The organism is Microbacterium sp. NC79 (assembly GCF_019061125.1).
Lineage (GTDB): Bacteria > Actinomycetota > Actinomycetes > Actinomycetales > Microbacteriaceae > Microbacterium.
Map to the genome: position 1 here is coordinate 1,611,832 of NZ_JAHQYI010000001.1, position 57,671 is coordinate 1,669,502.

The window sequence follows — 57,671 nt, forward strand, 5'->3', positions numbered from 1 at the left end:
CATTCACTCGGTGGGTTGTTGTGTACCGCGTATGTGGGTGCGGGGGATCCTCCCCCGGTCGCGGGCTTCATTGCGGCGTCGTGCACCGCGTTTCCGCGTGGCGCGGCGCTCACGACGTACCGGGCTCTGGCCGGCACGTTTAACTCGTTGCCCGATCAGGGAATGTGGCTCACGAAGCGCATGCTTGCCGCCACACTTCCCGAAGACACCCGCGCGGACTTCGGTGCGGGTGGGTACGCGCTCGCCGCTCAAGACACGGCGTTGCGGAGCCTTGCCGCGCTTGACCTGCGCTCCGCACTCACCCGCATCATGGTTCCGACCTGGTTTATCAACGGGCAATACGATCAGCTGCGGGTGTCGGAAAAGATCTTTTCGCGGCTCGTTGCGGGCTCGGAGCTGATTGTCATTCCGCGCGCTACGCATCTGGTCTCGGCCATGCGTCCGGCGGCGTTTAACGCCGCGATGAAACTCGCGCTCGTCACGCTGGAGCGCGATCTCGCGGTTGATTCGGCGGCGGGGCAATCGGTGGGGCGAGCTGCGCAGTAGACCGTGGGGCGAGCGGGCGGGTGACGGGTATGCGAACCCGTGCTGCCAGCTGGTAGCTGGTAGCTGGTAGCTGACGATTTTCTGACACGGTCGCCGTCGAATCGCAGTTGGGCTGGTTTGCTGGTAGAGTTGGCCATTGGCTTGCGTGTGGGTTTTCCCTCACGTCCGCCGAGCGGCAGCCCTCTCCTTGCCACTTGGCATTTCAAACCGTCCAACTGGAACGAAAGTCTGACCACACGTGGCAAACATCAAGTCGCAGATCAAGCGCAACAAGACCAACGAGAAGGCTCGCGAGCGCAACAAGGCTGTTAAGTCTGAGCTTCGCACGGCAATCCGCCGTACCACCGACGCTATTGCTTCGGGTGACAAGGCAGCAGCCGAGTCGGCCCTGAAGCTTGCTTCGAAGAAGCTCGACAAGGCAGTCAGCAAGGGTGTCATCCACTCGAACCAGGGCGCTAACCGCAAGTCGGCTATCGCCAAGAAGGTTTCGGCACTCTAAGCCCAGCTTTTGAGAACGCCCGCTCCCCTCGTGGGGGCGGGCGTTCTGCATTCCCCGGTCCCCTCCCCTGGGTCGCCTTTTCTGCAAAATGCATCGGAACCTGTTGCTGGAGTGACTGGTGAGCCACATGAGCAAGACATTTCGACATCTCCGATGCATTCCGCAGCACCATCCAACTCAGTTCCGCCCAGCCCAGCTTCACCTCGCTTCACTTCACCCGACCCAGCCCAGCCCAGCCCAGCCCAGCCCAGCCCAGCCCATGGTTCCGGCTGCGCGGCGTTATGTCGCACGAAATACGTTATGTCGCGGAAATTCGGGATGTTTACGGGAAATGAGGCACGGTGTTGTTGCTTAACGCACCGGTGGCGGCAGAGGACGTCACCTCGACGCGTTTCGACTCGGCAACTACGCTGCCACGCTCATCGACCGACTATTAACCGGGAGTAGGCGGCCTCGCTCAACGGCCAGTGGGTAACCGCCAACCCTGCTCAACGGCGAGCGAGCCCACTCATCGCTCAAGAAACGACTTACGGCCCACTTGACGACCGGTGCCAAACCCGCCTGACTCTACGACCGACGGTATTCCGCCTGACTCTTCAAGCGGGACGGCAATCCGCCCGACTCTCGGTCCGGAGGCAAACGGGCTCGATCAACGAGCGGGTCGGCTAATCGCCGGAGAGAGTTGTGCGGCGGGTGTGCGGATCCCAGCCGAACGGTGCGCGAGTGGCGATGACCGTGACGAGACGTTCCAATGCGAAGATCGGGTCTCGTGAGGCGCCCTTCACCTCGGCGTCAGCGCGCGCGGCCGCCTGAATCGCGAGCCCCAGGGAGAGGTTGCTCCAGCCACGGGCTTCGGTCCGGGCGCGGCGCACTTGCCAATCCTTCATGTTCCATCGGGCGGCAAGAGCCTGGTCACCCTCGTTGCTGTTCGCAACCCGGGCGATACCGCGAATCTTCATGGCGAACGCCGCGACCATGGGAACCGGATCAACACCTGACGACAGCGCGTGACGGAGCGTGGCGAGTGCCTGCGGCAGGTTGCCTGCGATGGCAAAGTCGGCGACAGCAAACGCGGTGACCTCAACGCGGCCGCCGTAATACTTTTCGACAATCTCTTCGGTGATCTCCCCCGGCACATCCGCAATCAGCTGCTGGCATGCGGCTGCGAGCTCGGTGACGTCGGAGGAGAAGGCGGCGACCAAAACGCGGAGCGCGTTTGGATTGATCCGCTTGTCAGCCGCAGAAAACTCACCCCGTGCGAAATCAACGCGATCATCGTCTCGGGTGATCGCTGGGCAGGCGATCTCAATTCCACGGCCAGTTCCTGCGCGGATCGCATCGAGTAGCTTCTTCCCGCGCACGCTCGCACTGGTGTGCCGCAGGATGACGGTCGCCCCCTCTTTCGGGTGTTCGACGTAAGCGAGAGCCTCGGTCAAGAACGTATCCGTGCACTTCTCAACGCCGGATACCCGCACGAGACGGGGCTCTCCGAAAAGCGACGGCGACGTCAACCCAAACAGTGTGCCCGCCTCGTAATCATCGGCGCGCACATCCGATACCTCGAGGGACGGATCTTCCGCACGCAGGTAGGCGCGAACGCCAGCGATCGCACGCTCGGCGCACACTTCCTCCGGCCCCGACACCAGCACGATTGGTGCGGGTTGCGGGCGCCGCCACGAGACCTGCGGAATCGCCGACGCGGGGGCTTTGGAGGCGGGCCGTCGCGGTGCAGGAGTCATACATCGAGCCTACCTTCCAGCATCGACATCGGCGGTGGCGCGTTGTTCCTTCCAGGGGTTGAGCTGAGCCCGGCTTCCATGCGCTGAGCTGAGCCCGGCTTCCAGGGGCTGAGCGGCTTCCAGGGGTTGAGCTGAGCCCGCCTTCCAGGGGCTGAGCTGAGCTGGGCGACGCCGCGGCCTGCGGGCACAGCTCTTTGGCTGTGCACGCCGCCGACGTGGCACTCCCGTGCGATCCCGCTGACGCCAGACACCGAGCCCACCGTCCAGGGCACTGACGGCAACAGTTCCATCACCATCGGTACGGAAAATCACGGTTCCGTCCGCCGTGAGGGTATCGAGAATCTCCTGCCGCGGATGCCCATAGTCGTTCTCCCCCACACCGATCAACGCCACAGCCGCAGACACTTCTTCATACAGCCGCAGTTCTTGGTCGGCGCTTCCGTGGTGGGCAACTTTCACCAGATCGTAGGGCCCGCGAACGGAACCAGTGGCCAGCAACGACTGCTGGGCAGAGCCAGAGAGATCACCAAGGAAGAGCGATCGCGGAACATCGCCACCACTCACCTCCCACACGACGCTCGCGTCGTTGCCCGGTGCCGCCGCTCCCCGCGGCCACAGTACTTTCCAGTGCGCCGCACCCAAGGTTCCGCTTGTCCCTTTCGACACGGACTCCAGTTGCGCGCCCCCGGCGTTGAGTTCATCGAGCCGGTGCTGCGACACGGCGTCTGGAACCGGCCCGTGCAGCACCGTATCGACCTTCCCAACGACGGCATCGGTGCCACCTACGTGGTCGAGATCGAAGTGGGTGAGCACAAGAATGTCGATGTGTGAGACCTGGAGGAGCTCAAGACACTGCGCTAACGGAGCGGGATCGACTCCCGTGTCGATCAGGGCAACCGCATCGCCAGACCTGACGACGAATGCATCGCCTTGCCCCACATCGCACGCCGCGATCGCCCAGCCGCTGGGCACGGCTTGAGGCGCGATCAGCGTCCGCACCGCGACCAGGCCAAGCCCGGATGCGATCGTGGCTGCCACCGCCGTCATGGCAATCAGCCGCAACCGCGGCTGTCGAGCGATCATCGCGATGATTCCAGCCGCCGTTACAATGGCGAGCAACAGCGCACCGGGCACGCCGTCAGGCCATGCCATCCGGCCACCAGGAACCTGAGCAGCAACGTCGGCGACCGCGGCGATCCACGATGCTGGCACCCACGCCAACGCTGTGAGAGCGAACCCGACGCCCGGAACCATCACCAGCAGACATGCGAGCAGGCCAACGATTGTAGCGATGGGTGCCGCCGGTGCCGCGATGAGATTCGCGAGCGTACCGATCACAGAAATGTGCGGATCGATGAGGATGATAATCGGCGCACACGCGAGCTGAGCGGCGAGCGGAACGGCGACAAGCAGAGCAAGTGAGGCGGGTAAAACCAGTTCAAGCTTTTTCGCGAGCGGTGCCGCGAGTAGCAGGAGCGCACCCGTTGCCGCGACGGAGAGCGCGAATCCGATTGACGTCGCGAGCCAGGGATCAGCAATCAACAGCACGGTGACTGCGAGCGCAAGAATGGGCACACCCGCTCGCGCGCGGCCCAGCAACAGCGCAAGCATCGCGCCAGCGGCCATCGCCCCGGCACGAATCACGCTCGGCTCAGGGGTGACGAGGACGATAAACCCCGCGAGCACACCGAGGGCGACCACGACGCGGAGCCCCCGCCGCGCGCCGCACACGGCTGCCACCCAAAACGCCGCCCCCGTGATAATCGCACAGTTAGCGCCGCTGACAGCGGTCAAATGCGAAAGCGAAGACTGCGTCATTTGGGCGTCCAGCTCATCACTGACGATTGTGGTGTCTCCGACCGCGAGCCCCGGTATGAGCTCGGCTCCGCGGCCAGGAAACAGCGCAGCCAACGCCGACAGATCATGGCGTAGCGTCGCAGCAACGCTGAGGAGTCCGCCAGGCGGCGCCACGACATCCGGCGAATCCGCCACGATCACCCGCACCGCCACCCGCTGCCCAGCAAATGGTTCCGCCGTCTTACCGGACACCCGAATAACGGAACCAAGATCCAGGCCGGCAGGACGTTCGCCGCTCATGAATACGGCAACGGGGGTGTTGGCTCCGGCCAGTGCCGTGTTGATCTCGAAGCGCCAGCCCCCGCCGGTGGCCGGCTCTACCTTGGTGGTGACGGTGGCGAGGGCATCGTCGAGCCGCTCAACCGCCGCGGCTGCGGCACGCTGGGGCGCTGCGGCAGCGACCTGTACAGAAACGACACTGGCAACGACCAGGGCGATCCCGAAAATCGACAGCGTGGACTTGCCCGTCAGCAACGTGACCGCAATCAACAGCACCGCCGCGCACCCGCACACTGCCGCGATCATCCACGCGGCGGGTGCAACCATGACCGCGGCAATGCCGGCGCCCCACGCGATGAGGGCGATGGGGAGCAGCCTGAGGTCGGCCCCACGGCGTGCCACATCAACCAACCTTGACGAGTGGCCGCAGGGTCTCGAGCATTTTCTTCCCGATACCAGACACATTGCCGAGATCGTCGACCGTGCGAAACGGACCGTTTTCCTCCCGCCACGCGATAATGCGTGAGGCGAGCGCTTCGCCGATGCGTGGCAACTCTTCGAGTTCGGCCGTATCCGCAGCATTGATGTTGATCAGGCCGTCATCAATGGGTGCCGCGGCCGATCCTTCGGCGCTCACCGTCGGCACGACGAGCTGCTCGCCGTCAATCACGAGACGTGCCAGGTTGATGCCGGACGAGTCGGCGTCGTCGCGAAACCCGCCAGCCGCCGCGACCGCGTCGACAACGCGCGCATCCGCGTCGAGGAGGTAGACGCCCGGCGCCGCCACCGCTCCCTGCACGTCAACGTACAGTGGCTCGGCCGTCGCTCCCGACACCGGCACTGAGACCACCTGCTCCCCCGCCGACCGCACGACGCCCATCCCGACGACGACGGCGAAGACACCGACGATCAGGATCAATGCGGCGCCGATGCCGATACGCAAGGCCCGACCGCGTGGCTGTGCGGATTCCGACATACCGCCACGCTAGGCACTTGCGACCCGCAGGTTCCGCTCATCCCCAGCTTCTGGTTCCGGAACCATATATTGCCGCCCTGGGGAGGAACCTGCAGTGCGCGCCGTCAGCGGCGCAGAAACGCCGAAGTCCCCGGCACCGTGGGGCACCGGGGACTTCGGGATCGAACCTTAAGCCTTGACGGCGAAGTTCACGATCTTCGGGGCGCGGACGATCACCTTCATGATCTGAGCGTCACCAATGGCGCGGATTGTCTTCTCATCGGCGCGAGCGAGAGCCTCGAGGTCTTCGGCCGAGATCTTGGTAGGAACCTCGAGCTGCGAACGCACCTTGCCGTTGACCTGCACAACGCAGGTCGCGGTGTCTTCGACCAGCAGCGCCGGGTCGGCGGTACGCCAGGTGACGACACCCGCGAACTCCTCGTGACCGAGCGTCTGCCACATCTCCTCCGCGGCGTGCGGGGCGATCAGATCCAGCACCAGCGCGATTGCCTCGGCGGCCTCACGCACGGCGGGGTCGCCAGCGCCAGCACCGGAATCGATCGTCTTGCGCGTTGCGTTGACCAGCTCCATCAGGCGGGCAACGACGACGTTGAACTTGGTGTGCTCAACGAGCGCCGGAACCTCAGCCCATACCTTGTGCGTCACACGGCGCAGAGCCACATCACCATCGGCAAACACAGCGTCGACGGGCGAGGAGACCTCACGGGCGATACGCATCGCACGCGAGAGAAACTTGAACGCACCCGTCGTGGAGACGTCCTTCCAGTCTTTATCGTCTTCAACCGGACCGGCGAAGGCCAGCGCGGTACGAAGCACGTCGGCGCCGACGGACTCCAGCTCGTCGTTGAACAACACCAGGTTGCCCTTCGACTTCGACATCTTCGTGCCATCCAGAATCACCATGCCCTGGTTGATCAGGCTCGTGAACGGCTCGGTGAAGTCGACATAACCGAGGTCGAACAGCACCTTGGTGATGAAGCGTGCGTACAACAGGTGCAAGATCGCGTGCTCGACGCCACCGATGTAGTGGTCAACCGGCGCCCACTTCGAAGCTTCTGCCGGATCGAATGCCTGCGTCGGGTCATTCGCGTTCAAAAAGCGCAGGAAGTACCACGATGAGTCAACGAATGTGTCCATCGTGTCGGGGTCGCGCAGGGCTGCCTCACCGGTAACCGGGTCGACAGTGTTGACCCACTCGGTTGCGCCGCCCAGCGGCGACGTGCCCTTCGGCTTCAGGTCGAGACCCGCGGCGTTCGGCAGTCGAACGGGCAGCTGGTCGGCTGGAACCTTCTCCATGCGTCCGTCTGCGGTGTGCACCATCGGAATGGGAGTTCCCCAGAAACGTTGACGCGAAATCAGCCAGTCGCGCAGACGGAACGTCGTGGTGGCGCGGCCACCGCCACTGGCCTCAAGCTCAGCGACAACGCGCTCGATGGCGGTGCGCTTGCTGAGACCGTTGAGCGAACCCGAGTTGATCAGTCGGCCTTCGCCAGTCAGCGCAACGCCGGTCTTGGCCGGGTCAAGCTCATCGATCGACGCGGCGACAGCGTCCAGGTCGTCGGGGTCAACAACCGAGATCGCACCGGTGATGGGCGCCGTCGTGTCAACGACAACCTTGATCGGCAGGTCGAAAGCGCGGGCAAAGTCGAGGTCACGCTGGTCGTGCGCAGGAACGGCCATGACAGCGCCGTGACCGTAGTCAGCCAGCACGTAGTCGGCAGCCCAGATCGGCATCTTTTCGCCGTTGACGGGGTTGATCGCGTAGCGACCCAGGAACACACCCGTCTTCGGGCGGTCGGTCGACTGGCGCTCGATCTCGCTGTGACGACCGACTTCTTCGACGTATGCCTGAAAACGCATACGCACGTCAGCGTCGGCTCCGGCAGCCAGCTCAGCGGCCAAATCGGAGTCCGGAGCCACCACGAAGAACGTCGCGCCGTGCAGCGTGTCAGGGCGCGTCGAGAACACCGTCACCTTGTCGGCGCGGCCCTCAATCTCGAAGTCAATGTCGGCACCCTGCGAGCGACCGATCCAGTTGCGCTGCATCTGCAGCACCTTGCTCGGCCAGCGGCCCTCCAGCTGGTTCAGGTCGTCAAGCAGGCGGTCTGCGTAGTCGGTGATCTTGAAGTACCACTGCGTCAGCTTCTTCTTGACGACCTGCGCGCCACAGCGCTCGCAAGCACCGTCAACGACCTGCTCGTTGGCGAGCACCGTCTGGTCGTTCGGGCACCAGTTGACGGGCGACTCCTTACGGTACGCCAGCCCCCGGTCAAACATCACCTGGAACAGCCACTGGTTCCAGTGGTAGTACTCGGGGTCAGACGTGTGCAGCTCGCGCGTCCAGTCGAACGAGACGCCGTAGCGCTTGAAGCCGGTCTTCTGCTGCTCGATGTTGGCGTAGGTCCACTCCTTCGGGTCAGCACCACGCTTGATTGCCGCGTTTTCCGCTGGCAGACCAAACGAGTCCCACCCGATGGGGTTCAAGACGTTGTAGCCACGGTGACGCCAGTAACGCGCCACGATGTCGGAGTACAGGTAGTTTTCGGCGTGCCCCATGTGCAGGTCGCCCGACGGATACGGGAACATCGCTAGCACGTACTTGCGCGGACGCGTGTCGTCGTTACCGCCCGCGTTGAAGGGTTCCTTCTCCGCCCAAAGTCGCTGCCACTTGGCCTCGATCGCATGCAGGTCGACGCCAGTTTCGGCAGAGTCCAGGGGGGTTGCTTGTGACACGGGTACTTCCTCAGCAGAGTAAAACGAAAAACGCGTCCTACTATCCTACCGAACCTGCTCCCACTCCGCCGGGACACGAGCCCCCACGGCCGCCAGCGGCGCGCGTGCTTTGATAGCCACCTCAGCGACCTCATCCGCCGCCACTGAGCCCCACGTGATACCGCCGCCTGCACCCACGTATGCTTCGTCCTTGCCAACGATGACAGTGCGGATGACCATGGCAAGATCGGCGGAACCATCGTGCGAGATCCAGCCGAAGCATCCGGAATATACGCCGCGAGCACCACGCTCAAGCCCATGCAGAATCGTCATCGCGCTGAGCTTTGGCGCCCCCGTCATCGACCCCGCAGGAAATGTCGCATCCAGCACATCGGCCATCGTGGTTCCGGAAGCAACCTGCCCAGACACGGTGCTCACCAGTTGGTGGACGGCACGGTACGACTCGACGTGCCATAGCTTGTCGACACGAATGGAACCGGGGGTGCAGATGCGGGAAAGATCGTTGCGCATGAGATCAACAATCATGACGTTCTCGGCACGCTCTTTTTCGCTGGCCAAGAGCTCAGCCTTCAGGCGGGCATCGTCCTCCGCCGTCTGGCCACGCGGCCGGGTTCCCTTGATCGGCTTCGTACTGACCCGCCCACCGTCGACCGTGAGAAACTGCTCAGGGCTCGCACTCACAAGCGCCGTCTCCCCCACCCTGATGTAGGCCGCATGATGCGACGGCGTTGCAGCACGCAACCGCAGAAAGACGTCAGCGGGGTCGTGCTTTCCGGAAACGGTGAATCGCGTTGTGAGGCACAGCTGATACGCGTCACCCTGCCGAATCGCTTCACGGCACGCCTCAATATCGACGGCGTATTCGTGCGCGGTCTGGCGCGCCACCGCCGTGCGCGGAGCCGCGTCTGGGACGGGCGGAACCGTCACTGTGGCGTCGAGGCGAGCTTGCGAGTGCGCCGCGAACCTTGCGAGATCGCGTTCCGGCGCGACGCACCAGACGGCGCGCTGCGCATGGTCGAAAGCAAGAAAGGTGTCGGCGCTGATGGCCTCGCCACGGTCGGCGGTAAAGGCAGGTGCCCCCGCTCGCGCCGCGGCATTGTCGTAGCTCAGCCAGGTCACCCAGCCGCCCAGAAACGGGCCGGCCGGCCAGTTCTCGGCCTGCGCCGTGCCGACGGGAACACGCAGCGCGGAGTCAAGGTCGACCCGCTGGCCGACGCCGAGATAGCTCCAGCCAGATGTGGCATCGACGCCCGCATCGAGGAAGAAGGCAACGGCCGCGTCGCGTTCGAACGTCGCGAACAACAGGTCTGGCGCAATCCACCCACGCAACAGCACAGCACCCTGCTTTGACGACATGCCATAACTCTACGGATTCTGGGCATCTGCCCGACGCATTGCCAGCGCCAAGGCTCTAGGCTCACTCTTGTGAACGACATCGTCGGCGTCCTCATCGAACTCGTGCAGTCCGTCGACCCTGCCCTGCGCACCTCGCTCGCTGGCCTCGCCATCATGCTCGAAACGAGCGTACTGATTGGGCTCGTTGTTCCCGGCGACACGATCGTCATCACCGCGGCGATGGGCGTGCGTGGCCCCCTCGACGGCGTGATTCTCGCGGTCGTCGTCGTGATCGGGGCGCTCCTCGGAGAATCGATTGGATTTTGGCTGGGCCGCTGGCTCGGACCAAAGATCCGCACCACATGGCTCGGTCGCAAGATCGGGGAAAAGAACTGGGTTCGCGCCGAACGCTACCTGCAGCGCCGTGGCGGCCCCGCCATCTTCATCTCGCGCTTTCTTCCGGTGCTGCACTCTCTGGTTCCGGTGACCGTCGGAATGAGCACTTTCTCCTACCGCCGGTTCATCGCATGGACTCTTCCCGCGTGCGTGCTCTGGGCGGGCCTCTACGTGACCGTGGCCGCCGGTGCCGCGCAAACCTACCAGCAGCTCAGCTCACGTCTGCACTGGGCGGGTTACCTCTTTGTCGGCATCATTGCGGTGTTTGCCATCGCCGTATTCGTCGCGAAGAAGATTCTGCAGCGCCGCGAAAGCCGCCACATTGGTGATGGCGACGACGAGCTGCCAGCCATCGAGCATGTCGATCTCTTCGGTGACGGCGACGATGACGCGCCGCCTGCACCCACCGCACCGAGAGACATGAAAGACTAACAGGGATGTTCTCTCAGTCCTCCGAACACCCGAAGATCAACTGGTTTGCGCGCTTGGAACGCCGCTATCACGCGTGGCGTGAGCGTCGCGCCCGAAAGCGCGGCAAGGCGCCGACGATCGTGCCGTTTCCTGGTTACGGCAGCGAAGAGTGGGTGCGCGTTTTGGGACGCGTGCTCATTGTGCACCCGCGCCGCAAGACGCCAGAAGGTGAACCGGAGAGCGTGCGCGGTTGGCGCAGCTTCATGGGTATTCCGGTGAGCTTCTCTCTCGTCACCGTCACCGTGGGTGATGAGTCTCATGAGATCGCGGCCGATAGCGGCGGTGTGATTGATTTCGTCGTTCCGGCGACGCTCCCGCCTGGCTGGCAAAAGATCACGATGTCGGTTGAAGGAGAGCCGCCCGTTGAGGCGCACGTGCTCATCGTGGCCAACGACGCCCGGTTCGGCATTGTCAGCGACGTGGATGACACGGTCATGGTCACGGCGCTCCCGCGCCCCCTCGTCGCGGCATGGAACTCGTTTGTCATCGACGAGCACGCACGCTTGCCCGTTCCCGGCATGGCCGTGCTGCTGGAGCGACTCGTGCGCGAGAACCCCGGTTCTCCGATGATCTACCTTTCCACGGGTGCATGGAATATCGCGCCCACGCTCTCCCGGTTCTTGCGCCGCCACCTCTTTCCCCGTGGCGCCATGCTGCTGACAGACTGGGGCCCAACGCACGACCGCTTCTTCCGCTCTGGCCGCGAACACAAAGAACGTAATCTGCGTCGCCTGGCCGAAGAGTTCCCGAACATCCGGTGGCTACTCATCGGTGATGATGGCCAGCATGATGATTCCATCTACACCGAGTTCGCGAAGGAATACCCGCAGAATGTTGCGGCCGTCGCTATCCGCCGGCTCTCGCCAGCAGAGGCCGTTCTCGCCGGTGGACGCACGCTCGTCAACGACCATTCAGACTCCCCCTGGGTGACAGCGCCCGATGGTGCCGGTCTTCTCGACAGCCTCCGCGACAAGGGAATCGTTCGCTAAATCCTTCGTCAGGGCCGCGCAATGTCGGTGCACGCGCGTAGGCTGACGGCATGTGCGGACGATTTGTCGTAGCGAATGTTGGGTCTGAGCTCGTTGGCGTCCTTCGCGTCGATCTTGAGTCAAATGATCTCCCCGCGCCCTCGTATAACGTGGCGCCGACCGATCGCGTTGCCATCGTGCTGGACTCCGTAAAAACGGAACCACCGACGCGGCGATTGGAACCAGCACGGTGGGGGCTGGTGCCCAGTTGGGCAAAGGATCCATCGGTGGGCCCGCGCGCCATCAATGCGCGCTCAGAAGAGCTGGAAGATAAGCCGACGTTTCGCGGCGCATTCGAGAATCGCCGCGCCATTATTCCGGTGACGGGATACTACGAGTGGCACACGACAGCGGAGGGCAAACAGCCGTACTTCATTCGGCCAGCAGATGAGTCTCCGCTGTTCTTCGCCGGCTTGTACGAGTGGTGGAAGAATCCGGCAGCGGCTGGAGACGATCCGAATCGCTGGATGCTGAGTTTCTCAATTCTCACGCGCTCGGCGACGGGCAATCTGGCGAGCATCCATGACCGCATGCCGGTCTTTGTTGACGAAGACTATGCCGATGCGTGGCTCGACCCGACCGTTGAGTATCCGCGCGACATTTTGGATGCGGCGTCAGACGCGGCCGAAGGCATGGAGACAACGCTCGAGGCCTATGCCGTGGACCGCGCGGTCGGCAACGTGCGCAACAACTCCCCCGCGCTCATCGAACCGCTCGCCGAATAGCGACGACCGACACCGGGTTAGAGTGCGCGCTCGTAGCGGCGCTCGCGAAGCATTTCTCCGTGAAAGTCGTCAAGCTTGGTGGCGCCGCTGTCGTGCCACCCGTTTCGCTCGTAGAAGCCGATGGCTCGTCCGTTGCCGTCAAGCACCCAGAGAAACGCTGACGTGAACCCCGCTTCACTCAGAGCATTCGTCGCGGTGCTCATCAGGCGAAAGCCGGCTCCCGTACCCCACGCCGCTGGGTCTGCATAAATCCCCGCGACTTCTCCATGGTTCCGGAGCTCTTCATCGCGGCCTGGACCGAACGAGCACCAACCGAGGAGACCCCCGTCAGATTCGGCGACGATGGTCTTCAATGACGGGCCCGTTTCGCCCTCTGTGGGGAGCCCGTCGATCGATGCACGAATAATGCGACCCCACGCACGCTCACGCTGCGCGACGTCGAGGCCATCCAGAATGTGCTGCGGGATCAGTCCGCGGTAGGCGCCGCGCCAGCTCGCCACGTGAATCTCAGCGATCGCTCGTGCGTCCTCCGGCTGGGCCGGTCGAATACTCATCTCGCTCACCATCGCGCCAGCGTACCCAGCCCCTCATCCGCGCGTCAATCACCCCGCGCCCACCACGCCCCAGCCCACCCCGCCCCCACCCTTTACCCGCGAAACACAATTTGGTCGGCGAGACATCACCGGGGAACATGTTTCTCGCCGACCAAATTGTGTCTCGACGTGAAGAGCGCGGGCACGACGTCGCGGCGCAGCAGTGCCGGGGAAAACAAAACGGGCCGCTCCCGGAGGAACGGCCCGTTTTTGACTGATTGATCAGCGTGCGAAGTATCCGCGGTAGTACTCGTAGACCCAGCCCACGATGGCGATTGCGAAGACCGCAATACCGATCGGGAGGAGGAAGTGTCCGACGGCCATACCAACAAGGAAGATCGCTGCCGACGAGGCGAGCACGAGCGGCCACCACGACCACGGTGCAAACTCACCGATCTCGGGGTCGCCGTCGTCGATGTCGCTCGTCAGAATGTCTTCCGGGAGCTCGCCGCCCTGGTGCTTGTACACACGGGACAGATAGACACCAACCATTGCGCCCATCGCCGCGCTGAAGAACAGCGTGGTCGAACCGACCCACTCAATCTGGTTGACGAGTGGCAGACCGGGGTGAGCCAGGATGTTCCACGCGGTGTACATGACACCGACGATGGCGAAGAAGATCGCGATGATCCACCAAAGAACGATATTGCTCTTCACGTTACTTGGCCTCTCCACGCGTCTCGGTGAGGACAGCGCCAGCCGGTGCTGCCTCAGGGTGGTTCAGGTCGAATGCCGGACGCTCCGAACGGATACGCGGAATCGACGTGAAGTTGTGGCGCGGCGGCGGGCAGCTCGTAGCCCACTCCAGCGATCCACCGTAACCCCACGGGTCGTTGACCGTGACCTTCGGTGCCGTGCGCTGCGTGATCCAGACGTTCAGGAAGAACGGAATCATCGAAGCACCCAGGATGATCGCACCAACGGTCGAGAGCTGGTTACCCCAGGTCCATCCGTCAGCTTCTGCGAAGTCAGCGTAACGACGCGGCATGCCGTCGACACCCAGCCAGTGCTGGACGAGGAAGGTCATGTGGAAGCCGATGAACAGCATCCAGAAGTGTACGTAGCCGAGACGCTCGTTGAGCATCTTGCCCGTCCACTTCGGCCACCAGAAGTAGAAGCCGGCGAACATCGCGAACACAACGGTTCCGAAGACCACGTAGTGGAAGTGAGCAACGACGAAGTACGAGTCACTGATGTGGAAGTCAAGCGGCGGCGAAGCCAGGATGACACCGGTCAGACCACCGAACACGAACGACACCAGGAAGCCGAGCGCGAAGACCATCGGAGTCTCGAAGGTCACCGACCCTCGCCACATGGTTCCGATCCAGTTGAAGATCTTCACACCCGTCGGAACGGCGATGAGCATCGTCATCAGCGCGAAGAACGGCAGCAGGACGGCACCGGTCACGTACATGTGGTGAGCCCACACAGCAACCGACAGCGTTGCAATAGCGATCGTCGCGTACACCAGCGTCTTGTAACCGAAGATCGGCTTGCGGCTGAAGACCGGGAAGATCTCCGACACGATACCGAAGAACGGCAGGGCGATGATGTACACCTCGGGGTGACCGAAGAACCAGAACAGGTGCTGCCAGAGCAGAACGCCACCGTTGGCCGGGTCGTAGATGTGCGAGCCGAGGATACGGTCAGATGCTGCTGCGAACATCGCCGCTGCCAGTACCGGGAAGGCCATCAGGATCAGGAGGCTGGTGACCAGCGTGTTCCACGCGAAGATCGGCATACGCCACATGGTCATACCCGGTGCGCGCATTGTGATGATCGTGGTGATGAAGTTCACGGCACCGAGGATGGTACCGAAACCACTCATACCCAGACCGACCATCCAGAGGTTACCTCCGGCGCCAGGTGAGAACGATGCGTTTGCGAGCGGTTGATAAGCGAACCAACCGAACGAAGCAGCACCCGACGGGGTGAGGTAGCCGGCGATAGCGATGAGCGAGCCGAACAGGAACAGCCAGAGTGCGAAGGCGTTCAGACGCGGGAATGCCACGTCAGGAGCACCGAGCTGCAGCGGCAGGATCGCGTTAGCGAAACCAGCGAACAGCGGCGTTGCGAACATGAGCAACATGATCGTGCCGTGCATCGTAAACAGCTGGTTGTACTGTTCCTTCGTCGGCACAATCTGCATGCCGGGAGCGAAGAGCTCAGCGCGGATGATGAGAGCCATCACACCACCGAGCAGGAAGAACAGTACGGAGGCGATGAGGTACATGTACCCGATCGTCTTGTGGTCAGTGGACGTGATCCACTTCACCAGGACGTTGCCCTTTTGCTCAACTCGCGAGGAGCTCAGCAGAGCAGCCTGGCGCGGAGGCAGAACCGACGTAGCCATTAGTGGGATTCCTCTTCCTTAGCAGCAGGGGCACCTACACCAGGCAGGTTCTGCAGGCGGTCGTACTCGTCCTGGATCGGACCAGTCTGACCGAGAGCCTCAAGCGATGCGAGGTACTCGTCGTACTCGGCTTCGCTGACGACCTCGACGTTGAACAGCATCATCGAGTGGTACTCGCCACAAAGTTCGGCACACTTACCGGCATACTTACCCTCACGCGTCGGCGTGAACGACCAGTAGTTGTCGTGACCGATGTACATGTCCTTCTTGTACAAGAAGTCAATAATCCAGAACGAGTGGATGACATCGCGCGATTCGAGCTGGAGCTTGACCGTCTTGTTGACGGGCAGCACGAGCGTCGGCAGTTCGCTTTCAACGCGGTTGCCGTTCTCGTCAGCTTCGACCTGAACACCCATGGTCCAGACGCTGTCGGAACCATCGGCTTCGGTACCGAGGTACTCAAAGTCCCAGGCCCACTGCTTACCGGTCGCGATGATCGAGACATCCGGGTCTTCGTACTGCGTCTCAAGCGCAGCCTGGTCACGCGCGGTGAACGTGAAGAAGCCCGCAACGAGAATCAGCGGCACAACCGTGTAGAAGATTTCGATGGGCATGTTGTACCGCATCTGCACCGGAAGGCCGGTCTGGCCTTTACGGCGGCGGTACGCAATACCTGCCCAGAGCATGAGGCCCCAGGTGATGACACCGACAATAAGGAGAACGATCCAGGAGTTAACCCAGAGCGCTCCCACCATGTCGGTGTGGTTAGTGGCGGGCACTCCGTCCTCGGTAAAACCAGGGAGGAATCCGTGTTGTTCTTGCGGCGTGCAGCCTGCAAGGGCAACAGCGGTTGCCGCACCGACAGGCACTGCGGCCCAGCGGAGGTGACGTTTGGACGACACGATGCACCTTTCCGATAGCTAATCAGTCAACTCTCAGTCTAGAGCAACCTCCCACTGGTTTCTGGCCAAAGCCACAGTTTCGCTCGGTTTTTCCGACGCGGCGTCGAGTTCTGCCAGATCGGCACGTGATTTCGCATTCTGGTTCGGTTCAACACACCCACCCAGACAAGCCCGCCGATACGGTATTTCGTGCGCGATTCGTCTGATTCTGTACGAAATTCGCGAGGCAATCGCCGACGCTACGCAAGTTTTGCGGTCGTCGCGCGGCGCGGGCGAGCCCGCCACTGGGGCACCTCCTCCCCCACAACAAAAAACGGCGCCAGCCGAAGCTGACGCCGTTTTTTACGAAAGGTTTAGTGGAAGCTGTCGCCACAAGCGCACGAGCCGCCAGCGTTGGGGTTGTCAATGGTGAACCCCTGCTCGCTGATCGTGTCTTTAAAGTCGATCGCTGCGCCATCGAGGTACGGAACCGACATGTTGTCAACGATGACCTCAACACCATCGAAGTCAACCGTCTCGTCGCCTTCGAGGTAGCGCTCGTCGAAGTAGAGCTGGTAAATCAGGCCCGAGCAACCACCGGGCTGCACGGCAACGCGCAGACGCAGGTCATCGCGACCCTCCTGCTCCAGCAAGCTCTTGACCTTCGCGGCAGCCGCATCGGTCAGCGAAACACCGTGGGCGTTTGCAATGGTGTCCGTCATGACTCTCCTCTATTCGTGACAACCAGGTCACTATCCATTGTACGGCGAGCGGAACCACGGGGGTGCGTCTCGAAAAAATCCGCACCCCCGAGGGTTCACTTCGTCTGTGCGTTCAGGCGAGACAGCAGAAGCGCCTCAGTCACGACAGCGTTCTGGAAGGTCGCCAAGTGCAGCGACTCGTTGGGGCTGTGCGCGCGTGAGTGCGGGTCTTCCACGCCCGTCACGAGGATGTCGGCACCCGGGATTTCACGAACAAGGTCAGCGATGAACGGGATTGAGCCACCCACGCCGAGGTCGACAGGAGCCTTGCCGTACGCGTCTTGCATTGACTGACGCGCCAGCGCCACCGTGTCGCCGCTGGTGTCCACGAGGAACCCGTTGCCGAGGTCGATGTCGCTGAAGGTGAGTTCAGCACCAAACGGCGCGTTCGCCCTCAGGTGCGCCTCCATGGCAGCGTATGCCTCGGTCGCCTCCTGGCCGGGGGCGACGCGAGCCGAGATCACCACCGTGACTTCAGGAGAAATCGTGTTGGAGGCCGCCGCAACCGACGTGAAGTCAACACCGGTGACAGTGATCGACGGCTTGTTCCAAATGCGGCTCAGAATGGTTCCGTTGCCGATCGGGCTCACACCAGGCAATAGTCCCGCTTCATCACGGAGAGTCGCCTCTGTGTATTCCGGCGTCGGTGCGTCGCGTTCGGTCATCCCCGTGACCGCGACGGAACCATCGTCTGCCCAGAGCGTCGACAACAGCTTGACGGTCGCCATCATGGCATCGGGAATAGCGCCGCCAAACATGCCGGAGTGCGATGCGTGCGCGAGCGTGCGCACGCTCAGCGTGAAGCGCGCGTTTCCGCGAAGCGAGACGGTGAGACCCGGCGTCTCCGAGTCCCAGTTGCCAGAGTCGGCGACCACGATGACATCGGAACGCAGTGCGTCGATGTTGTCACTCAGGAATTGCGCGAACGATCGGGAGCCGAACTCTTCCTCGCCTTCAATAAAGACGGAAATGCCGAGGTCAAGGTCATCGCCGTAGACCTCCTTCATCGTGCGAATGGCAGCGACGTGCGCCATGATGCCGGCCTTATCGTCGGCTGCACCTCGACCGTAGAGTCGGCCATCGCGGACGGTTGGCTCGAACGGAGGCGTCTCCCAAAGGGCGTCGTCGCCCTCAGGCTGAACGTCATGGTGCGCGTAAAGGAGAATCGTCGGCTTGCCGTTTTTTGCGGCACGTGTCGCCAGAATCGCGGGTTGCCCCTGCTCGTCTGTGCCCGGGATTGCCGCAGTCTTCACCTCGACACTGTCAAACATGCCGGTCTCTTCGAACAGGGCGGCCACGGCAGCCGCGCTGCGCTGGAGGTTGCTCTGATCGAACGCTGGCCAGGCAATTCCCGGAATACGCACCAGGTTGCCGAGATCGGCGAGTGCGACGGGGATGGTGGCCTTGGCCGCGTGGGTGACGGCCTCGTCGTTGGGATGCTGCTCATAGCTCATACCGGTAATCTTAGAAGGACTCCCGAAACGCGAGGTGCTTTCACGTGGTTCAGAACTCCACCACCCCTTCATCAGACAACGACGAGCCAGTCATCGGCAAGGGCCGGCCGACGCCGTCGCGCGCCGAACGCGAGGCTGCGAACCGCCGCCCGCTGGCCCCCAACACCAAGGAAGCGCGCAAGGAGGCACGCGCCGCACTCAATGCAAACCGCGATAAGGCACGTGCCGGCATGGCTGCAGGCGAGGAGAAGTACCTCCCCCCGCGCGACAAGGGTGAGCAGCGCCGCTGGGTGCGCGACTACGTCGACGCCGGGTGGCACCTTGGCGAGTTCGTCATGCCTGCCATGATCGTCGTCATTGTGCTGACCTTCGTACCCAACTACGCCGTCCAGACGTATTCGTTCCTCGTGCTGTGGGCGTACATCCTGCTGGTCATTGGCGACATGGTGTTGCTGAGCAACCGCGTCAAGAAGAAGACGGCAGCCAAGTGGGGCACCCGCGTTGAGAAGGGCCACGGCTGGTACGCCGCGATGCGCTCCTTCCAGATGCGCTTTATGCGCCTGCCGAAGCCGCAGGCCAAGCGCGGCGAATACCCCGCCTAACCGTAAGCCTTATTGAAAATGCCCCGGGAAACTTCCCGGGGCATTTTCAATGGCTCAGCGATTTTTAACGAGTCCGCGGTTGATCGCACGGCCCCACAGCGGGCCGGAGTAGATGAACTCGGAGTAGCCCTGCACGAGCGTGGCACCGGCATCCAAGCGCTGCTGCACGTCAGCAGCGGTCTGCACGCCACCAACTGAGATGACACAGAACTCGGCGGGAACCGCGGCGCGCACGAGCGCAAGCATTTCGAGTGAGCGCTCCCGAAGCGGTGCGCCGGAAAGCCCACCAGCGCCGATGTCAGCGACCTTAGCGTCATCTGTAACGAGCCCATCACGAGAAATCGTCGTGTTGTTGGCGATGAGGCCGTCCAGCCCGAGGCGGACGGCAAGGCGGGCGATGTCCCCCACTTCCTCGTCTTCAAGGTCGGGAGCAATCTTCACCAGCAGCGGCGTGGTTCCAGCCGCTGCTTTCACCGCCTCGAGCAAGGGTGCCAGCGTCTCAACGGCCTGCAACCCACGAAGGCCAGGGGTGTTCGGCGAGGACACGTTGACGGCGAGGTAATCCGCGTGGGGCGCGACCAGCTTGGCGCTGGTGACATAGTCGGCGATCGCATCATCGACCTCGACGATGCGGCTCTTACCGATGTTCGCACCGATGATGATGCCGGAATTCTGCTTGCGAAGCTTCTGGAGTCGCTGGGCAGCGACCGCTGCACCCTCATTGTTGAACCCCATGCGGTTGATCAGCGCACGGTCGGCAACGAGACGGAAAAGGCGCGGCTTCGGGTTACCTGGCTGCGGAACCGCGGTGACGGTTCCGACTTCGATGTGGCCGAAACCGAGGGCCTCGAGCCCGCGCACCATGGTGACGTTCTTGTCGAATCCTGCGGCAATACCGAATGGCGAGTCGAACGTGAGCCCGAGCGCCTTGGTTTGCAGCGATGCGTCAGGCTTCGTCATTGCGCGGGTGGCCGCGCGCAGCGGACCAACACCGAGGGTGCGAATGACGGTTGCCGCCATGTGGTGAGCCGTCTCCGGATCGAAGCGGGTCAGGACGGTGCGAAAGAGGAGGGAATACATCCCTGCCAGGTTACTCGGAAACGTCGCGTGGTTCCGACTCAGCGTGCGATGCCCGCAGGTCAGAGATGGCGGATTCGAAATCTTCCAGCGATTCAAACGCCTGATAAACGCTCGCGAACCGGAGGTAGGCCACCTCATCGAGGTCGCGCAACGGTCCGAGAATCGCGAGTCCGATTTCGTTTGCATCGATCTGACTCTGACCGGTCTGGCGAATCGCCTCTTCGACGCGCTGGGCAAGCACGGCGAGGTCGGCATCCGTCACCGGGCGACCCTGGCACGCCTTGCGCACACCCGAGATCACCTTGTCACGGCTGAACGACTCGGCTACGCCAGACCGCTTGATGACGGTCAACGATGCCGTCTCCATTGTCGTGAAACGACCGCCACACTTGGGGCACTGACGCCGGCGACGAATCGACAGGCCATCGTCGCTCGTACGCGAGTCGATGACGCGCGAGTCAGGGTTGCGGCAAAAAGGGCAGTACATCAGGGTGCTTTCGGATCAGTCGCGCGGCGCAAAGCGCACGGTCACGGCTTCGCCGTGCGCGGGGAGGTCTTCTGCGGTTGACAGCGACACAATGTCGGCGGCAACCTCTTCGAGCGCAGAGCGCGTGTACTCGACAACCTGCTGCGGGCGCAAGAATGTGAACGCGCCGAGTCCAGAGGCGTATCGGGCCTGCCCGGAGGTGGGCAGGACGTGGTTGGAACCAGCGAGATAGTCACCGAGGCTGACCGGAGCAAAGTCGCCGATGAACAGTGCGCCTGCGTTGGTGAAAAGCGCGGCGTCAGCTGACGCGTTGGCGGTCTGAATCTCGAGGTGCTCGGGGCCGTACGCGTTGCTGAATGCGGCCGCTGTCTCGAGGTCATCGACAAGCACGATTGCCGACTGTTCGCCACCGAGGGCGATAGCCACGCGCTCGGCGTGTTTGGTTTGCGGAACCATGGCCGCGACGTGCGCAGCGACCGCGTCGGCGAGATCGCTAGACCACGTCACCAGAACAGCACCAGACTGCTCGTCGTGCTCGGCCTGGCTAATCAGGTCGGCCGCAACGTATGCGGGGTTTGCAGTGTCATCGGCGGCAACCAGAATCTCGGTGGCGCCCGCTTCAGCGTCGATACCGACGAGGCCAGCGACCGCGCGTTTGGCTGCCGCGACGAAGTTGTTGCCTGGTCCTGTGACGACGTCGACCGGCGCCAAGTCCAGTGACTTCACGCCGTGCGCGAAAGCACCGATCGCACCGGCCCCGCCCATCGCATAGATCTCAGTGATACCCAGCAGTCCCGCCGCAGCGAGGATGGTGGGGTGTACTCGACCGTCGAAGGCGCGCTGCGGGGGTGATGCGAGAGCGACCGCCGAGACGCCTGCGACCTGCGCAGGCACAACGTTCATGATGACGCTGGACGGGTAGACCGCCTTGCCGCCAGGTACGTAAACGCCGACGCGGGTGACGGGTTGCCAGCGCTGAATGACACGGGCTCCCGAGGAGAGCTCAGTGACTGCGGGTGCCGGAACCTGGGCGGCAGAAGCGAGACGGACGCGACGAATCGCCTCCTCGAGCGCGGCGCGAACGTCGGGCTCGAGGGAGGCAATCGCTTCGTCAATGTGGTGCTGGGGTACGCGAATCGCGTGCCCCGTGGCGCCATCGAACTGGGTGGCCTGCTCGCGAAGAGCGACTTCTCCCCGCTCCCGCACATCCGCAACAATTGCGGCGGCAGTTTCCAGCGCATGCTGCTTCGCCGCGGTCGCTCGGGGAACGACGGAAAGCAGCTCCGCAGTGGAAAGGTTCTGGCCACGCAGATCAATGACACGCATTAGTTACGAACTACTCCTGATACATCACTAAGGGTTCCGGTGCGGCCATCGTCGTGACGGATCACGAACGACGAACCGTTGTCTTCGATAACCAGCGCCCACGCGGTGGGGCCGACACGGAAGATCTCGGCACCAGAAGCGTCAACAACGGGACGCTCCTCCGGAACGAGAGCCCAGAACGGCTGCTGAGCGGCGGGCGCAGCTTCGGCGGGCGTTGCTTCGACGGGCGTTGCCTCAGCGGGCGCAGCCTCAGCTTCTTCCTGAGCAACCTCCGCAGCGGGTGCGGCTTCAGCCGGTACGTCGGCTGCAACCGGTGCGACCTCTACTGGTGCGTCTTCAGCGGCTACGGGAGTTGCCCACGGGTTCTCCTGCGCCGGAGCCGGAACCTGCTGCTGAGCGGCCCAGGGGTTCTCTTGCGCCGGAGCCGGAACCTGCTGCTGAGCAGCCCACGGGTTTTCCTGCGCGACAGGCGCAGCGGCTGGACTCTGACCCCACGTGTCGGGCTGCGTCTGCTGTGCGACCGGTGCGCCAGCGGGCAGGGTGACACCCTTGCCCTCGGGAATCACGCGGGTCGTGCGGCCAGCGCGCGGAGCGGTTTCTTCTGGGCGCTGGTCGAATTCTTCGCGAAGACCAGGAATGAAGGGAGCACCGACGGTGAGCACGATGCCAGCGATCGTGAGTAGCACTAGCACCCAGACCACCCAGCTACCGAAACCGCCGCCAGCAAGGCTGCCAATTCCGAGGCCGAATGCGGCCCAGACCACAAGCGCGGACGAGTAGACGACCGATGCGAACTGGTCGGTGCTCAGCGAACCGATACGGTTCACGAGCGGAAGGAAGGGGCGTGCGGCAATGAGCGCGGAGGCGGCAAAAGGCAACAGCACAAGCGGAAGCCAGAAGCCGATCGACCACAGAGTCACCGTGAAGAATGAGGACGATGCCAGCGGGAAGAACGAGAAGACCAGGATCAGCAGGCCGACGCCCATGAGGATGAACTCACGAATCGTGTAAGGCAGCGGCTTCTTCTGCGGTGCCGGAGCTCCATAACCGGGCTGTGCGCCCCACTGTTGCTGCGGCTGGCCATACGGCTGCTGAGGCTGCTGGCCGTACTGCGGGTAGCCCTGGCCGAGACCCTGGGTCTGGTTCGGGTCAAAGCCCTGCGTCTGGTTCGGGTCAAAGCCCTGGGTCTGATTGGGGTTGTACCCCTGTTGCGGCGCACCCCATTGCGGTCCACCGGCCGGGTTCTGACCGTAGTCACCTGGATTTGACATGTGAATTCTCCCCCCACGTTCACGCTGCGATCGCGAGTCGATAAGTTAGTGCGCCGTGTGACGGCACGAATGGACTGCCCTGTGCGCGCACACGACAGCTGATGCTTTGAAACTCTACCGGTGAGTGTGCACTGGGCAACAGTCACCGCGCGCAGGAAGACGCTTCTCGCGTCATAAACGCCGGTTGTGGTTCCGGATTACCCGAGACACTGCGGGCCAAGCAGTCCCTTCAAGTCGCCATAGAGCTCAGCGGTAATGGAGACAGGCAATGGCACGTCGAACACCTTCGCGGAGCGACCACGATGAAGCATCAGCGAAACCTCGGTGTCTCCCGGGTAGCGCTCCAGCACTTCGCGCAGACTCAGCATTGCGCTTTCGGTAGCACGCTGCTCAGCAAGGACCAGTGTGAGCGGGCCGTTGTCGTCGAACGTACCAATGTCGGGTGAGAAGGCCGCCTGCGCATGGATGTTGAGTCCGTCATCGCGGCGGGAGACGCGGCCTCTGACGACGAGAATCGAGTCTTGCGTGAGCGTAGATGAGAACTCGGTGTAGGTCTTTCCCATAAACATCACGGTCACCTCACCAGCGAAGTCTTCGACCGTGATCATGCCGTAAGGATTTCCGGATGCTTTGGCGACTCGGTGCTGCACGCTCGTGACAAGGCCCGCGATGACGACCTGGTCGCCATCCTCAATCGACTCGGACTCCAGTAGCGTGTTGATCGACAGCGAGGCGTGCTTGGCGAGTGGAACCTCGAGGCCGGCGAGCGGATGGTCAGAGACATAGAGACCAAGCATTTCCCGCTCGAAGCTCAGCTTTTCCTTCTTCGCCCACTCCGGGTAGTACGGGATCTGCGCGGGTGCAACCTCGTCGCTCTCGTCGTACAGGCTGTCGAAATCGAACCCAATGGCGCCGGTGGCGGCTTTGCGCTTGGCATCGACCGCGGCATCAATCAGATCTTCATGGGCCATCAGGAGCGCGCGACGGCTGTCGCCAAATGAGTCGAACGCGCCAGCCTTAATGAGCGACTCAACGGTGCGCTTATTCGCGACGTGCACCGGAACCTTCTTCAGGAAGTCATGGAATGACTCGAATCCGCCCTCTTTACGTGACTCGACAATGCCGTCGACAACGTTTGAACCAACGTTACGAACCGCCCCAAGACCAAAGCGGATGTCTTCGCCGACAGCGGCAAAGTACTTGATCGACTGGCCTACGTCGGGCGGCAAGACCTTGATACCCATGCGGCGGCACTCGTTCAGGTACAGCGCCATCTTGTCTTTCGAGTCGCCGACGCTGGTCAGCAGAGCAGCCATGTACTCGGCGGGATAGTGCGCTTTCAGGTAGGCCGTCCAGTAGGACACCAGGCCATAGGCAGCAGAGTGCGCCTTGTTGAAGGCGTAGTCCGAGAAGGGCAGCAGAATGTCCCACAGCGCCTTGATTGCGGCTTCACCAAAGCCGCGCGCGATCATGCCGTCGTGGAATCCCGCGTACTGCTTGTCGAGCTCGCTCTTCTTTTTCTTACCCATGGCACGACGCAGAATGTCTGCTTGGCCGAGCGAGAAGCCAGCCACCCGCTGGGCGATTGCCATGACCTGCTCTTGATAAATGATCAGGCCGTAGCTGATGTCGAGGATGTCTCTCAGCGGCTCTTCGAGCTCCGGGTGAATCGGGGTGACCGGCTGTAACCCGTTCTTACGCAGGGCGTAGTTGGTGTGTGAGTTCGCTCCCATGGGGCCCGGGCGATACAGCGCAATAACGGCCGAAACGTCTTCAAAGTTGTCAGGCTTCATGAGGCGCAACAGCGCACGCATCGGGCCACCATCCAGCTGGAAGACACCCAGAGTGTCACCACGCGACAGCAGCTCGTACGATGCACGATCATCAAGCGCGAGACCTTCAAGGTCAAGATCCTCGCCGCGGTTCGCCTTGATGTTGTCGAGCGCGTCGGAGATGATCGTGAGATTTCGCAGCCCCAGGAAGTCCATCTTGATGAGGCCAAGAGACTCACACGACGGGTAGTCGAACTGCGTGACGATCTGCCCATCTTGCTCACGCTTCATGATCGGGATGATGTCGATCAGCGGGTCAGACGACATGATGACGCCGGCAGCGTGCACACCCCACTGGCGCTTTAGGTTCTCGATGCCGAGGGCCGTATCAAAGACGGTGCGGGCATCGGGGTCGCTTTCAACGACAGCACGGAACTCGCTCGCTTCTTTAAAGCGCGGGTGTTCCTTATCGAACATGCCGGTCAGCGGCATGTCTTTACCCATCACCGCTGGCGGCATCGCCTTGGTGAGCTTCTCCCCCATGCTGAACGGGAAGCCCAGCACACGACCGGCATCCTTCAGCGCCTGCTTCGCCTTAATGGTTCCGTACGTCACGATCTGCGCAACGCGCTCATCGCCATACTTCTCGGTCACATACTGGATGACCTCGCCGCGGCGACGGTCGTCAAAGTCGACGTCGAAGTCAGGCATCGAAACGCGGTCCGGGTTGAGGAAGCGCTCGAAAATGAGGCCGTGGGGCAGCGGGTCAAGGTCGGTAATGCGCATCGCGTACGCGACCATCGAGCCAGCACCGGAACCACGGCCGGGGCCGACACGAATGCCGTGGTCTTTTGCCCAGTTAATGAAGTCAGCAACCACGAGGAAGTAGCCGGGAAACTTCATCTGCAGGATGATGCCGACTTCATAGTCAGCCTGCTTGCGAACGTCATCAGGGATGCCACCCGGGTACCGGTAGTGCAGGCCCTTTTCGACCTCTTTCGCGAACCAGCTTTCTTCCGTCTCCCCCTCGGGCACCGGGAAGCGCGGCATGTAGCTGGTTTCCGTGTCAAAGCTGACGTTGCAGCGTTCAGCGATGAGCAACGTGTTTGTGGCTGCCTCCGGGTTATCCCGAAACAGGTGCCGCATCTCGTCGGCGGTCTTCAGGTAGTAGCCATCACCGTCGAATTTGAAGCGCTTCGGGTCATCGAGCGTGGATCCTGACTGCACACACAGCAGGGCCGAGTGCGCGTCAGCGTCGTGCTGGTGCGTGTAGTGCGAGTCGTTGGTTCCGACGAGCGGAATGTTGAGGTCTTTCGCGATCTTCAGCAGGTCAGGAATGACGCGACGCTCAATGTCGAGCCCGTGATCCATGATTTCGGCGAAGTAGTTCTCTTTGCCGAACAGGTCTTGAAACTCCGCTGCGGCGGCACGCGCCTCGTTGTACTGGCCGAGGCGCAGGCGCGTCTGAATTTCGCCTGATGGGCAGCCCGTCGTCGCGATGATGCCCTCGTGATATGTGTTGAGCAGATCGCGGTCCATGCGGGGCTTGAAGTAGTAGCCCTCAATGCTGGCCTTGGACGATAGGCGAAAGAGGTTGTGCAGGCCGGTGTTGTTCTCGGCCCACATCGTCATGTGCGTGTAGGCGCCCGAACCCGACACGTCATCGCCCTGCTGCTCGGCGGTGCCCCACCGAATACGCGTCTTGTCAGTGCGGTGTGTGCCCGGTGTGACGTACGCCTCAATACCGATGATGGGTTTCACGCCACCGGCCGTTGCGGTCTTGTAGAACTCAAACGCACCGAACGTGTTGCCGTGGTCGGTGACGGCGATCGCCGGCATCTCCTGTCGTGCTGCTTCTTCGACCATCGAGGTGAGGCGCGCGGCGCCATCCAGCATCGAGAATTCGGAGTGGACGTGCAGGTGTACGAAGGAGTCGGATGTCACTCTTCGAGCCTACCCGGGGCCGCCGACGCCGAGGTCGGCGACGAGCCGTCAGCTCGCTTCCAAAACGTCCAATGCGTGCTGGAGATCGGCAGGGTAAGGCGATTCGAACTGCACCCAGTCCCCGGTTGCCGGGTGTGTGAAGGCGAGCTTGTGCGCGTGCAACCACTGGCGCGACAATCCGAGCTTCTCATTGAGCGTGGGGTCGGAACCATAGAGCGGGTCGCCGACGCATGGGTGGCGCATTGCAGACATATGCACGCGAATCTGGTGGGTTCGCCCCGTCTCCAAATGAATTTCAAGGAGCGAAGCGCCCGCGAAGGCTTCGAGGGTTTCGTAGTGCGTCACCGAGTCCTTACCGTCGCGTGTGACGGCAAACTTCCACGAGTGCGACGGATGGCGTCCGATCGGCGCGTCAATGGTTCCGCTCAACGGATCCATGTATCCCTGCACCACGGCGTGGTAGATCTTCTCGACCGTGCGCTCTTTGAATGCTGCCTTGAGCGTCACATAGGCGTGCTCCGACTTTGCAACCACCATGAGTCCGCTCGTGCCGGCATCGAGGCGGTGCACGATGCCCTGACGTTCGGCGGGCCCCGTCGTGGCGATGCGGTAACCAGCACCGGCGAGGGCGCCCAACACTGTGGCCCCTTCCCACCCCATCGAGGGGTGCGCCGCGACACCGACCGGCTTGTCGACAACCACGATGTGGTCGTCATCGTAGATGATGCCGAGTTCAGGCACCTGCATCGGAATGACGGTGGGCTCTTGCTTGGGCGCCCACGCGGCATCGAGACGACTGCCAGCGCGAACCTTGTCAGATTTCGACACCATCCGGCCGTCAACAAAGACGCCGCCTGCTTCGGTAATCTCAGCCGCGAAGGTGCGCGAAACGTCCAAGAGGCTCGCGAGCGCCGCATCAACACGGCGCCCGTCAAGCTCCTCAGAAATCGTGAAGCTCTGCGACTGCATTGTCATGCCGAGGGAGTCTGCTTGTCGGTCGCAGTCTCGTCTTTGGCCTCGTCGACGACGGGCTCGTCGACGGCCTCCTGGACCGCATCGTCATCATGCGATGACTCCGGTGCCTGTGCCGCCAACCGCTCGCGACGCTCGCGTCGCGACTCGTACCTGTCTTCTTCAGGAATGTCGTCGACTGCGGCAACAGCGGCAGGTTCCGCCTTCTCGCGGGTGCCATCGAAGTTGATGCCGACCAGAATGAGGAGGGCAACGAGCACCATGCTGCTGACGATGAAAATGTCGGCGACGTTGTAGATCGCTGGCATCATCCACGGCGTGTAAATGAAGTCGACAACGTGGCCAACCGGAAAGCCGGGGTCGCGGAAGAGGCGGTCTGTGAGGTTTCCGCTGACGCCGCCCAGCAGCGCACCGAGCACAAACGCCCAGCGACGGGAGCGAACTCGCGTCACCGCAAGGAACACCACGGTGAGAGCAGCGACTGCCAGCACGATCGTGAAGATCCAGGTGACGCCCTCGCCAAGCGAGAATGCCGCGCCCGGGTTGAACGTCAAATAGAACTGCAAAAAGTCACCAAGCACCGGAGCCGGAACCTCGATCTCGAGGTTCTGCAGGGCGAGAAACTTGGTGAACTGGTCAGCGGCCAGCACCAGGATCGCGAAGATCGCGATGATGGTACCGGCCGCTGCCCGTGAGAGTTGGGGCCGAGTGGTCAAGAGGTGACTCAGAGACCGATCGCCGAGACCGGAGCAGACCCGGAAGCCGAGCTTGCCGAATCGAGGTCGGTCAGCTGACCCTCAATGTACTTGCGGAGGTTGGCGCGGTAGTCACGCTCAAACTCGCGAAGCTCCGAGATGCGTCCTTCAAGGACGGTGCGCTCCTTGTCGAGGCGCTCCTTCTCAGCGCGGCCGTTGGCCTCAGCTTCGGAAACGATGCGCGTGGCCTGTTCCTTCGCGTCAGCGATGAGCTTGTCGCGCTGGCTCTGACCTTCGGCAACGTGCTCGTCGTGCAGACGCTGGGCAAGCTCGATGATGCTGGCGCTCTGCGTCGGAACATTGTTCTGCGCGACGGGGGCCTCTGCAACAGGGGCCGGCTCCGCAGCGACGGGCTCTTCGACGGCGGGGGTAGCAGCAACCGGTGCCGGAGCCGCGGCTTCGCCCGACTCGAACGCTGCCAGCTTCGCCTTCAGCTCGACGTTTTCTTCAATGGTCTTGCGCCATTCAACGACGATTTCGTCCAGGAAGTCGTCAACCTCGTCCGGGTCGAAACCTTCCTTGAACCGGACGTGCTGGAACTGCTTGGTGACAACGTCATCCGGGGTCAATGCCATGGTGGCTCCTTCTTCACTGCATTCGGTTCGGGATCAACGCAACAAGCGCGGCCGATCCCCCTGCCTGTTTCAGCATAGTCGCGTGTCACTTAAGCCGCGAGGCTGAACGTCATCCTGTAGGCAAATAGACAAATAATCATAACGATCATGAACGACAAGTCGAGCTGTACAGCGCCCAGCCGTACCGGCTTAACCAACTTGCGCACAAACTTGAGCGGCGGGTCGGTGATCGTAAAAATGAACTCGGCGAAAATCAAACCGAGCCCCTTTGGCCGCCATTCGCGGCTGAACATCGGGATGAGGTCGAGGATGAAGCGCGCAAACAGCGCCATCATGTACAACATGATGGCGAAGTTTACGATCGCGAAAACGACCTGAAGCGGGTTCACGGATTACGGCTGTGCGAACGGCGCGATGTCGCCGTCAGCGTGTGCAATGCCGCCGTCGCCGGAGATCGCAATGTTCTCAGGCGAGAGCAGGAAGACCTTGCTCGTGACGCGTTCGATCTTGCCGTAGAGGCCGCTGGCCAGACCACTGGCAAAGTCGATGAGACGACGTGCCTCAGCATCCGACATCTGCGACAGGTTCATGATGACCGGAATGCCATCGCGGAAGCTCTCGGCGATGTTCTGCGCATCGCGGTACTGCTTGGGGTGCACCGTCAGGATTTCGTTGACGGCACCGGCTGCGGGCTGACGAACGACGGCAGGACGGCGCAGGGGCGTCACAGGGGCGGTAGCGGGCTCAGCCTGCTCAACCTCACGGACCTCGCGGCCGCGTGCCTTCGCCGGCGCCTCAGCGGCCGGTTCGGTGTACGTTTCTTCTTCGTCGGCCAGGCCGAGGTACACCATCGTCTTCTTGAGCGGGTTCGACATCGCGTCCTCCGTTGTGTGCTCGTCTGTAGGCAGGTTATCCCCGGGCGGGGCGGGTTCCGGTGATTGCGGAACCAATTCTTAGGTGTGTCGCGCCATGCGCGATCGCTTCGGTGAAGTCGTGGCTCATGCCGGCAGAAATCCACCGCGCATCAGCGACGACACTCCGAACGATGTCCGAATAGCCAGCGAGGCGAGCGAATGCCGGAGCCGGATCCTCTTCGAGGGGAGCAACAGCCATGACCCCGCGCAACCGCAGCGTTTCTAGGCAGGCAATCCGCGTCGCCAACTTCTCGATATCGGCGGGTTCGACTCCCCCGCGGCCTTCGTCGGCGGTGAGATTGACTTGCAAAAGCACGTCAAGCTGCGCGCCGCCTGGCTCGCCTGCGGCGTCAAGCGCCGTCGCAATCTTTTCGCGGTCAACGGAATGCACAACGTCGGCCGCGGCACGAATTTGTCGCGCCTTGTTTGACTGTGCTTGACCAATAAAGTGCCAACGCACGCCGCCGAGATCCGCGAGCTCAGCACGCTTTTGGGAGAGTTCCTGTTGCCGGTTCTCCCCGACGTCGTGCACGCCAAGCGCCGCGAGATCGGTGATCAACTGCGCAGGGTGAAACTTCGTGACAACAATGCGAGTGATCTCCGCAGCATCGCGCTGAAAACGCCGTGCGGCGGAGGCGATGTTTTCATCAACCTCCGCCAGGCGGGTACGAAGTTCACTCATTACTACTTGAGGAAGTCCGGAATGTCGAGGTCGCCCTCGTCGAATGCGGAGTCAAAGCCACCAACGTCAGGAAGCATGTTCGCAGGAACAGCCACCGGAGTTTCGGCCTTCTCTGCCGGGGCTTCCGTCTTCTCAGCGGCAACCGCGGCCTCGACAGCCGGAGCCGCCGGGCGGGTCACGACGGCCGGGAGCTCAATACGAGACTGCGGCTCGCCACCGTCAAAGCCAGCAGCGATCACCGTGACGCGCACTTCGTCGCCAAGGGTGTCGTCGATGACCGTACCGAAGATGATGTTCGCCTCGGGGTGTGCGGCTTCCTTGACGAGCTGAGCGGCGTCGTTGATCTCGAAGATACCGAGGTTGGAACCACCCTGGATCGACAGCAGCACGCCGTGCGCGCCCTCGATCGATGCTTCAAGCAGCGGCGACTCAACGGCAAGCTCGGCAGCCTTGATGGCACGGTCAGCACCGCGCGCAGAACCGATACCCATGAGCGCGGAACCCGCACCCTGCATAACGCTCTTCACGTCGGCGAAGTCGAGGTTGATCAGACCCGGGGTCGTAATCAGGTCAGTGATGCCCTGCACGCCGGCGAGGAGCACCTGGTCAGCGGTGGCGAAGGCCTCGATCATCGAGATGCCGCGGTCGCTGATCTCGAGAAGGCGGTCGTTCGGAACCACGATGAGCGTGTCGACTTCTTCCTTGAGTCGTGCCACACCGGTCTCCGCCTGGCTCTGACGACGACGACCCTCGAAAGAGAAGGGCTTGGTGACCACACCAATGGTGAGCGCACCAATCGATTTTGCGATCTTGGCGACCACCGGTGCACCACCGGTGCCGGTTCCGCCGCCCTCGCCCGCCGTCACGAAGACCATGTCGGCACCGCGCAGGGCCTCTTCGATCTCCTCAGCGTGGTCTTCGGCAGCGCGGCGACCAACCTCGGGGTCAGCGCCAGCACCGAGGCCGCGGGTGAGCTCGCGTCCGACGTCAAGCTTGACGTCAGCGTCACTCATCAGCAATGCCTGTGCATCCGTGTTGATCGCGATGAACTCAACGCCACGAAGGCCGAGCTCGATCATGCGGTTGACAGCGTTCACGCCACCACCGCCGACGCCGACCACCTTAATGACGGCGAGGTAGTTCTGGTTCTGGCTCATGCCGGCCTCCGTGTCTAGAACCTGGTTCAACCTTCACCTTCGAGTAGAAGGTTAAAGAATTGCCCGGTATGCATTTCTCTTGATTGACGGTACGGCTCGAAACCATCGGTTGTGCGCAGACACGCGCGCGTGTCGCGACATGGAGGCCCAGAAAAGTCTCAGCGCATCACAATTGCGGTCGGCGATGACACGTCATAGACCGAAACCGTGTCAATAGGACGAGTCAGCATTGCTTTTTCGAGAACCTGTGACTTGATTTGTGAATCATCGGCGTTACCCCAAATGATCTGCGTGCCCGTGGGCGAAAGCGTCAGAGTGACGTCGGCTGGGGTGGTCGCGGTGACTTTGGCGACGGAACCACGGATGCTGTCAGGAATGGAAAGCATCACCATTCCGGCAGAGCGGAAGGTGCTCTCCCCCAAGCCTCCAGCGACCTGAAAAAGGGGATACCCGGGGTGCGCTTCAGGAGTCGTGGAGAGCACGACACCGGCAGCGTCAACGAGAGAGTAGCCCGCTTCGGTCTCCACCACGCCAACCGGCGTGCGCTCGACAACCGTCACCACCAGTTCGTGCGGCGGCCGAGCTTGCACGGTGTACGTCTCCACGGCCGGGAACGTGACAAGCGCAGCTTTGATGTCGCTCTCGTTGACGAGCGCGAGAGGCGTGCCCAACTGGCCGGAAAGCGATTGCGTGACCGCCGCTGGGTCCAGTGACGTGGTTCCGACCACGGTGATCTTTTGCACGGCGAAAAGTGGCGAGTAGGCGACGGCGAATGAGCCGACGATCACGGCGGCGAGAGAGCTCAGCGAGACGATCCAAATCAGGCGACGGCGACGCGCACGCGCGGTGAACCTGCGCACTTCACGACGTAGCGCCTTTCGCTTGGCGCGGGCTGCGCGCCACACGTCACGCCAGCCGACCACCGCGAGGTCACCGCTGGGTTCGGCCTCGAGGTTGCTCCCCTCAACGTCGTCCTCGCTGGAGTCCGTGGCATCCGGCGCTGACCGCACCTCGGCATCCGTTGACGCAGCGCCCCCTCGCAGGGGAAAGGGAGTGATGACAGCGGTCTCAACCTCGTCGCTGACTGTCACGACGTCGTCGCTGTCGTCGCGCGTCGCGATCGAAGCGACGTCGCTTGGCTCCGCCCAGGAGAACGTTGCAGGCGTCTCACCGTTGTCTTCCACGTCGCCAGCATCGAGCGCGTTACTCGGTGCGAACGCAACGACATCGTCCACACGTTCTGGCTCGTCGACGATGGGCTCGTCGGGAGTCTCGACCCGTGGTCGTTGCGGAAGCGGTTCAGGGCGACGCATGGACTACTTCGCGCGAGCGGCGAGGGCCTCGAGTACCTGCGGGATGATCAGATTGACGTTGCCGCAGCCGAGGGTGACGATGAAATCGCCCTCCTGCGCCACTTGGGCCGCATAGTCAGCGGCCGCTTGCCAGTCAGCGACGAAGTGTACGTTGTCTGGATTCGCGAAATCATTGGAGACCAGCTCTCCCGTGACCCCCGCAACGGGGTCTTCACGAGCGCCGTACACGTCGAGGACGATCGTGTGATCGGCGCGGTTTTCGAGAACCTCGGCGAACTCGCGGTGCATGAGCTGCGTGCGCGAGTAGGTGTGCGGCTGGTGCAACGCGATGATGCGACCGGAACCAACAACCGTGCGGGCAGCGGTGAGTGCGGCATCCACTTCGGTCGGGTGGTGGGCGTAATCGTCGTAGACGCTCACACCACCAACCGTGTCGTGCAGTTCGAACCGTCGTGCGGTTCCGCCGAAGCCTTCAAGTGAGCGCACAGCGGCGTCGAGCTCGTGACCGAGAGCGACAAGCACCGCCGCGGCACCCGCCGCGTTGAGGGCGTTGTGGAGGCCAGCGACAGGCAGGTGCGCGCTGACACTCTGCCCCGCCACCGTGATCGTGAACGACACACCGGTTGCGTCACTCGTGACATCATGCAGTCGCACATCGGCGTCAGCTGCCTGGCCAAACGTAATGACGTGAGGGTGGGTAATGCGCTCGCGCACCGCGACAGCGCCGGGGTCGTCAGAGGAAATAACGACCGCCTCGCGTGCCTCGTTGGCGAAAGTCGCGAATGCGGCATCGAAGGCGTCGCGAGAGCCGTAGTGGTCGAGGTGATCGGGATCGACGTTGGTGATCAGCGCGATCGATGTGTCGTACAGCAAGAACGTGCCGTCAGATTCGTCGGCTTCGATCACAAACAGGTCGTCACTGCCTGGCGCACTGGAAACGCCGAGTGACGCGATCACGCCGCCGTTGACGAACGTGGGGTTCTTCCCCATCGCCGTGAGGCCGGTGACAATCATGCCGGTCGAGGTGGTCTTGCCGTGGGCGCCGGCAACCGAAACGAGACGGCGGGAACCGATGAGCCAGTGCAGCGCCTGCGAGCGGTGGATGACGTGCAGCCCACGGGCCTTCGCGAGCAGGAACTCGGGGTTCTCGGGCCAGATAGCACCGGTGTGGATGACGGTGTCAACGTCTTCGGCAAGGTTGGCTGCGTCGTGTCCGACGAAGACCGTCGCGCCGAGCGCCTCCAACTCGCGCAGGCCGGGGCTATCGGCGCGGTCAGATCCGGATACACGGATACCACGGGCGAGGAACATACGCGCTAGTCCGCTCATGCCCGAGCCACCGATGCCGATAAAGTGCGCGGCGTCGATTGTCTCGGGGATGGGGAGGCTCAAATCGGGTCGAATCATGACTCATCAAGTCTAGGCGGCAACGGTGCTGCCCGCCGCTCGGCACGCCCGGGGCGCACGGCGCTGCGCACTGGTACGGTGGCGCCACAGGAATGAAGGGACGCCATGTTTCAGATCGATCGTTCCAGCGCCATTGCCCCGTATGAGCAGTTGCGCTCGCAAATTGTCGAGGCGGTTTCGAGCGGACAGTTGGCCGTTGATACTCGCCTTCCCACCGTGCGTGCGTTGGCTGCAGAACTGGGGACGGCTGCCGGAACCATTGCGCGCGCGTATCGGGAACTGGAAGAAGCCGGAGTGGTCGTGACCCGCGGCCGCAACGGAACCTTTATCGCCGCGCACGGCGATGCCGCCGAACGCGCCGTGCAGCACGCCGCAGCCGCGTACGCCGAGGTCGTGCGCTCCCTCCACGTGAGTGACGACGTGGCGATCGAGCTCGTCACCCGCGCCCTGCACTCATCCCCCACCTCCTGAGCACCCCATCGCTGCTGCCTGGTTCCGGTGTCGTGGGAAGCTGTTCCGGTGTCGTGAGCCGTGGTTCCGATGTCCTGAGCCGTGGTTCCGATGTCCTGAGCCGTGGTTCCGATGTCCCTGAGCCGTGGTTCCGATGTCCCTGAGCCGTGGTTCCGATGTCCTGAGAACAGGACTATGTCGCGACAGCCAGCGATTTTGGCACTTATTCTCCCGCTCTCACGACATTCTCCTGTTCTCGCGACATCGCCCCGGCCGAATTCGAGTCGGAAGCCCAGGTCGCCAAACACCGCCGGGCGCGGCGAGACGAGGAGAGAGTGCGGCTACCGGGCTGTGAGAGCTTCGTCGATCAGGGTGATGACGTTCTCGGTGCCGGTGCGAATACCGATTGCGCCCGCGGCGTGTTCCATTCCGCGACGACGCTCAGCGTCACGCAACAGCGGCACGACATCGTCACGAACGGCGTCAGAGGTGAAGTTGGCGTTATCGATGATGAGCGCAGCGCCTGCCTCAACGGCGGACGCCGCGTTCAGCCGCTGTTCGCCATTGCCGACAGCGTAAGGCACATAGATGGCGGGAAGTCCGAGCGCGCTGATTTCGCTCACGGTGGCCGCGCCTGACCGCGATACAACCAGGTCTGCGATCGCAAAGGCAAGGTCCATGCGATCCACGTAGCGGCGCACAACATAGCCCTCGGCCTCGGGGTCAGCGTACTCTGACTTCTCCCCCGTGATGTGGATCAGTTGCCAGCCGGTCGCGAGGATGTCTTCCCACGAGCCGTCCAGTGCCTCATTGAGACGCTGCGCTCCCAGGCTCCCGCCAAAGACCAACAGCGTCGGCCGTGCGGCATCGAGCCCGAAGAAGGCCGCTGCCTCGTCGCGCTGAGCGGCACGGTCAAGCTCAACGACTTCCTTACGCAGCGGCATGCCGACAACCTCGGCTCGTTTGAGGGGCGTGCCAGGAAACGCGACACCGATACCTGCGGCGCGGCGGGCTCCCAATACGTTTGCGAGGCCCGGTCGTGCGTTGGCCTCGTGCACGATGAATGGAATGCCCTGTTTTCGCGCGGCAACATACGCAGGCGCCGACGCGTAGCCGCCAAAGCCCACGACGACGTCGACGTTGTTGGCGCGTATGTGCTCACGCACCTGCGCGACCGCCGTGCGGAAGCGGGCGGGAAATGCGAGGGCCGCACCATTCGGCCGCCGCGGAAACGGAACCTTGTCAACGATCAGCAGCTCGTAGCCACGCTGTGGCACGAGGCGGGCTTCGAGTCCCTCCTTGGTGCCGAGCACGAGAACGTTGGCAGAGCCATCACGCTCACGGAGCCCGTCGGCTACGGCCAGCAAGGGATTCACGTGGCCGGCGGTTCCGCCACCGGCAAGCAAGTACGTTGTCACCTAGAAATCCTGTCACACCCTGCTGGGCTGCGTGCTCAGGCTTTGCTGACGCGGCGGCGCGGAACCATGGCTGCGACGTTCGCAGGTGCCGGAACCTCGGGGAGGGTGCGCGTAAAAGACAACAGCACTCCGCATGCAATCAGCACACTCAATAGAGCGGTTCCGCCCTGCGACATGAAGGGCAACGGCACACCGAGCGGCGGGAACAGGCGAAGCACGACACCGATGTTGATGATGGCCTGGCCGACGATCCACGCCGCGATTGAGCCGGAGACGATGCGCACGAACGGGTCGTCCGTACGGCGCACGATGCGGAACGCACCAACGGCAAACGTCGCAAACAGGGCAAGGACCACGAGGCAGCCAATGAGTCCGAGTTCTTCACCCACGATCGCAAAAATATAGTCGTTTTGCGCGGCTGGCAGCCATTCGTACTTCATCTTAGAGTTGCCGAGGCCAAGCCCGAAGATACCGCCACTTGCCAGGCCCCAAATGCCGTGCATGGGCTGGTAACACGCGTTGTCGTACGCATCACCAGAGCAGTCACTAAAGACCGTCAAAATGCGGTCGAGGCGGTTTTGGCTCGTCAGCGCCAGCACTGCGACACCGATGACTCCCAGGATGAGCGGGAGGAGAAACACGCGGAGCTTGACGCCAGAGAAGAAGAGAGCGGCGAGCAGAATCATCAGCAGCACCATCGCGGTACCGAGGTCTTTACCGACAAGCACGGAGCCCAGGATCAAAATGGCGACCGGAACCAGTGGGATGAATACGTGTCGCCACAGGCCCAGGAGGGCCTGCTTGCGGTAGAGGACGTATCCCACCCAGAGCGCGGTTGCCACCTTCAAAAACTCAGCGGGCTGAAACTGCTGTCCGGCGATCATGACCCATGCCGTATTGCCGTCGGCGTGAACGGCAAGCGGTGTGAGGATGAGGGATTGCAGGACGAGCGCAAGCCCGAGAATCGGCCAGGCCATCTTCTTGAAGAAGGCCATCGGAAAACGGCTCAGCACAAACATGAACGGAATGCCGATGAGCGCGAAAACGCCCTGCTTGATGAAGGTGTCGAACGGGCCAGTCGGCGACGCGCTCGTGGCAGACAGCACCATGACCAGTCCGAAGATGGTCAGCAAGAGCGCTGCCGAGGCAATCAGCACAAACTCGGCAGGAACCGGCTTAATCTTCAGCCCGAGGAAGACGCGTGCGGCTTGGCCACGCGCTGCCTCGTCATCAGTGCTCGGGGTCGGCGACGTCGTGTTGCTGGTCATCGCCTGACTCCTTCTCTGCCCAATTGCGGACCGCCTGTGCGAAGAGTTCTCCGCGCTGGTCGTACCCCGTGAACTGGTCAAATGACGCCGCTGCCGGTGCCAGCAAGACCACATCCCCGTCTGTCACGATCTCGGCTGCAATACGCACGACCGCGTCCATGACCTCTTCAGTGTCGGTTGCGACAGCTTCGAAGAGGGGCACATTGGGCGCGTGTCGCGCGAACGCCTCAACAACGGCATGGCGCTCCGTGCCGATCACGATCGCCGCACGCGCCTTGACGCCTCGTGCGGCAACGAGATCGGAGATGTCGACGCCCTTGAGCTGGCCGCCCACGACCCACACCGCGCCGGGAAAAGCGGTGAGCGATGACGCTGCCGCGTGCGGGTTTGTGGCCTTTGAGTCATCCACCCATGTGACGCCGGCAACGCGAGCGATGAGCTCGATTCGGTGCGGGTCAAGACGGAAAGTCTGCAACGCCGTGTTCACATCTTCAGCGGTAATCCCGAGCGAGCGGCTGAGAGCCGCGGCAGCCAAGATGTTCGCCACAATATGCGGCGCACCGAGGTTCAGCTTCGCAAGCGTATCGACCTCGATGAGTTCCAGCGCCGCGTTGCGACGGTCATCAAGGAAAGCGCGGTCAACCAGGAGCCCTTCGACGACACCGAAGTCGCTGGGGCCAGGAACACCGAGATCGAAGCCAATCGCACGAGCGCCCTCAATGACGTCCGCGTCTTCCACCATGTCGCGTGTGGCGATGTCGGCCTTGTTATAAACGCAGGCAATCGTCGTGTTGCGGTAGACGACCGCTTTGGCGTCACGATAGGCCTCGAACGAGCCGTGCCAGATCAGGTGGTCGTCGGCGAGGTTCAAGCACACGCTGGCTACCGGAACCGGTTGTCCGGCCGGAGTCGCAAGCCCCAAGTACCAGAGCTGGTGGCTGGAGAGCTCAACGACAAGCGCATCGAATCCTTCCGGGTCACGCACGGCGTCCAGAATCGGAACCCCGATGTTGCCGCACGGCGCAGCCTTCAAACCACCCGCAACCAGCATCGACGCCGTCATCCGCGTCGTCGTCGTCTTGCCGTTGGTTCCGGTGATCAGAATCCAATCGGCAGGCGAGCCGTCCGCGCGCGTGACCTTGTCGCGCACACGCCACGCGAGTTCAATGTCGCCCCACAGTGCGATGCCCTGCTCCTGCACCCATTGAATGACCGGGTGGTGAGGCGCGAAGCCAGGCGATGCGATGACAACCTCGGGAGCGAAGTCGATGAGGTCGGCAGGAACCTCCTGCAGCGACTTCTCGACAAGCTCCACGCCAATCACAGGCAGCAGCCGAGCGTACTCCTCTGACGACGACTCAGTGAACACACGCACGGTGGAGCCGAGTTCGGCAAGCGTGTCAGCAACCGAGAACCCGGTGGACGATAGGCCGAGGACGGCGACGCGCAGGCCCTTCCAGTCCGAGTACCAGCTGGTGAGGTGATCAAGATTCATACCCGAGAAAGCCATTCGACGTAGAAGAGTCCCATACCGGTCACCGCGCACGCGCCTGCAATGATCCACATGCGCACGACGATGGTGGGTTCTGGCCAGCCACGCATCTCGAGGTGGTGGTGGAAAGGACTATTGAGGAAGAGACGCTTGCCCTTCGTGAACTTGAAGTAGTAGCGCTGCAGGATGACCGATCCCGGACCCATCAGGAAGACAAAGCCGATGATGATGAGCAGCAGTTCGGTGTGCGTGAGAATCGCCATGGCAGTCAGCACGCCACCGATCGCGAGCGAACCGGTGTCGCCCATGAAGACCTTCGCCTTCGGGGCGTTCCACCAGAGGAAGCCGACGAGGGCGCCGATGAACGAGGCGCTCACGATGGCGAGGTCAAGCGGGTCGCGAATGTTGCCGTAGCATCCCGCGATGAGCTCTTCAGGCGCCACTTCACAGCGCTGGTTGAACTGCCAGAACGCGATGAGGCTGTAGGTGCCGATGACGAAGACGCCGGAACCAGCGGCCAGGCCGTCAAGGCCATCGGTCAGGTTGGTGGCATTGGACGTTGCGACGCCGATGAGAGAAATCCATGCAAGGTACAGCAACCAGCCAAGGACGAAGCCAAGCGGCATGAAGCTCAGCACCGCGATATCGCGGAACAGTGAGATGGAGTCGCTTGCTGGCGTGACGTTGTACTCGTTGGGGAAGTTGAGGGACACGATGCCGAACGGAACCATCACCAGCAGCTGACCGATGATCTTGCGCCAGCCGCTCAGGCCGAGGCTGTTCTGCCTACTGACCTTCATGTAGTCATCGATGAATCCGACGATGCCAAAACCAACCATCAGCCACAGCACAAGCAGACCCGAAATAGTGGGCGGGTTATTACCCGTGTATGTGCCGATGAGGTAGCCAATGAGCGTGGCGAGGATGAAGATGACGCCACCCATGGTGGGCGTGCCGCGCTTCGCGCCGTGCTTCGGGTTGTTTGCGCTTTCGGGGGTGCGAATGACCTGCCCCCAGCCCCACTTTCGGAAGAACTTCAGAAAGACCGGGGTGAGGAACAGAGTGAAGGCAAACGCAATAACCGCTGCCGAAAGGAGTGATCTCACGAGAACAATCCTCCCAGACGATCGCCCAGAAAGCGCAGACCTGCGGAGTTCGAAGATTTCACGAGCACGCGGTCGCCGTCCCGAAGCTCGGTCTTGAGGTATTCAAAAGCCGCGTCTGCGTCTTCGAAGAACACCGGTTCGCCGTCCCACGAGCCTTCGCCAATTGCCGAAATAAACAGCCGGCGCGCGTTGGCACCGACAACAACGATGCGCTGAATGCGCAGACGCACAGCCAACAGCCCGATGCGGTCGTGTTCTTCGCCGTCGAACTCCCCCAGCTCGCTCATAGCGCCGAGAACAGCGACGGTTCGCTCATGTGGTTCCGTGATCTGCGCAAGCGTGCGTAGTGCTGCCGCCATGGAGTCTGGGCTCGCGTTATAGGCGTCGTTGATAATGCGTACGCGGTCATTACCCATGACCTGCATACGCCAGCGCTCGGCAAGATCCATCGTCTCGAGACGAGCAATTGACGTTGCAGGAGCCACTCCGAGTACGCGCGCTGCGGTGATGGCTGCGAGTGCGTTCATCACATGGTGAGCACCAAGAACTTTGAGCTTCATGGGCAGAGTGTGGCCGTCAACGTGTACTTCGCACACGGTTCCTGCTGCCGACACCTCGACCTCGCTTGCCTGCACATCAGCGGTCGCGGCATGGCCAAACCAGACCACGGCGTTGCCCTGAGATTCAGCGACGGGAGCCATCGTGGCCACGCGCGGGTCATCGGCGTTCAGCACCGCGGTTCCGCCCGCTGCCAGTGCCTGCACCAGCTCGGTCTTGGCCTTGACCGTTGCTTCGATACCGCCGAAACCACCGGCGTGTGCCATGCCGACCATCAGAACGACGCTGACATCGGGCGTGACGAGGCCAGCGAGTCGAGCGATCTCGCCTGGCCCCGAAGCACCAAATTCGGAGACAAGGTACTCCGTGGTGTCGGTGACGCGCAGCATCGTGAGGGGCGCGCCGACCTCGTTGTTGTATGAGGCAATCGGGGCGATGGTCTCGCCCTCGTCCTGCAGAATGCGCAGGAGCATGTTCTTGGTGGTGGTCTTGCCGTTGGAACCGGTGATTCCGACGACCTTGAGCCGCCCGTGAGCACGAACGCGAGCGACAACAGCCCTGGCAAGATCGGCGATCGCGAGGACGACGTCAGGCACCACAATCTGGGTGATGTCCTCGTCAACGACGTGTTCGACGAGTGCAAGCGTCGCGCCGTTCTGGATGGCGGCACCGACGAATCGGTGCCCATCGGTTGTCTCCCCCGGTTTGGCGACGAAAATGCCGCCCGGGGTCATGTTGCGCGAGTCGGTGTCGACAACGCCAGAGACAACCGTCTCGGCGCTATCTTCGCGACGCGCATGAATGGTTCCGCCGACGATGTGTGCCACCTCGGCGAGGGTGAGGGCGATCATGTGAAATTCTCCGTGCAGGTGCGCCGTTACTCGGCAAACTTCGGCAGAAGTTCGGGGAGCGGCGACTCGGATGGCATAACGCGGTAGTTCTTCAAAACCTGGGTCATGGCCTTTTGAAAGGCGGGTGCTGTTGCCGTAGACGAGGTTACCCTAGTCGGCTCTTCGAGGGTGATCATGACGACGTACTCGGGGTTGTCTGCCGGGGCATATCCGACGATTGAGGTGTCGTATGTGTTGGCCTTGTAGTTGCCTGTCTCGGGGTCGTACTTCTGTGCGGTTCCGGTCTTCGCCGCAATGCGGTATCCAGGTACTCGAATCAGGTCAGCCACGCCGCCCTGCTCAGCCACATTTTCAATCATCAACGAGAGATCGGTTGCCACGTCGGTGTCGAGGAGGCGCTCAGGCGCAGGAACCGCAACCTTATCGACGGTTCCATCAGCCTGAGTGCAGGACTCGACCAACTGGAGCGGATGCTTCACGCCGCCATTAGCGATGGTCTGGTAGGCGCTTACAACCTGTGGTGCGGTGACCGTGAATGACTGGCCAAACGTCGACGCGTAGATCGTCTGACTCTCCCAGTTCTCAACGGGACGCATATCGCCATCTTCTTCACCAAGGAAGCCAACGTTCGTCGGTTCGCCTACCCCAAATTTCTGGAGCCACTCGTAGCGCTTCTCCGGAGGCAACATGGTTCCAAACTTGCTGAGCGCGACGTTTGACGAGTCAATGAGCGCACCCGCGAGCGTGTAGTGGTAGCTGTCGTGGCTGAAGGAGTCCCCCACTTCGGCGGCACCGCCGTCGAACGTCTCCCAGCCGCTCGCCCACACCGAGGTCATCGGCGTGGCCACGCGTTCCTGCATGATCATCGCAGCGGTGATGGCTTTAAAGGTTGACCCTGGCTCAAACTCGTCGACGAACATACGTGACTTGCCTGACGCGCCCACGGCGTCGTTCGAGTCAACCGTGTCGTACTCTGCCGCCGCACGAATCTTGCCAGTCTTGGTTTCAACGACCATGACCGAACCGTACTTTGCGCCCTGAATGCCGACCTCTTCGGTGATCATCTGCTGCATGTACCACTGCAGGTCGGCGTCGAGCGTGAGTTGCACGGTGCCGCCATCGGTCGCGGGCTGCGTTTCTTGCGAACCGGGGATGATCTCCCCGCTACCGCCAACTTCATACGTCGTGGCGCCGTTCGTCGCCGATAGGCACGCATCCTGCATGAGTTCGATGCCAGCAAGCGCCGCACCGTCAGAGCCGGTGAAGCCAATGATGTTGCCGCCCACCGCACCGTTTTGATAAATGCGCTTCTCGATCGGCGTCGAGGCAATGTAAGGGACACCAATGGCGCGAAGGTCCAGGTACTGTTGCGTCGACAAACCGCTCTTCACCGGGGCCCACCGCGGACTCGGGGCGTTATCGAGCGCGGCTTGAACCTCGTCTTCGGTCATGTCGGTGGCCGCGGCGATCTTCGCGCGCGCCATCTCCCATGTCACGACGGTTGGATCTTTGTCGTACCCGTCGTAGTAGACGTCGTAGTCCTTGACGATCTCTGGGTCGAGCATCGTCTCGTACTCGATGGACGTCGAAGCGAGCACCGTGCCGTCCATGTCGACGATCTCGCCGCGCGTGCCGTACAGAATATCGCCGTCCGCGAGGCGGGCAGCACGGAACGCATCGGTGTACTCATCAGCTTTCACGACCTGAATATCGATCAGGCGGATCGTGAACGCGATCATGATGACAAAGATCGCAAGCAGAGCCACCGAAGTGCGCTTGCGGGGCGTGCGCGTGGCTCGCGTGGTCATCAAGACTCCGATTCGTTAGCGCGTTTCTGGTGTGGGGATTCCGTCTGAGATCACCGGAGGTAACTGCGGAGCGTCTTCAACCGGCACGGTGGCCGTCAGGTTGTCCGCCGTTTCTGACGGGGTCACTACTGGAATTGCACCACCGATCGTGCTTCCCGGTGCGGTCGCAAGCGGCGTGTTGGCAATCAGAGCGTTCGGAACCGCCGGAGTGCGCAGCACGTCGACGGTGGAGCTTGTTGCCACCTCGCCGGTGCCGACGACAGCGCCATCGCTCAGGCGCAGGTACGTCGGCGATGCGCCGATAACCATGCCAGTGGCTGCCGCGTTGGCGGCCAGATACTGCGGAGACGACAGGCCAGCGAGTTCTTCGTTAAGAAGCTGCGACTGCACCGTCAGATCACGCTGCTGCGTCTGCAGTTCACGAATCTCGTACGTCGTGGCGGTCGTCGCAAGCGACAGCCCCATCTGTGCAGCACCAATCAACACGGCACCGATCAGCGCTGTCATTGCGTAGGCAACGCGCGGCTTCCGCGCCTTCGCCGGAGTGGTGACCGGGCGCAAGTGCCGTTCGCGCTGCGGGGTGCTCGGAGCCTCACGCCCCGGCCGTGCAATCGGGACGGTAACCGCCTCTGCCAGGCTCATTGTGCCTTCCTCACACGCTCAGCCGCACGCGTGCGGACCGGAATTGATCGTGGGTTGCGCTGACGCTCAGCCTCATCGGCAAGCTCGGCACCCTTAGTAATGAGGCGGAACCGCGGAGCAAACTCCTCGAGTTCCACCGGGAGGCCCTTTGGGCCCGTCGATGAGCTGGCCGCGGCGAAAGCACGCTTGACAAAGCGGTCTTCGAGCGACTGGTACGACATCACGACAATGCGCCCGCCGATGTTGAGCAGATTCATCGCGGCAGGGATGGCTGCTTCGACTGCAGCAAGCTCGGCGTTTACCTCAATACGCAGGGCTTGGAAGACTCGCTTAGCCGGGTGTCCGGCGCTCAGCAGCGCCCCAGGGGTCGCATCCGTAAGGATCGACACCAACTGGGTTGACGTGAGAATCGGCTCCGACTCGCGGGCGCTGAGAATCGCACGCGCGTATCGGCCGGAGAGTTTCTCTTCGCCGTAGACCTCGAAGATGCGGCGGAGCTGGCCTTCGGAATAGGTCGCCAGAACATCGGCGGCGGTCATCCCCTGGGTCTGGTCCATCCGCATGTCCAGCGGCGCATCTTTCGCATAGGCAAAACCACGCTCAGCCATATCAAGCTGGAGCGAGGACACGCCCAGGTCGAACAGCACGCCGTCAATGTGATCAAAGCCTTCACCTGCGACGGCGTCGGCGATGCCGTCGTACACGGTGTGCACCGGACGGAACCGGTCGCCGAATCGCGCGAGTCGCTCTCCCGCGATTCGTAGCGCATCGGTGTCACGATCCAGGCCGATGAGGGTCACGTTATCGAAGCGGTCGAGGATCGCTTCGGAGTGACCGCCCATTCCGAGGGTGGCATCGACAATTACGGCACCGGGTCGAGAGATTGCCGGCTCCAGCAGCTCGATACAGCGCTCGAGCATGACGGGTGTGTGAATTTCGTTCGGGTTCATGAGCTTTCGGGTCTCCCTGTGCTCTGATGCCCCTCCGCGTGACCTGCCATCGGGGAAGTGATGTCAGGGCGCGCGGCGAGGAGTCACAGCGCAGGGTTAGAACAGACCGGGAATCACCTCCTGCTCCATCTCTGCGTAGGATTCTTCGTTTCCTGCCAGGTAGGTGTTCCAGGCCTCGGCGTTCCAGATCTCGGCGTGAGCGCCGACTCCGGTAACGATGAGCTCCTTTTCCAACCCGGCGTACTGGCGAAGCGCGGGCGGAATGGTGATGCGGTTCTGGCTGTCAGGCATCTCGGCGCTGGCACCGGAGAGAAACATGCGCAGAAAGTCACGGGCTTGCTTATTGCTCAGGGGGGCCTGGCGAATGCGCTCGTGCACCGACTCGAACTCAGCGTTTGAGAACACATAGAGGCAGCGTTCTTGTCCGCGGGTGATGACAACGCCCCCGGCGAGATCTTCACGGAACTTCGCGGGAAGGATGACGCGACCTTTGTCGTCCAGCTTCGGTGAGTGGGTACCCAGCAACATCGGCCTTTCACCCCCCTTCCCGTCGGCCTCGGTTCGGTATGCACCCCACTTTACTCCACTTCCCCCCACCTCGTCTACGAAATCACCACAATATTCCCGTCTGATCACGAAACTTCCGCGTGATTACTGGGCGTGAGACGGTGGAGGAAAATGGCGCATGCGTTCCGGTTTATGGCCATAATTGGCCGAATCGCGGTCAAGACCCGTCAAAACCCGCGGCCATGTGGCGCAAAAGGGAGGACAAAGCACCCCGGGGAGCAAAGTGGGGCACTGCATTCCTGCCGCGGGGGTACTGGTGTCCGCCACCACCGTGCCGCTAGTTTGAGAGCCGAATGGCCACCACGGGTTTACCGACAGAAGGGGCGCCCATGGATCCGATTGCCGCGAGTCTCGGAATCCTCGGTTTCGCCATCCTGGGGTTTCTGAGTAACCGCATTCCAATCGCGCTTGTTGCCATCGGCGTCGCCCTCGCGCTGTTCTTCACGGGCGTTCTATCTCTTCCTGAAGCGTTTGCCGGATTTGGGGATCCGACTGTCCTCTTTATCGCTGCGCTCTTCGTGGTTAGCGAGTCTCTAGATGCGACCGGTGTCACGGCGTGGGCCGGTCAAAAGGTGCTTGCCGCGGCAGGAAGCCGCCATACCGTCCTCCTTGTGCTGATTTGTCTTCTCGTCGCTGTGCTCACCGCGCTTATCAGCGTCAATGGCGCCGTGGCAGCGCTCCTCCCACTTGTGGTTGTCGTTGCCGTGCGTTCCAAAATTCCGGCGTCCCAGTTGCTGATGCCGCTCGCTTTTGCCGCCCACGCAGGGTCCATGCTGGCGCTCACTGGCACGCCGGTGAACATCATCGTTTCCGAGTTCGCCGAAGAGAACGGAGGACGAGCATTCAGCTTTTTCGAGTTCGCTTTGGTCGGGGTTCCGCTCGTCGTCGGCACTATCCTGATCGTGCTATTTCTCGGAAAGCGCGTGCTCCCCGAGCGGTCAGGTGCACTCATGCCCCCGGATCTCCGCTGGCTCGCGAGCGAGCTCCGGACGCAGTACGCGCTTGAACCCGACGCCCCGGCGCTTCTCGGTCCTGACCGTGGCATTACCGAAGTCGTTGTGCCTCCGCGCTCTCCCCTGATCGGCATGCACGTTTTCCCCGGAATGACGACCCCAAGCGGCGACCTCGTCATTCTCGGCGCACGCCGAGGCGATGATCACCTCATCGGCGCTGACGTGCGCTTGCTCGCAGGCGACACTCTTCTCCTGCGCGGCGCGTGGGATGATCTCGAGCGCCACACACAGGGGCAAGACGTTCTTGCCGTCAATGCCACCGCCATTCTCCGCAGGAGCGTGCCCCTCGCCCGCGGATGGAAACGCGCCGTGACGATTCTGCTGGCCATGGTGGTACTCCTCGCAACAGGCCTGGTTCCGCCCGCCACTGCGGGCCTGATCGCGGCTGGCGCCCTGGTATTAACGAAGACCGTTGGCGTTGATCAGGCATATCGTTCAATATCCTGGACAACCGTCATTCTGGTTGCCGGAATGATCCCGCTCTCCACGGCATTTACGAGCACCGGCGCGGCAGATTTGATCGCAGAGTGGTTGCTCGCCATCGTCGGCAACGCCAGTGCGCATGTGGCATTGCTGTCGATCTGCGCGCTCACGATCGTGCTCGGACAATTGATTAGCAACACCGCCACGGTGCTTGTCGTTGCTCCCATCGCTATCGCCGTGGCAACGAGCCTCGATGTCTCCGTCATGCCGTTCATGATGGCGCTCACCGTCGCTGGTGCTGCGTCCTTCCTGACACCGATTGCCACGCCAGCAAATCTCATGGTGATGGAACCTGGCGGCTACCGTTTCGGCGACTATTGGAAGCTCGGCCTCCCCCTCGCGCTCCTCTTTCTCACGATCGCCACCTTCATGGTTCCGCTCATCTGGCCTTTTTCGGTCACGGCATGAGTCTTGCGCGGCGCGCAGTGGACTGGAATTATCAAGTCAAGTGCGACGCTCTCACCTGATATGACGGAGCTTCTCGCCCGGTAAGACATCCATTGCGGTTCTTGTTCCAGATGCGAGGTACCTGAAATGTCGTTGATCGCACTTTTATCTCCCGTTCGTAGGCGAACGGGTCGGCCATGAGCGCTGAGAAGAAACCCAACTCCGGGTTACTGAACTGGATCGAGAAGGTCGGGAACAAGGTTCCCAACCCGTCGATCATGTTCCTGTATTTGATCGGACTGATCGCGGTCTTATCGGCAATCCTGGCGTGGATTGGGGTTTCCGTCACCGACGAAATCGTCACGCCTGTCCCCCATGATCAATTTGCAGCTGTCAACGAACACTTCGGTGGCAACTGGGTGATCTCAGATTCGACGACCGGTCAGCCCGCCGAGGTCCCCGAGTACATCGTGGAAGAGCGCACCTTCACGGTGCAGAATCTGCTCTCCATCGAAGGTCTCAGATTCTTCTTCTCGTCATTCGTGGACAACTTCGCAGGCTTCAGCGTTGTCGCCGTCGTGCTCGTCGCCATGGCCGGTGTTGGCGTCGCCGAACACGCTGGGCTAATGGGTGCCCTCATCCGCCGAGTCGTGAAGGTGGCGCCCCGACGTTGGCTGGCCTTCATCCTGATCTTCGTCGGCGTGATTTCCTCCGTTGCCACCGACGCCGGCTACCTCATTTTGGTTCCGCTTGCCGCAGCCGCGTTTCTCACGGTCGGGCGTCATCCCCTCGCTGGCCTCGCGGCAGCGTTCGCGGGCGTTGGCGCCGCTTTCGGCGCGAATCTGCTGATCACCCCGAGCGACAGCATGCTGACGGAAGTCACGAACGAGGTGCTCACCTCCGCCGGAATGGAACCGATCGAAGTCACTCAGAACTTCTACTTCGGCATCGTCTCCACATTCCTGCTGGCGACCGTTGCGCTGCTGGTGACAATCTTCATCACGGAGAAGCGATTGGGCACATACGACCGCGCCGATCTCACCGTCGATGAAGACGCAGAACACACCAGCCATGATGCCGAAGCACGCGGCCTCAAGTTCTCGTTCTGGGCGTTGCTCGGCTTCGTCGCAATTATTCTCGCGTTGACGCTTCCGCCCGGCGCACCACTGCGCGATCCAGACACCGGTGACATCATCGGCACGACACCGTTCATGGCAAGCCTCGTCTTCATCATTTCTCTCGCCTTCCTCGTTTGCGGTGTCGCATACGGTGCGGGAGCGAAGACGCTGACCGGCGGTAACGCCTCGGTGGCTGCCATCGCAAAGACCTTCGGAAGCCTCGGCGGCTTGCTGGTGATGTTCCTGATGATCGCGCAGTTCATCGCCCTGTTTAACTGGACGAATCTGCCGGTCGTCGCCGCCGTGTCAGCTGCCGAACTGCTGGAGCAGGCCAATGTGCCCGCGATTGTCCTCCTGCTGATCTTCATTCTGGTGATCGTCGTTCTTGACTTCATCCTGCCTGGGCTCGTCCCCAAGTGGGTGATCTTCGCCCCGGTATTCATTCCGATCTTCGCGTCACTGGACGTGGCGCCACAGACATTGCTCGCCGCCTACCGCGTCGGCGACTCTCCCGTCAACGTGCTGACGCCGTTGATGGTGTATCTCCCGTTCATGGTGACCGTTGCTCAGCGCTACAAGAAGGATGCGGGCATCGGAACCATCATTGCGCTGATGATTCCGTACGCGCTGTGGATGTTGCTCGCCTGGGTCGCACTCTTCATTGTGTGGTTCCTCCTCGGAATCCCCTGGGGCCCAGATTCACCCGTCCAGATCGGTTAGCCCCTGGTCTGCCACGTTCGACGTTTCCCTTTAGATTCAAGCCGCAAGGAGTTTCGCCATGCAACGCCGACCAAACAAACTCATCCCTGCTGACCTGCCGTCCCTCCCCGGGCTCGATGCACTCGACGCGATTCAGATCACCGTCGGCGCGCCCGATGACGCCCACGACGCCATCGGGATTGGCGTCTACGAAGATGCCGACGCACCAGCGGAGGTCGGGCTGGACAACGACCGTCTCGCGGCCTTGGGCTTCACGCGTGAAGCCGGAACCACGCTGACTCTGACATCGGCCAAGGGGCCAACGACAGTGTTGATTGGCTTGGGTAAGAGTGCCGAAACATCGCCGAGTTCGTTGCGCGACACCGCTGCCGCCCTGGTGCGTGCGACAGCGAAGCACAGCCGACTTGCCATCCGCATCGACGCCCTCAATCGTGTGGCTCCCGCGCAGGCAGTGCAAGCGCTGACGGAGGGTGCGTTGCTCGCCCGCTATCGCTTCAGCACGCTGAAATCGCAAGCGCCCACCTCGCTTGTTGCCTTCACTATCGATGTGCCCACGACCGAAGAATCCACCGCGGCGATCAACGAGGCGCTGTGCAACGTGCGCGCCGGAGTCGTTGCGCGCGATCTCGCAAACACTCCGCCCGGTCACCTGACCGCCGTCAACATGGGTGAAATTGCAGAGCAGCTTGGCAGTCGATTTGGATTCACGGTCGAGCTCTTCGACCGTGACGCCCTCATCACCCTCGAGTGTGGTGGGCTGCTCGGCGTCAACCAGGGATCCGTTGAAGAACCACGCATGATCAAGCTCACTTACACGCCAGACGTGGCACCTTCGAGGCACCTCGGTCTTGTCGGCAAAGGCATCATGTACGACTCGGGCGGCATTAGCCTCAAACCCAGCGACCCGATGCACCTGCTCATGAAGATGGACATGGGCGGTGCGGCCGCCGTGCTTGGCGCATTCACGGGGTTCCGTGATCGCCATGTCAGTGCGAAGGTCACCGGTTGGCTGATGTGTACAGACAACATGCCGTCGGCAACCGCGTACAAGCTCGGTGATGTCTTGACCGCGCGTGGCGGCACCACGATTGAGGTCAAGAACACCGATGCCGAAGGGCGCCTGGTGATGTGTGATGCTCTTGTGCTCGCCACCGAAGATGACGTCGATGCGATTATCGACATCGCAACGCTCACCGGGGCCGCTCTGGTTTCTCTTGGCCAGGCGACGGCACCCGTGTTCGGCAACGATGACGCGATGGTTGACCTGGTGCGCAGCGCATCCGCCGTCACGGACGAACCCGTGTGGCAGCTTCCGCTCGAGCAGAAATACCGCAAGCAACTCGACTCGGAAATCGCTGACATCTCGAACCTGGGTGGCCCATTCGCTGGCGCAACAACGGCGGCGCTGTTCCTTGAGCACTTCGTCGACGGCACACCGTGGGCACACATTGACATCGCTGGCACCATGCAGGTCGAGAAGGATGACAGCTGGCGAACCGCAGGCGCTACCGGCTTCGGCGCCAGGCTCCTCCTCCAGGCCGCACATACATTTGGCGGCCAGTCGACGTAACGCCCCGCAGGCATCAAAAAACCCCGCACCATCGGTGCGGGGTTTTTTGATGAAACTTAGTCTTCGGGGTTCTGGCGTCGATCCCAGCGGTCGTTCATGCGATCCATGAAACCGGACTGCTTGCTGCCAGTGCGCGGTGCGGAACCACGGTGTGCGCTGGAGGAGCTGGCGAACGAGTCTTCGAGGTGCGCAGGGATCTCCGTCTTTGCGGAAGGCCTCACGGCGTACACGACACCGAAGAACATCAGTGCAAAGCCAAGCAGACCGACAATGATGCCAATGAACTGCGACGAGCCGAGGCTCTGGAACATCGCAACACCAGCCACCATGGCCCCGAGGCCGACGACCACGAACACGGCTCCGAGTACCAGGTTGCGGTAGTTCAGCGGTGCGCCCGTCGGCGTCGCACTCACAACATCTGCGTCTGTGCGCAGAAGATTGCGCTCCATCTCATCGAGCATTCGTTGCTCTTGTTCTGAGAGTGGCATGCGGCCCCCCTTGTTCGATATCGAGTTCGCCCCAGTTTATCCCGGAGGATCAACACTAGGCTAGGCCTCGTGAGTGACCCGATGCACCTTGTAGAGCAAGTTTCTCAGCGACTCAGTAGATTCGTCGCCGACCAACGCGACGCGGCAGCCAGCACGGGCCCCATTGCCCGTCAACTTTTTGACGCCGCCGCCGTGACGTTGACAGGCGGAAAACGGTTGCGTGCCCAGTTTTGCCACACCGGTTGGGTGGCCGCGGGCGGTGAACCACTCGCGGAAGAAGCCGTCGCCGTGGCTAGCGCGCTGGAGATTTTTCAGGCAGCGGCACTCGTTCACGACGATTTGATCGATCACTCCGATACGCGCCGCGGGCGCCCGTCTGCACACCGCGCGCTGGAAATCGCCCACCGTGACGCCGGGTGGACCGGAAGCAGCGAAGAATTTGGTGTTTCCGGCGCCATCTTGCTTGGCGACCTGCTGGTGGCATGGAGCGACGACCTCGTCGAAGCAGCCATCGCCGACCACCCCCATGCAGCACTCGTCCGCGCCGAATACGCGCGAATGCGCCGCGACGTAACGCTCGGGCAGTTTCTTGATGTCGCGCAGGAGTCGGCGTGGGTCACGCAACCAGAAGGCGAGCACGCCGAGCGCGCGCTCGAAATTGCCTCGCTCAAGTCCGCCCGCTACAGCGTCGAGCAACCCCTGATCATCGGCGCAGCGCTCGCAGGCGCAACCAATGAGCAGCGTGCGAGCCTGCGGGCGTTTGGACACCACATCGGAATCGCTTTCCAGCTTCGCGACGATGTGCTCGGTGTCTTCGGCGACACCGCGCAAACCGGAAAGCCGGCCGGAGACGATATTCGTGAAGGTAAGCGCACGCTCCTTGTCGCCTACACCCGCGAACGACTCTCCCCCGACGCGAAGGACCGATTCGACGAAGCGCTCGGCGATCGCGATCTGTCTGACAACGAGGTTCAGCACATGCAGCGCGAAATGACGGCATCAGGTGCTCTGGAGCGCGTCGAAACCCTCATCAGCGAACACGCGGTGGCGGCATTCCACGAACTCGCGACCGCCCCGCTCTTGCAGACCGCGCGCGACGAGCTCACGCGCCTCGCAGAAGCCGCCATCCACCGCAACGCGTAGTCGCGGCGTAATCTTCAGGTCTGCAGAGAGTCTTCTGCAGACCTGAAGGGTTAAATCAGCGTGCGCGCGATGCGACGCACTTCAGACTTGCGTCCGGCGCGCAACGATGTAATCGGCGCCTGGCCCATCAATGGTTCCGTGTTCAGGAGCCAGTCAATGACCTCGTCGTCTGAGAAACCGAGGTCTTTCAGCACGATAATGGTGCCGCGCAACGATGACAGTGGCTCGTTGTCGACCAAAAAGACCGACGGAACCATGAGAGCACCATTGCGGCGGCTGCCAATCAGGTAGTTCTCGTCAATGAGACGGTGAACGCGCCCGACCGATTCGCCGAGAGTCGCGACGAGGTCAGGGACGGCAAGCCAGTCAGTTTCAACAGGGGACGTGATGTCGGTATTCACCCTTCAACTATGTCACTTCTCGGCCATGGATGGCAGATTCTCTGTTTACAAGGTGCGCCGTTGCCATGTTCTCAGGGTTGCCTTTCGTAGACTCGATTCGTGAGCCCTACCCAGCCGAATGACCCGCTCATCGGGCGGCTTGTCGACGGCAGATACCGGGTACGCGCTCGCATCGCCCGAGGCGGTATGGCGACGGTGTACGTGGCGACCGACTTGCGACTGGAACGGCGAATCGCTCTCAAGGTCATGCATGCGCACCTGAGCGACGACACGGTGTTCCAGGGGCGCTTTATTCAGGAGGCCCGCGCAGCGGCGCGACTGGCCGATCCGCACGTCGTCAATGTCTTTGATCAGGGCCAGGACGGCGAACTCGCCTACCTGGTGATGGAGTATCTTCCCGGCATCACGCTCCGTGAGCTCCTGAAAGAACAGCGTCGGCTGTCAATCGCACAGACGATTACGGTGATGGATGCCATCCTCTCCGGTCTGGCAGCGGCCCACCGCGCTGACATCGTGCACCGCGACGTCAAGCCAGAAAACGTGTTGTTGGCCGAAGATGGCCGAATCAAGATCGGTGACTTCGGTCTTGCGCGCGCAACGACGGCGAATACCGCCAGCGGCGCACAGCTGATGGGAACCATCGCCTACCTAGCGCCGGAACTCGTGACGCGAGGCACGGCAGACGCACGCAGCGACATCTACTCACTTGGCATCATGCTGTACGAAATGCTCGCTGGCGAGCAGCCGTACCGCGGCGAGCAGCCCATGCAGATCGCGTTTCAGCATGCGACCGACTCGGTGCCGCGTCCCAGCGCAAAGAATCCGAGTGTTCCGGAACAACTGGATGAGCTCGTGCTGTGGGCGACGGAGAAAGAGCCAGACGCTCGTCCGCTCGACGCCCAGGTGATGTTGGATCGTCTACGCGAGATTGAGCGCGAACTGGGCATCGCGCCCGCCATCACCGACGATGAGCCGTTCACGAACCAGACCGTCATCCTCGACGAGTACGATACGGGCGGTCACACATCTGTGCTTCCCGTGACCGGATCCATGGCGCTCGGTATGACCGCCACCGGCCCGACTGCTCCCCCGACGGAAGCCCCAGACAACGCCACGCGCCTCCGACGCGTCACCGTGCGACGTCGACGTCGTAGCGTTGTGGCGTTGCTGCTTGTGCTCGTGCTCGCAGCGGTGGCAGGCGGTGCTGGCTGGTTCTTTGGTTCCGGCCCCGGCTCCAACGTTGCCGTGCCCGTCGTGGTGGGCGAAACCTTTGACACGGCCAGCGCGCGCCTCGCCGACGTCGATCTTGAGGTGAAACGCACCGAGGCAGCAAGTCTCGATGTGGCACCTGGTTCGGTGATTTCGTCTGATCCCCAAGCCGGAACCTCGGTGAAGAAAGAAAGCGTCGTCACGCTGGTCGTCTCCACCGGACCCCAGCAGGTCACGGTTCCGTCGACCGTCGGCCAGACGCAAGAGAGCCTGACAGCCACGCTGAAAGAGCTGGGAATCGACCTTCCGGCCGACAAGATCGACACCGAGTACAGCGCCGAAAAGGCGGCAGGTGAGATCATCTGGATGGTCATCTATCCGCGCGGTGGCGGCGAAACGGACTACTTCCAGTGCGGCGACACGTGCACCGCATTTGCCGGTGACACTGCGCGCATCTGGGTATCACTCGGACCCGTTGTGGATCTCGTCTCGACACCCACGTCCCTTGAGGATGCCCGTGCGGCGATCGAGAAGCAAAAGATGACGGTCGGCGCGATCACCGAGGAGTACTCGAACGACGTGGCCGCGGGCAATGTGATGGCGATGTCCAACAATCAGGAAGACGGCATCTACCGCCCAGGCGCTGAAGTCGCTTTGACGGTTTCTCTCGGCCCGCAGCCGATCACCGTTCCTGACGGAGTCATCGGCGCGTCCCGCACCGACGCGGAATATATCCTCAGCAGTGCCGGCTTCACCGTGGACTACGCGTCCATCAGCATCATTAGCGGCGACAACCTCGAGGTCACCAGCATGCGCCTCGGCGATTCCGGCGGACGAGCGGTGTCACCTGGCGAACAGCTCCTCCCCGGCACCACGATCTATCTCCAGGTCAAGCTCGTCATCTAGCTCCACCACGACTCGCTCCCTGCGCTTGATCGCACGTGAGTGGTTCCGTCACCCCTCGTGACCACAAAGAGAATCGCCCCGTCTCTCGACGGGGCGATTCTCTTTTGGGTCTAGCGCTTCTCGAGCTCTTCAGCGACGAGGAAAGCGAGTTCCAGCGACTGCATGTGGTTGAGGCGCGGATCGCACAGCGACTCGTAGCGGGTCGCGAGGCTGGCCTCATTGAGCTGCTCGGAACCTCCGAGGCACTCGGTGACGTCGTCACCGGTGAGCTCAACGTGAATGCCACCGGGGTAGGTGCCAACGGCGCGGTGCGCTTCGAAGAAGCCGCGCACCTCGTCGACCACGTCGTCGAAGCGACGGGTCTTGTATCCGGTCGGAGTGGTGATGCCGTTGCCGTGCATGGGGTCGGTGACCCACAGCGGCGTCGCACCCGATGCCTGCACTGCCTCGAGCAGCGGCGGGAGTGCGTCGCGAATCTTGCCTGCACCCATGCGGGTGATGAAGGTCAGGCGACCCGGCTCACGCTCAGGGTCAAGCTTGTCGATCAGGGCAAGCGCCGTCTCCGGGGTTGTCGTCGGTCCGAGCTTCACACCGATAGGGTTGCGGATCTTCGAGAAGTAATCGACGTGTGCACCGTCAAGTTCGCGCGTGCGCTCACCGATCCACTGGAAGTGACCCGACGTGTTGTACGGGGTTCCGGTACGGGAGTCAATGCGCGTCATCGGACGCTCGTAGTCCATCAGCAGGCCCTCGTGGCCGGTGTAGAACTCGACGTTACGAAGCTCGTTGAAGTCTGCGCCAGCAGCCTCCATGAACTTGATCGCACGGTCAATCTCAGCGGCAAGGCCCTCGTAGCGCTGGTTAGCGGGGTTCGCTGCGAAGCCCTGGTTCCACTTGTGCACCTCGCGGAGGTCGGCGAAGCCACCCTGCGTGAACGCACGGATGAGGTTCAGCGTGGAGGCGGCCATATGGTAGCCCTGCAGCAGGCGCTCGGGATCTGCCGTGCGCGATGCTTCGGTGAAGTCGTAGCCGTTCACGATGTCACCGCGGTACGCAGGCAATGTGACGTCGCCACGGGTCTCGAAGTCGCTGGAACGCGGCTTTGCGAACTGTCCAGCCATGCGGCCCATCTTGATGACGGGCATCGAAGCGCCGTAGGTCAGCACCACGGCCATCTGGAGGATGGTCTTAATGCGGTTGCGGATGTTGTCGGCGTTCGCACCGGCAAACGTTTCAGCGCAGTCGCCGCCCTGCAACAGGAATGCCTTACCCGATGCGGCTGCCGCCAGGCGCTCGCGAAGCATATCGACCTCACCCGCAAACACCAGCGGAGGGAAGGCGGAGAGCTTACGTGAGGCTTCTGCAACCTTCTCGGCGTCCGGCCATTGCGGCTGTTGCTTGATGGGAAGGGAACGCCAGGAATCGAGGTCTACTGCGGGCATAGCTCCATCCTATGACCGCAGTTACCCCACGCGGCACAGTGTGACGTCGCACGACGACAGCCGGGTGTGGCGCGGCCCCGTTAGCTCGTCGTTAGGCGATCTTTCACGGTGGACGCGTACACGTCTTCGTACTTTTGCTCACCAAGCTGTTGCAGCGCGATCATGATTTCGTCGGTCACACTGCGCAGAATGTAGCGGTCCGATTCCATGCCCTCGAAACGGGAGAAGTCGATCGGCTCGCCGATCACCACACCGACGCGCACGACGCGCGGCATTCGTTGACCAATCGGCATCATCGTGTCGGTATCGACCATGATGAGGGGGATGACCGGAACCTTCGATTCGAGCGCCATCCGGGCAATTCCGGTGCGACCGCGGTAGAGCGTGCCATCTGGGCTGCGCGTACCCTCGGGGTAGATTCCGAGCAGATCGCCACGACCGAGCACGCGGAGTCCGGTGTTGAGGGAGGCTTCTGACGCCTTGCCACCAGAACGATCAATCGGGAGTTGACCTGTGCCCTTGAAGAAGATTCTTGTGAGGAACCCCTTCACGCCCTTGCCTGTGAAGTAATCGCTCTTCGCCAAGAAGCTGACCGGCCGATCGATCATCAAAGGCAGAAAGATCGAGTCGGCAAAGGACAGGTGATTCGACGCGAGAATGGCGCCGCCCGTTTTCGGGATGTTGCGCCTGCCCACCACCCATGGACGCCAGATCGCCTTAACGATCGGCCCAATGAAGATGTACTTCATGACCCAATAGATCATCAGTTGGTCTCCTGTCGGGCGAGGTCACCTGCGCCAATCACGCCAGCGTCATTCACAAGTTCAGCGATCTGGAACATACCCGCAACCGGCTTCT

The 57,671-nt window shown here is 62.2% G+C and carries 51 protein-coding genes (2 of these 51 only partly in view); 12 read left to right on the forward strand and 39 right to left on the reverse strand.

Features of this window, described 5'->3' with window-relative positions:
- Window positions 1-546, forward strand: the 3' portion of a protein-coding gene (locus KTJ77_RS07280; protein ID WP_217337756.1) for an alpha/beta fold hydrolase. It extends 237 nt beyond the left edge of the window; 546 of the gene's 783 nt are visible here — the last part of the coding sequence; its start codon lies off the left edge, out of view; its stop codon occupies window positions 544-546.
- 238 nt (window positions 547-784) lie between these two features.
- Window positions 785-1,045, forward strand: coding sequence for a 30S ribosomal protein S20 (gene rpsT, locus KTJ77_RS07285; protein ID WP_217337757.1), 261 nt, complete (start codon window positions 785-787; stop codon window positions 1,043-1,045).
- 665 nt (window positions 1,046-1,710) lie between these two features.
- On the opposite strand, the gene holA is transcribed toward rpsT, so the two are convergent.
- The 5 genes from holA to pabB all read right to left on the reverse strand — a co-directional run bounded on the left by holA (window position 1,711) and on the right by pabB (window position 9,925).
- Entirely contained in the window at window positions 1,711-2,784 is a 1,074-nt protein-coding gene (holA, locus tag KTJ77_RS07290; protein WP_217337758.1) for a DNA polymerase III subunit delta, read from the reverse strand.
- Between the two features lie 9 nt (window positions 2,785-2,793).
- The gene (locus KTJ77_RS07295) at window positions 2,794-5,262 is read right to left on the reverse strand and encodes a ComEC/Rec2 family competence protein (protein ID WP_217337759.1); all 2,469 of its coding nucleotides are present in this window, start codon (window positions 5,260-5,262) and stop codon (window positions 2,794-2,796) included.
- Window position 5,263: 1 nt separating this feature from the next.
- Window positions 5,264-5,836: a ComEA family DNA-binding protein gene (locus KTJ77_RS07300; protein ID WP_217337760.1), complete on the reverse strand. Its 573-nt coding sequence runs from the start codon at window positions 5,834-5,836 to the stop codon at window positions 5,264-5,266.
- A 168-nt stretch (window positions 5,837-6,004) separates the two neighbouring features.
- Window positions 6,005-8,569: a leucine--tRNA ligase gene (leuS, locus tag KTJ77_RS07305; RefSeq protein ID WP_217337761.1), complete on the reverse strand. Its 2,565-nt coding sequence runs from the start codon at window positions 8,567-8,569 to the stop codon at window positions 6,005-6,007.
- Window positions 8,570-8,614: 45 nt separating this feature from the next.
- Window positions 8,615-9,925: an aminodeoxychorismate synthase component I gene (gene pabB / locus KTJ77_RS07310; protein WP_217337762.1), complete on the reverse strand. Its 1,311-nt coding sequence runs from the start codon at window positions 9,923-9,925 to the stop codon at window positions 8,615-8,617.
- Window positions 9,926-9,994: 69 nt separating this feature from the next.
- Here pabB and KTJ77_RS07315 point away from each other — a divergent pair, with 69 nt between their 5' ends.
- The 3 genes from KTJ77_RS07315 to KTJ77_RS07325 are packed head-to-tail and all read left to right on the forward strand — an operon-like array spanning window position 9,995 to window position 12,524.
- Window positions 9,995-10,732, forward strand: a complete 738-nt coding sequence (locus KTJ77_RS07315) for a DedA family protein (RefSeq protein ID WP_217337763.1) — start codon at window positions 9,995-9,997, stop codon at window positions 10,730-10,732.
- 5 nt (window positions 10,733-10,737) lie between these two features.
- Window positions 10,738-11,760: an App1 family protein gene (locus tag KTJ77_RS07320; RefSeq protein WP_217337764.1), complete on the forward strand. Its 1,023-nt coding sequence runs from the start codon at window positions 10,738-10,740 to the stop codon at window positions 11,758-11,760.
- A gap of 50 nt (window positions 11,761-11,810) precedes the next feature.
- Window positions 11,811-12,524, forward strand: coding sequence for an SOS response-associated peptidase (locus tag KTJ77_RS07325; protein WP_217337765.1), 714 nt, complete (start codon window positions 11,811-11,813; stop codon window positions 12,522-12,524).
- A gap of 17 nt (window positions 12,525-12,541) precedes the next feature.
- Here KTJ77_RS07325 and KTJ77_RS07330 read toward each other — a convergent pair whose 3' ends face one another.
- The 6 genes from KTJ77_RS07330 to KTJ77_RS07355 form a co-directional block, all read right to left on the reverse strand.
- Complete coding sequence (locus KTJ77_RS07330; RefSeq protein WP_254367391.1) at window positions 12,542-13,078, reverse strand: GNAT family N-acetyltransferase; 537 nt, start codon at window positions 13,076-13,078, stop codon at window positions 12,542-12,544.
- A 261-nt stretch (window positions 13,079-13,339) separates the two neighbouring features.
- Window positions 13,340-13,774, reverse strand: a complete 435-nt coding sequence (locus KTJ77_RS07335) for a cytochrome c oxidase subunit 4 (RefSeq protein ID WP_217337766.1) — start codon at window positions 13,772-13,774, stop codon at window positions 13,340-13,342.
- 1 nt (window position 13,775) lies between these two features.
- Window positions 13,776-15,470 carry a cytochrome c oxidase subunit I gene (gene ctaD, locus KTJ77_RS07340; RefSeq protein ID WP_217337767.1) on the reverse strand — a complete coding sequence of 565 codons (1,695 nt, stop codon included), beginning with the start codon at window positions 15,468-15,470 and terminating at the stop codon, window positions 13,776-13,778.
- A complete protein-coding gene (gene coxB / locus KTJ77_RS07345) occupies window positions 15,470-16,372 on the reverse strand; it encodes a cytochrome c oxidase subunit II (RefSeq protein WP_217337768.1) in 903 nt (300 codons plus the stop codon). The genes ctaD and coxB overlap by 1 nt, the downstream gene beginning before the upstream one ends.
- Window positions 16,373-16,725: 353 nt before the next feature.
- Window positions 16,726-17,073: an iron-sulfur cluster insertion protein ErpA gene (gene erpA / locus KTJ77_RS07350; protein WP_147825911.1), complete on the reverse strand. Its 348-nt coding sequence runs from the start codon at window positions 17,071-17,073 to the stop codon at window positions 16,726-16,728.
- 95 nt (window positions 17,074-17,168) lie between these two features.
- A complete protein-coding gene (locus KTJ77_RS07355) occupies window positions 17,169-18,566 on the reverse strand; it encodes a dipeptidase (RefSeq protein WP_217337769.1) in 1,398 nt (465 codons plus the stop codon).
- A 44-nt stretch (window positions 18,567-18,610) separates the two neighbouring features.
- Between KTJ77_RS07355 and KTJ77_RS07360 the strand changes: the two genes are divergently transcribed.
- Entirely contained in the window at window positions 18,611-19,168 is a 558-nt protein-coding gene (locus KTJ77_RS07360; protein ID WP_217337770.1) for a DUF3043 domain-containing protein, read from the forward strand.
- A 54-nt stretch (window positions 19,169-19,222) separates the two neighbouring features.
- Here the strand turns inward: KTJ77_RS07360 and KTJ77_RS07365 are convergent, their stop codons facing one another.
- From KTJ77_RS07365 to murC, 14 genes are all read right to left on the reverse strand, one after another.
- The gene (locus KTJ77_RS07365; RefSeq protein ID WP_217337771.1) at window positions 19,223-20,248 is read right to left on the reverse strand and encodes a quinone-dependent dihydroorotate dehydrogenase; all 1,026 of its coding nucleotides are present in this window, start codon (window positions 20,246-20,248) and stop codon (window positions 19,223-19,225) included.
- Between the two features lie 10 nt (window positions 20,249-20,258).
- Window positions 20,259-20,735 (reverse strand): transcriptional regulator NrdR, encoded by a 477-nt coding sequence (gene nrdR, locus KTJ77_RS07370; protein ID WP_217337772.1) that lies wholly within the window; start codon window positions 20,733-20,735, stop codon window positions 20,259-20,261.
- Between the two features lie 15 nt (window positions 20,736-20,750).
- A complete protein-coding gene (gene hisD / locus KTJ77_RS07375) occupies window positions 20,751-22,061 on the reverse strand; it encodes a histidinol dehydrogenase (RefSeq protein ID WP_217337773.1) in 1,311 nt (436 codons plus the stop codon).
- Window positions 22,061-23,332 (reverse strand): hypothetical protein, encoded by a 1,272-nt coding sequence (locus KTJ77_RS13410; protein WP_254367392.1) that lies wholly within the window; start codon window positions 23,330-23,332, stop codon window positions 22,061-22,063. The genes hisD and KTJ77_RS13410 overlap by 1 nt, the downstream gene beginning before the upstream one ends.
- Before the next feature lie 197 nt (window positions 23,333-23,529).
- Window positions 23,530-27,048, reverse strand: coding sequence for a DNA polymerase III subunit alpha (gene dnaE / locus KTJ77_RS07385; RefSeq protein ID WP_217337774.1), 3,519 nt, complete (start codon window positions 27,046-27,048; stop codon window positions 23,530-23,532).
- A 48-nt stretch (window positions 27,049-27,096) separates the two neighbouring features.
- The gene (locus tag KTJ77_RS07390; RefSeq protein WP_217338387.1) at window positions 27,097-28,017 is read right to left on the reverse strand and encodes an RluA family pseudouridine synthase; all 921 of its coding nucleotides are present in this window, start codon (window positions 28,015-28,017) and stop codon (window positions 27,097-27,099) included.
- A gap of 2 nt (window positions 28,018-28,019) precedes the next feature.
- Complete coding sequence (locus KTJ77_RS07395) at window positions 28,020-28,676, reverse strand: signal peptidase II (RefSeq protein WP_217338388.1); 657 nt, start codon at window positions 28,674-28,676, stop codon at window positions 28,020-28,022.
- A 68-nt stretch (window positions 28,677-28,744) separates the two neighbouring features.
- Window positions 28,745-29,350: a DivIVA domain-containing protein gene (locus KTJ77_RS07400; protein WP_217337775.1), complete on the reverse strand. Its 606-nt coding sequence runs from the start codon at window positions 29,348-29,350 to the stop codon at window positions 28,745-28,747.
- A gap of 89 nt (window positions 29,351-29,439) precedes the next feature.
- Window positions 29,440-29,694 (reverse strand): YggT family protein, encoded by a 255-nt coding sequence (locus KTJ77_RS07405; protein WP_217337776.1) that lies wholly within the window; start codon window positions 29,692-29,694, stop codon window positions 29,440-29,442.
- Between the two features lie 48 nt (window positions 29,695-29,742).
- Window positions 29,743-30,225, reverse strand: coding sequence for a cell division protein SepF (locus tag KTJ77_RS07410; RefSeq protein ID WP_217337777.1), 483 nt, complete (start codon window positions 30,223-30,225; stop codon window positions 29,743-29,745).
- A 34-nt stretch (window positions 30,226-30,259) separates the two neighbouring features.
- On the reverse strand, window positions 30,260-30,946 hold the full coding sequence (locus KTJ77_RS07415) for a YggS family pyridoxal phosphate-dependent enzyme (protein ID WP_217337778.1): 687 nt from the start codon (window positions 30,944-30,946) through the stop codon (window positions 30,260-30,262).
- A 2-nt stretch (window positions 30,947-30,948) separates the two neighbouring features.
- Entirely contained in the window at window positions 30,949-32,103 is a 1,155-nt protein-coding gene (gene ftsZ, locus KTJ77_RS07420) for a cell division protein FtsZ (RefSeq protein WP_217337779.1), read from the reverse strand.
- A 158-nt stretch (window positions 32,104-32,261) separates the two neighbouring features.
- Window positions 32,262-33,416: an FtsQ-type POTRA domain-containing protein gene (locus tag KTJ77_RS07425; RefSeq protein WP_217337780.1), complete on the reverse strand. Its 1,155-nt coding sequence runs from the start codon at window positions 33,414-33,416 to the stop codon at window positions 32,262-32,264.
- A 3-nt stretch (window positions 33,417-33,419) separates the two neighbouring features.
- Window positions 33,420-34,823, reverse strand: coding sequence for a UDP-N-acetylmuramate--L-alanine ligase (gene murC, locus KTJ77_RS07430; RefSeq protein ID WP_217337781.1), 1,404 nt, complete (start codon window positions 34,821-34,823; stop codon window positions 33,420-33,422).
- Between the two features lie 105 nt (window positions 34,824-34,928).
- On the opposite strand from murC, the gene KTJ77_RS07435 reads away from it, so the two are divergent.
- A complete protein-coding gene (locus KTJ77_RS07435; RefSeq protein WP_217337782.1) occupies window positions 34,929-35,294 on the forward strand; it encodes a GntR family transcriptional regulator in 366 nt (121 codons plus the stop codon).
- A 320-nt stretch (window positions 35,295-35,614) separates the two neighbouring features.
- On the opposite strand, the gene murG is transcribed toward KTJ77_RS07435, so the two are convergent.
- The 9 genes from murG to mraZ form a co-directional block, all read right to left on the reverse strand.
- Window positions 35,615-36,691: an undecaprenyldiphospho-muramoylpentapeptide beta-N-acetylglucosaminyltransferase gene (gene murG / locus KTJ77_RS07440; protein WP_217337783.1), complete on the reverse strand. Its 1,077-nt coding sequence runs from the start codon at window positions 36,689-36,691 to the stop codon at window positions 35,615-35,617.
- Between the two features lie 35 nt (window positions 36,692-36,726).
- Window positions 36,727-37,959 carry an FtsW/RodA/SpoVE family cell cycle protein gene (locus tag KTJ77_RS07445; RefSeq protein WP_217337784.1) on the reverse strand — a complete coding sequence of 411 codons (1,233 nt, stop codon included), beginning with the start codon at window positions 37,957-37,959 and terminating at the stop codon, window positions 36,727-36,729.
- Window positions 37,922-39,454, reverse strand: coding sequence for a UDP-N-acetylmuramoyl-L-alanine--D-glutamate ligase (murD, locus tag KTJ77_RS07450; protein WP_217337785.1), 1,533 nt, complete (start codon window positions 39,452-39,454; stop codon window positions 37,922-37,924). The genes KTJ77_RS07445 and murD overlap by 38 nt, the downstream gene beginning before the upstream one ends.
- Window positions 39,451-40,557 carry a phospho-N-acetylmuramoyl-pentapeptide-transferase gene (mraY, locus tag KTJ77_RS07455; protein WP_217337786.1) on the reverse strand — a complete coding sequence of 369 codons (1,107 nt, stop codon included), beginning with the start codon at window positions 40,555-40,557 and terminating at the stop codon, window positions 39,451-39,453. The genes murD and mraY overlap by 4 nt, the downstream gene beginning before the upstream one ends.
- On the reverse strand, window positions 40,554-41,966 hold the full coding sequence (gene murF / locus KTJ77_RS07460) for a UDP-N-acetylmuramoyl-tripeptide--D-alanyl-D-alanine ligase (RefSeq protein ID WP_217337787.1): 1,413 nt from the start codon (window positions 41,964-41,966) through the stop codon (window positions 40,554-40,556). The genes mraY and murF overlap by 4 nt, the downstream gene beginning before the upstream one ends.
- 26 nt (window positions 41,967-41,992) lie before the next feature.
- Complete coding sequence (locus KTJ77_RS07465; RefSeq protein ID WP_217337788.1) at window positions 41,993-43,774, reverse strand: penicillin-binding protein 2; 1,782 nt, start codon at window positions 43,772-43,774, stop codon at window positions 41,993-41,995.
- Between the two features lie 15 nt (window positions 43,775-43,789).
- Complete coding sequence (locus KTJ77_RS07470; protein WP_254367394.1) at window positions 43,790-44,416, reverse strand: hypothetical protein; 627 nt, start codon at window positions 44,414-44,416, stop codon at window positions 43,790-43,792.
- On the reverse strand, window positions 44,413-45,366 hold the full coding sequence (gene rsmH / locus KTJ77_RS07475; protein ID WP_217337789.1) for a 16S rRNA (cytosine(1402)-N(4))-methyltransferase RsmH: 954 nt from the start codon (window positions 45,364-45,366) through the stop codon (window positions 44,413-44,415). Before rsmH ends, KTJ77_RS07470 begins: the two co-directional genes overlap by 4 nt.
- 96 nt (window positions 45,367-45,462) lie before the next feature.
- Window positions 45,463-45,894, reverse strand: a complete 432-nt coding sequence (gene mraZ / locus KTJ77_RS07480) for a division/cell wall cluster transcriptional repressor MraZ (RefSeq protein WP_217337790.1) — start codon at window positions 45,892-45,894, stop codon at window positions 45,463-45,465.
- 368 nt (window positions 45,895-46,262) lie between these two features.
- On the opposite strand from mraZ, the gene KTJ77_RS07485 reads away from it, so the two are divergent.
- The 3 genes from KTJ77_RS07485 (at window position 46,263) to KTJ77_RS07495 (ending at window position 51,224) form a co-directional block, all read left to right on the forward strand.
- Window positions 46,263-47,837: an SLC13 family permease gene (locus KTJ77_RS07485; RefSeq protein ID WP_217337791.1), complete on the forward strand. Its 1,575-nt coding sequence runs from the start codon at window positions 46,263-46,265 to the stop codon at window positions 47,835-47,837.
- A 176-nt stretch (window positions 47,838-48,013) separates the two neighbouring features.
- Window positions 48,014-49,654, forward strand: coding sequence for an AbgT family transporter (locus KTJ77_RS07490; RefSeq protein ID WP_217337792.1), 1,641 nt, complete (start codon window positions 48,014-48,016; stop codon window positions 49,652-49,654).
- Window positions 49,655-49,712: 58 nt separating this feature from the next.
- Entirely contained in the window at window positions 49,713-51,224 is a 1,512-nt protein-coding gene (locus KTJ77_RS07495; protein WP_217337793.1) for a M17 family metallopeptidase, read from the forward strand.
- Between the two features lie 56 nt (window positions 51,225-51,280).
- Here the strand turns inward: KTJ77_RS07495 and KTJ77_RS07500 are convergent, their stop codons facing one another.
- Window positions 51,281-51,712 (reverse strand): DUF3040 domain-containing protein, encoded by a 432-nt coding sequence (locus KTJ77_RS07500; protein WP_217337794.1) that lies wholly within the window; start codon window positions 51,710-51,712, stop codon window positions 51,281-51,283.
- 69 nt (window positions 51,713-51,781) lie between these two features.
- On the opposite strand from KTJ77_RS07500, the gene KTJ77_RS07505 reads away from it, so the two are divergent.
- The gene (locus KTJ77_RS07505) at window positions 51,782-52,855 is read left to right on the forward strand and encodes a polyprenyl synthetase family protein (protein ID WP_367948858.1); all 1,074 of its coding nucleotides are present in this window, start codon (window positions 51,782-51,784) and stop codon (window positions 52,853-52,855) included.
- Between the two features lie 50 nt (window positions 52,856-52,905).
- Here the strand turns inward: KTJ77_RS07505 and KTJ77_RS07510 are convergent, their stop codons facing one another.
- The gene (locus KTJ77_RS07510) at window positions 52,906-53,256 is read right to left on the reverse strand and encodes an Rv2175c family DNA-binding protein (protein ID WP_367948859.1); all 351 of its coding nucleotides are present in this window, start codon (window positions 53,254-53,256) and stop codon (window positions 52,906-52,908) included.
- A 99-nt stretch (window positions 53,257-53,355) separates the two neighbouring features.
- On the opposite strand from KTJ77_RS07510, the gene pknB reads away from it, so the two are divergent.
- On the forward strand, window positions 53,356-55,371 hold the full coding sequence (gene pknB / locus KTJ77_RS07515; RefSeq protein ID WP_217337795.1) for a Stk1 family PASTA domain-containing Ser/Thr kinase: 2,016 nt from the start codon (window positions 53,356-53,358) through the stop codon (window positions 55,369-55,371).
- 110 nt (window positions 55,372-55,481) lie between these two features.
- On the opposite strand, the gene KTJ77_RS07520 is transcribed toward pknB, so the two are convergent.
- The 3 genes from KTJ77_RS07520 to KTJ77_RS07530 all read right to left on the reverse strand — a co-directional run.
- Window positions 55,482-56,813: a class II 3-deoxy-7-phosphoheptulonate synthase gene (locus KTJ77_RS07520; RefSeq protein WP_217337796.1), complete on the reverse strand. Its 1,332-nt coding sequence runs from the start codon at window positions 56,811-56,813 to the stop codon at window positions 55,482-55,484.
- An 80-nt stretch (window positions 56,814-56,893) separates the two neighbouring features.
- Complete coding sequence (locus KTJ77_RS07525; RefSeq protein WP_217337797.1) at window positions 56,894-57,577, reverse strand: 1-acyl-sn-glycerol-3-phosphate acyltransferase; 684 nt, start codon at window positions 57,575-57,577, stop codon at window positions 56,894-56,896.
- Window positions 57,577-57,671 carry the final stretch of an ROK family protein gene (locus tag KTJ77_RS07530; protein ID WP_217338392.1) on the reverse strand. Its footprint extends 841 nt past the window's final position, so the window shows 95 of its 936 coding nt (coding positions 842-936); the start codon falls outside the window, past its right edge — the gene reads right to left on this strand; it ends in the stop codon at window positions 57,577-57,579. Before KTJ77_RS07530 ends, KTJ77_RS07525 begins: the two co-directional genes overlap by 1 nt.

Coding starts and splice junctions, on each gene's coding strand:
- holA (WP_217337758.1), bottom strand. CDS start 2,784: ATGACTCCTGCACCGCGACGGCCCGCCTCCAAAGCCCCCGCGTCGGCG.
- KTJ77_RS07300 (WP_217337760.1), bottom strand. CDS start 5,836: ATGTCGGAATCCGCACAGCCACGCGGTCGGGCCTTGCGTATCGGCATC.
- pabB (WP_217337762.1), bottom strand. CDS start 9,925: ATGTCGTCAAAGCAGGGTGCTGTGCTGTTGCGTGGGTGGATTGCGCCA.
- KTJ77_RS07320 (WP_217337764.1), top strand. CDS start 10,738: ATGTTCTCTCAGTCCTCCGAACACCCGAAGATCAACTGGTTTGCGCGC.
- KTJ77_RS07325 (WP_217337765.1), top strand. CDS start 11,811: ATGTGCGGACGATTTGTCGTAGCGAATGTTGGGTCTGAGCTCGTTGGC.
- KTJ77_RS07330 (WP_254367391.1), bottom strand. CDS start 13,078: ATGAGTATTCGACCGGCCCAGCCGGAGGACGCACGAGCGATCGCTGAG.
- ctaD (WP_217337767.1), bottom strand. CDS start 15,470: ATGGCTACGTCGGTTCTGCCTCCGCGCCAGGCTGCTCTGCTGAGCTCC.
- erpA (WP_147825911.1), bottom strand. CDS start 17,073: ATGACGGACACCATTGCAAACGCCCACGGTGTTTCGCTGACCGATGCG.
- KTJ77_RS07355 (WP_217337769.1), bottom strand. CDS start 18,566: ATGAGCTATGAGCAGCATCCCAACGACGAGGCCGTCACCCACGCGGCC.
- KTJ77_RS07365 (WP_217337771.1), bottom strand. CDS start 20,248: ATGTATTCCCTCCTCTTTCGCACCGTCCTGACCCGCTTCGATCCGGAG.
- nrdR (WP_217337772.1), bottom strand. CDS start 20,735: ATGTACTGCCCTTTTTGCCGCAACCCTGACTCGCGCGTCATCGACTCG.
- hisD (WP_217337773.1), bottom strand. CDS start 22,061: ATGCGTGTCATTGATCTGCGTGGCCAGAACCTTTCCACTGCGGAGCTG.
- KTJ77_RS13410 (WP_254367392.1), bottom strand. CDS start 23,332: ATGTCAAATCCAGGTGACTACGGTCAGAACCCGGCCGGTGGACCGCAA.
- KTJ77_RS07390 (WP_217338387.1), bottom strand. CDS start 28,017: ATGCAGTCGCAGAGCTTCACGATTTCTGAGGAGCTTGACGGGCGCCGT.
- KTJ77_RS07400 (WP_217337775.1), bottom strand. CDS start 29,350: ATGGCATTGACCCCGGATGACGTTGTCACCAAGCAGTTCCAGCACGTC.
- KTJ77_RS07405 (WP_217337776.1), bottom strand. CDS start 29,694: ATGTTGTACATGATGGCGCTGTTTGCGCGCTTCATCCTCGACCTCATC.
- KTJ77_RS07410 (WP_217337777.1), bottom strand. CDS start 30,225: ATGTCGAACCCGCTCAAGAAGACGATGGTGTACCTCGGCCTGGCCGAC.
- KTJ77_RS07415 (WP_217337778.1), bottom strand. CDS start 30,946: ATGAGTGAACTTCGTACCCGCCTGGCGGAGGTTGATGAAAACATCGCC.
- ftsZ (WP_217337779.1), bottom strand. CDS start 32,103: ATGAGCCAGAACCAGAACTACCTCGCCGTCATTAAGGTGGTCGGCGTC.
- KTJ77_RS07425 (WP_217337780.1), bottom strand. CDS start 33,416: ATGCGTCGCCCTGAACCGCTTCCGCAACGACCACGGGTCGAGACTCCC.
- murC (WP_217337781.1), bottom strand. CDS start 34,823: ATGATTCGACCCGATTTGAGCCTCCCCATCCCCGAGACAATCGACGCC.
- KTJ77_RS07435 (WP_217337782.1), top strand. CDS start 34,929: ATGTTTCAGATCGATCGTTCCAGCGCCATTGCCCCGTATGAGCAGTTG.
- KTJ77_RS07445 (WP_217337784.1), bottom strand. CDS start 37,959: ATGACCAGCAACACGACGTCGCCGACCCCGAGCACTGATGACGAGGCA.
- murD (WP_217337785.1), bottom strand. CDS start 39,454: ATGAATCTTGATCACCTCACCAGCTGGTACTCGGACTGGAAGGGCCTG.
- murF (WP_217337787.1), bottom strand. CDS start 41,966: ATGATCGCCCTCACCCTCGCCGAGGTGGCACACATCGTCGGCGGAACC.
- KTJ77_RS07465 (WP_217337788.1), bottom strand. CDS start 43,774: ATGACCACGCGAGCCACGCGCACGCCCCGCAAGCGCACTTCGGTGGCT.
- KTJ77_RS07470 (WP_254367394.1), bottom strand. CDS start 44,416: ATGAGCCTGGCAGAGGCGGTTACCGTCCCGATTGCACGGCCGGGGCGT.
- rsmH (WP_217337789.1), bottom strand. CDS start 45,366: ATGAACCCGAACGAAATTCACACACCCGTCATGCTCGAGCGCTGTATC.
- mraZ (WP_217337790.1), bottom strand. CDS start 45,894: ATGTTGCTGGGTACCCACTCACCGAAGCTGGACGACAAAGGTCGCGTC.
- KTJ77_RS07485 (WP_217337791.1), top strand. CDS start 46,263: ATGGATCCGATTGCCGCGAGTCTCGGAATCCTCGGTTTCGCCATCCTG.
- KTJ77_RS07490 (WP_217337792.1), top strand. CDS start 48,014: ATGAGCGCTGAGAAGAAACCCAACTCCGGGTTACTGAACTGGATCGAG.
- KTJ77_RS07495 (WP_217337793.1), top strand. CDS start 49,713: ATGCAACGCCGACCAAACAAACTCATCCCTGCTGACCTGCCGTCCCTC.
- KTJ77_RS07500 (WP_217337794.1), bottom strand. CDS start 51,712: ATGCCACTCTCAGAACAAGAGCAACGAATGCTCGATGAGATGGAGCGC.
- KTJ77_RS07520 (WP_217337796.1), bottom strand. CDS start 56,813: ATGCCCGCAGTAGACCTCGATTCCTGGCGTTCCCTTCCCATCAAGCAA.
- KTJ77_RS07525 (WP_217337797.1), bottom strand. CDS start 57,577: ATGATCTATTGGGTCATGAAGTACATCTTCATTGGGCCGATCGTTAAG.